This window comes from Streptomyces sp. CBMA123 (assembly GCF_014596465.1).
GTDB lineage: Bacteria > Actinomycetota > Actinomycetes > Streptomycetales > Streptomycetaceae > Kitasatospora.
This window is the reverse complement of sequence record NZ_MECK01000146.1, coordinates 1-56,393: the sequence shown is the minus strand read 5'-3', so window position 1 is coordinate 56,393 and position 56,393 is coordinate 1. Positions and strand designations below refer to the sequence as shown.

The window sequence follows — 56,393 nt, the reverse complement described above, 5'->3', positions numbered from 1 at the left end:
GCGACCTGACCGCCCTCTACGCGGCGCCGTACTTCAAGCTGCTGGAGAAGGTCTGGGCCGAGCGGACCATCGAGATCGCGATCCGGATCGTCGGCGGCTTCTTCCCGATCGCCCAGACCGACGGGCACACCCTGGCCGAGGCGGACGCCTGGCTGGACGGCCACCCGCAGGCCGCGCCGGCGCTGCGCCGGCTGGTGCTGGAGCGCCGGGACGACCTGGCCCGCGCGCTGCGGGCGCAGGCCTGCGACCGGGTCTGACCGCCCTGACCGGCCGGACCGGCTGACGGAGGGGCCCGCCGACCGGGTGTCGGCGGGCCGCTCCGGCGTGCGGGCGCTGCTCGTGCGGGCCCCTGCGTGTACGGGCCCCCTCACGTGTGCGGGCCCCTCGCGTGTGCGGGCCCCTCCGGCAGGCGGTCTCAGTCGCGGCGCAGGCCGCGGTCCAGGGCGGCGATCGCGCTGCCCCGGGCGTCGTCGCCGTCCAGCGACCAGACCATCACCCCGGCCAGGTCGTTCCAGCGCGCGTAGCGGGCCTTCTGAGTGAGCACCTCGGCGGTGTCGTAGCTGTAGAAGGTGGTGCCGTCGTACTTCCAGGACGCGCCGTGGTCGCGGTCCAGGTGGACCGTGCCGGGCAGCGCGTCGAGCTCCTGGTAGGAGTGGTCGGGCGCGGCGGCGGTGGCGCTCTGGTAGAGGCCGCCGCGGGGCCCGGGGGCGACGCCGGTCCAGCCGTGGCCGTAGAGCGGGGCGCCGAGGACGAGCTGTTCGGAGGGCAGGCCGCGTTCCTGGTAGTGGGTGACGGCGCTGTCCGCGCTGCGGCGGCGGGGGTCCGGGTCGGCCGGGTCGGAGTAGAGGTTGGCCTGGTGGTCGGTCGGGCCCTTGCCCTCCCAGGGGCCGTGCAGGTCGTAGGCCATCAGGTTGAGCCAGTCCACCGACCGGCTCAGCCGGGGCAGTTCGAGCCGGTCGGCGACGGTCTCGTTGGCGGCGACGGCGGCGGTGAGCAGGTAGTGCCGGCCCTTCTTGCCCTCGGCCGCGCCCAGCCGGTCCAGCTGGGTGCGGAACTCCCGCATCAGCAGGGTGTAGTTGTGCCCGTCCTCGGGGCGGACCACGTTGCCGGCGTCCCCGCCGCCGCCCGGGTACTCCCAGTCGATGTCGATCCCGTCGAAGACTCCGGCGGCCGCGCCCGCGCCGCCCTCCGGGGAGTCGGCGAGGACCGGCAGGTCGCCCTTGAGGTAGAGGTCGATGCAGGAGGAGACGAACTTCTTGCGGGAGGCGTCGGTGGCGGCCGCGTCCGAGAAGTACTTGGACCAGCTCCAGCCGCCGAGCGAGATGACCGTGCGCAGCTGCGGGTTCTTCGCCTTGAGCTTGCGCAGCTGGTTGAAGTGGCCCTTGAGCCGCTGGTCCGGGGCGTCGGCCACGCCGTCGACGGACTCGGCGGCGGAGAACGGGCGCTGGTAGTCGTCGCGGGCGTCGCCCTGGCCGGCGTCATCGGTCGCGAAGCAGGTGCCGTCGGCGGAGACGTTGCCGAAGGCGTAGTTGACGACGGTGAGCTTGGCCGCCTGGCCGGAGTCCTGGACCCGCTTGGCGGAGCTGTCGGCGCCCCACTGGGTGAAGTAGCCGACCCGCTGGCCCTTCAGCCCGGGGCCGTGCCCGGGCCGGCCGTCGGCGGCGTGGGCGGTGGCGGGGGCCGCGAGCAGCGCGGCGGCGGTGGCGGCGGCGAGCAGGGCTGAGGTGCGAGTGGGCATGCCGGACCTGTTCTCTGAAGCGGCGTCAAATGGTCTGGACCAGATGGCACAGAGGTTTAGTCCATGGGCCGGGGGCCGCACAAGAGGACGTCCGGTTCCGGCGCAGCATGCAAAAAAGGGGGCCGGACCGCGCGGTGCGGTTCGGCCCCCTTTCAGGGCGCTGGGCGCTTCGACTCAGCCGCGGTGGCCGATCAGCCGATCAGCGAGCGCAGCACGTACTGCAGGATGCCGCCGTTGCGGTAGTAGTCCGCCTCACCGGGGGTGTCGATGCGGACGACCGCGTCGAACTCCTTGCTGCTCCCGTCCTGGCCGACGGCCTTGACCTTGACGGTCTTGGGGGTGCGGCCCTCGTTGAGCTCGGTCACGCCGGTGAAGGAGAAGGTCTCCTCGCCGGTCAGGCCGAGGGAGTCGGCGTTCTCGCCCTCCGGGAACTGCAGCGGCAGGACGCCCATGCCGATCAGGTTCGAGCGGTGGATGCGCTCGTAGGACTCGGCGATGACGGCCTTGACGCCGAGCAGCGCGGTGCCCTTGGCGGCCCAGTCGCGGGACGAGCCGGAGCCGTACTCCTTGCCCGCCAGGACGACCAGCGGGACGCCGGCGGCCTGGTAGTTCTGCGAGGCGTCGTAGATGAACGACACCGGCGCGTCGGCCTGGGTGAAGTCGCGGGTGTAGCCGCCCTCGGTGCCCGGCGCGATCTGGTTGCGCAGACGGATGTTGGCGAAGGTGCCGCGGATCATGACCTCGTGGTTGCCTCGGCGCGAGCCGTAGGAGTTGAAGTCACGCTTCTCGACGCCGTTGGCGGTCAGGTACTGCGCCGCCGGGGTGCCCGGCTTGATGTTGCCGGCCGGGGAGATGTGGTCGGTGGTGACCGAGTCGCCCAGCTTGGCCAGGACGCGGGCGCCGGCGATGTCGGTCACCGGGCTCGGGGTCTTGGCCATGCCCTCGAAGTACGGGGGCTTGCGGACGTAGGTGGACTCGGCGTCCCACTCGAAGGTGTTGCCGGTCGGGACCGGGAGCGACTGCCAGCGGTGGTCACCGGCGAAGACGTCCTGGTAGCCCTTGTCGAACATCGCCTCGTCGATGGAGGCGGCGACGGTGTCGGCGACCTCCTGCTCGGACGGCCAGATGTCGGCGAGGAAGACGTCGTTGCCGTCGGCGTCCTGGCCCAGGGCGTCCTTGGTGATGTCGATGTTCATGTTGCCGGCGAGGGCGTAGGCGACCACCAGCGGCGGGGAGGCCAGGTAGTTCATCTTGACGTCCGGGTTGATCCGGCCCTCGAAGTTGCGGTTGCCGGAGAGCACCGAGACGACCGCGAGGTCGGCCTCGTTGACGGCGGCCGAGACCTCCTCGGGCAGCGGGCCCGAGTTGCCGATGCAGGTGACGCAGCCGTAGCCGACCAGGTTGAAGCCCAGCTTCTCCATGTACGGGAGCAGGCCGGCCTTCTCGTAGTAGTCCATGACGACCTTGGAGCCGGGCGCCAGGGTGGTCTTGACCCAGGGCTTGACGTGCAGGCCCTTCTCCACGGCCTTCTTCGCCAGCAGGGCGGCGCCCAGCATGACGGAGGGGTTGGAGGTGTTGGTGCAGGAGGTGATCGAGGCGATCACGACCGCGCCGTTGTCGATCTCGTAGGTCGAGCCGTCGGGGGCGGTGACGGCGGTCGGCTTCGAGGCCTCGGCGGAGTAGGTCGGCAGCGCCTCGGCGAACTTCTGGGCGGCCTCGGCCAGGACGACGCGGTCCTGCGGGCGCTTCGGGCCGGAGATCGACGGGACGACGGTGGAGACGTCCAGCTCCAGGTACTCGGAGTAGGCCGGCTCGACCGACGGGTCGTGCCAGAGGCCCTGCTCCTTGGCGTAGGCCTCGACCAGGGCGAGCTGCTGCTCGTCACGGCCGGTCAGACGCAGGTAGTTGATGGTCTCGGCGTCGATCGGGAAGATCGCGCAGGTCGAACCGAACTCCGGCGACATGTTGCCGATGGTGGCGCGGTTGGCCAGCGGGATGGAGCCGATGCCGTCGCCGTAGAACTCGACGAACTTGCCGACCACACCGTGCTTGCGCAGCATCTCGGTGATGGTGAGCACCAGGTCGGTGGCGGTGGTGCCGGCCGGCAGCTCGCCGGTCAGCTTGAAGCCGACGACGCGCGGGATCAGCATGGAGACCGGCTGGCCGAGCATGGCGGCCTCGGCCTCGATGCCGCCGACGCCCCAGCCCAGCACGCCCAGGCCGTTGACCATGGTGGTGTGCGAGTCGGTGCCGACGCAGGTGTCCGGGTAGGCCTGGCCGCCCCGGACCATGACCGTGCGGGCCAGGTGCTCGATGTTCACCTGGTGGACGATGCCGGTGCCCGGCGGGACGACCTTGAACTCGTCGAAGGCGGTCTGGCCCCAGCGCAGGAACTGGTAGCGCTCCTTGTTGCGGCCGTACTCGATCTCGACGTTCTGGGTGAACGCGTCCTTGGTGCCGAACTTGTCGGCGATGACCGAGTGGTCGATGACCAGCTCGGCCGGGGCCAGCGGGTTGATCTTCGCCGGGTCGCCGCCCAGCTCCTTGACGGCCTCGCGCATGGTGGCCAGGTCGACCACACAGGGCACGCCGGTGAAGTCCTGCATGATCACGCGGGCGGGCGTGAACTGGATCTCCTGGCTCGGCTGGGCGTTCTCGTCCCAGTCGCCGAGGGCGCGGATGTGGTCGGCGGTGATGTTGGCGCCGTCCTCCGTGCGGAGCAGGTTCTCCAGCAGCACCTTGAGGCTGTAGGGCAGCCGCTCGGAACCCTCGACGGCGGAGAGCTTGAAGATCTCGTACGACTCGTCGCCCACCTGCAGCGAGCTGCGGGCGTCGAAGCTGTTCGCGGACACGACTGACTCCTTCTGGGTGCTTCGTGCTATATCCGGCCGCCGCACGGTGGTAAGGTCAGCCTTACTTAGGCTTGCCTTGCCCGCATCGCCGGCGAGCGCCTCTCGGCAAGTATCTTGATGTCGAGATATATCGTAAAGGGCAGTTATCTCGATGTCGAGATAAACCATAGTGCATGCCGCCACCATCACCACCGCAGGCATGCCCCGGTGGGCGACGACGCAGGTCAGCGGCCGTCCGGACCGCGACGCTTGCGCTCCAGCCGGATCAGCCAGACCGCTCCCGCCACGATCGCCGCGGCCAGCAACAGCACCACCACGAGCTCACCGCCCGAGCCGCCGGTCGGCGCGGGGGCGATGTCGGCCAGCAGGGTCGTCGTCCTCATACCTTCACCTCCTTTCGTCCCGTCCGCACCCGGTCGGCGCTCCCTCGCTCCGCGCCCGGGTGGGCACCCGGGTGGGCACCCCTCGGTCCGCCTGGCCCGCCTGGCCCGCTCGGTCCGCTCGGTCCGCGCCCGGGCCCTCGCGCAGGCCGAGCACCAGCATCAGCAGCACCGGGAACTCCAGATACGCGTGGTAACTGGCCAGCGCCGCGTACACCGAGCGGCCCTGGGCGTAATCCACGGCGAACAACAGCGCCAGCAGCGCCCCCGCACCCATCCCCAGCGCCCAGGCCCGCCCGCCCCGCAGGCCCGGCACCCGGGCGTCGAAGCGCTCCGCCGCCTCCGGCGCGTACCGCGGCAGGAACCACACCCAGACCACGTAGTGCATCGTCTGCAGGAAGGCGAACACCGCCAGGAAACGCAGCCCCACCTGCGGCGTCAGCCAGCCCGGCGGGGTGTAGACCGCCGCCAGCCGGTCCGTCCAGCCCCCGGGGCGCTGGGACAGCCACCCGTCCAGCAGCCCGCTCGACAACAACCCCGGCACCAGCAGCACCCAACCGAACTGCAGCACCAGGAACGCCGCGCGCCCCCGCGCCAGCCGGCGCGACCACTCCGCCAGGAACAGCAGCGGCACCACGTTGTGCAGGTGCGCCAGTGCCACGAAGTGGTAGGCCGGGAACGCCAGCGACGCCGCCCCCGCACCCGTCAGCCCCACCCCGGCCGCCACCAGCAGCCGCGGCCGGCCGCGCAGCCCGTACCAGCAGGCCGCCGCCAGCAGACCGTAGGCCAGCAGGATCTCCGCCGACTGGGACAGCCGCGACGGCGGCAGCAGCCGGCATAGCACGATCCCGGTCACCAGCGCCAGCAGCAGCCGCAGCAGCGGACCGGCCAGCACCGCGGCGAACCGCCCCGCCACGTACCGCAGCTCCAACACGTTGTGCAGCAGCCCGAAGGCCGCCAGGCCCAGCACCGCCAGAGCGGTCGGCGCGCGCAGCGCCAGCACCAGCGCCAGGGCCGCCGACAGCGCGAAACCCGCGAACGGCGCCCCGCCCAGCCGCACCACCGGACCGGGCGCGGGCCAGGGCCCCGCCCCGGCACCCGCCCGGATCCCCGTGCTCGCCATGCTCCCCCTTCCCGTGGCACGATCCCCGCCGTGCGCTACCCGGTGGCCCTCGCCCTCACCCTGCTGACCGAGACGCCGGTCTACACCGCCGCCCTCGTCCGGATCGGACGCGTGCGCCCCGGACGGGCGGCCGCGGCCGGCGTACTCGTCAACCTGGCGACGCACCCACTGCTCTGGTGGACCCTCCGGCACTGGACCGACGGGCCCGCCGCAGCGTACTGGAGCTGCTTCGCGCTCAGCGAGGCCGCGGTCTGCGCGGTCGAGGCACTGCTGCTGTGCCCGCTCACCGGACTGCGCCCGCGCGACCCGCTGCCGTGGATCGCCTCCGGTACCGCCAACGCCACCTCGCTGCTGGCCGGGCTACTGCTCGGCGGCTGAACCCCGGCTTCACCCGGGGCGGTGCGCGGCCGGTCGGTGTCCGGCGACGGACGGCGGACAGCGGACAGCGGACAGCGGACGGCGGACGGCGGACGGCGGACGGCCGGCCGCGCCGCGGATCCCGCGCCGCCGAGTGTCCTGCGGCGGCCGACGGCGTTGAGCAGGGTGACCGTCGCCCCGCCCGTGGAAGGCCCGCCCCGATGCCCGCTCCGCTCGCCACCGCCCTGCTGCCGCTGGCCCTGCTCGTCCCCGCCGCCTCCCCGGTCTCCGTCCTGGAGACGGCCTTCGACCCGGCGACGGCCTTCGTCCCGCCGACCGCGATCAGCTACGCCGACGACCTGGTGCCGTACGGCTCGCACGCCCGGATCGTCATCGACCGCTCGGAACCCGGGCGGACGGTCCTCACCCTGACGGTGGCCGGGCTCGCCCCCGACCACGAGTTCCCCACGCACCTGCACACCGGCGTCTGCGGGGCCGACCCGGCCTCCTCCGGACCGCACTACCAGGACGTGGTCGACCCGGTGCAGCCGTCCACCGACCCGGCCTACGCCAACGACCGCAACGAACTGCGGCTGGTGCTGCACACCGACGGCCGGGGCCGGGGCACCGCCACGACCGCCGTCGACTGGCAGCCACGGCCCGGCGAGGCGCGCTCGCTGGTGCTGCACGCGGGCACCCCGGCCGGCCGGCACGCGGCGGGCGACCGGGTGGCCTGCGTCAAGCTGGCGCGCTGAGCCCGGCGGATCCCTGCCGGGCCCGGGAGATCCCCGCCGGGCCCGTCCGAGGACCGCTCAGGAACCGAGGGTGGCGACCAGGACCGCCTTGATGGTGTGCAGCCGGTTCTCCGCCTGGTCGAACACGACGGAGTGCGCCGACTCGAACAGCTCGTCGGTGCACTCCAGCTCGGTCATGCCGGTCGCCTCGTACATCTGCCGCCCGACCGCCGTGCCGAGGTCGTGGAAGGCCGGCAGGCAGTGCAGGAACTTCACGTCCGGGTTGCCGGTGGCCCGGACGGTGTCCATGGACACCTGGTACGGCTTGAGCAGCGCGATCCGCTCGGCCCACACGTCCTTGGGCTCGCCCATCGACACCCAGACGTCGGTGTAGAGGAAGTCGGCGCCGGCCACGCCCTCGGCCACGTCCTCGGTCAGCGTGATCCTGGCACCCGTCCGCCCGGCCAGCTCCTGCGCCGCCTGCCGCACCTCCTCGGCCGGCCAGAGGGCGCGCGGGGCGACGATCCGGATGTCCATGCCGAGCAGGGCGCCGGTGACCAGCAGCGAGTTGCCCATGTTGGAGCGGGCGTCGCCGAGGTAGGCGAGGGCGACACCGGTGAGCGGCTTGGCGGTGTGCTCGGTGATGGTGAGCACGTCCGCCAGCATCTGGGTGGGGTGCCACTCGTCGGTCAGGCCGTTCCAGACCGGGACGCCGGCGTGCTCGGCCAGCTCCTCGACGATCTCCTGGCCATGGCCGCGGTACTCGATGCCGTCGAACATCCGGCCGAGCACCCGGGCGGTGTCCTTGACCGACTCCTTGTGGCCGATCTGCGAGCCGGACGGGTCCAGGTAGGTGGTGAGGGCGCCCTGGTCGTGCGCGGCGACCTCGAAGGCGCAGCGGGTGCGGGTGGAGGTCTTCTCGAAGATCAGCGCGATGTTCTTGCCGCGCAGCCGGGGCTGCTCGGTGCCCGCGTACTTGGCCGCCTTGAGCCCGGCCGCGAGGTCCACCAGGAAGCGGAACTCCTGGGGCGTGAAGTCGAGCTCCTTGAGGAAGTGCCTGTTCCGGAGGTTGAAGGCCATGCCGGGCTCCTGGGGTGACGGTACTGGCGGTACGTGAGGTACTGACTGGAAAGCGGCAAGTGTATACGACCTTCGGAATTTCTATACAGCGCGGCGGTGACGAAGGGGAAGCCCCGGGCGGGACTTCCCCTTCGTCACCCGTTCCCGCGGACGCGGGCCGGGCGGGTCACAGCCGCGGGTCGACCGGCTCCGACTCCAGCGCGAGCACCGCGAACACCGGCTCGTGCACCCGCCACAGCGGCTCCCCCGCCGCCAGCCGGTCCAGCGCCTCCAGGCCCAGCGCGTACTCGCGCAGCGCCAGCGAACGCTTGTGGCCCAGCGAACGCATCCGCAGCCGCTCCAGATGCTCGGTGTAGTCCGGGCCGTAGACGATCCGCAGGTACTCCCGGCCGCGCACCTTCACCCCCGGCTGCACCAGGCCGCCCGGACGGCCCTCACCCCGCACCGTCCGCACCACCGAGGCCAGCGGCTTGACCACCATGCCCTCGCCGCCCGCCGCCGTCAGGTCCTCCCACCAGGCGGTGGCGGCGGCCACCGAGGCCTCGTCCTCGGTGTCCACCAGGACCCGGCCGGTGCGGTGCAGCACCGGGGCCGCCACGTCGTCGGCCTCCACCAGGCGGTCGATCCAGGCCAGGTGCTCGTCGTGCGGACGCACCGCGAGGTTCGCCCCCTCGGCGGCCAGCAGCTGGAACGGCGCCAGCCGGATGCCCGTCAGCCCCTCCGTCGGCCAGCAGTACCGCCGGTACGCCTCGGTGAACGCCCGCGCGTCGGCGGCGCGACGGCGCTGGCGGGCGGTCAGCTCCCCGAGCTCCAGCCCGCGCGCGGCCGCCTGCTCCAAGGCGGACAGCACCTCCGGCAGAGCGGCGCCGGCCGCCGCGCCGACCGCGGCGTACTGGCGGCGCAACAGCTCCACCGCCTTCAGCGACCACGGCATCAGCTCCGCGTCCAGCAGCAGCCAGTCGGTGCCCAACTCCTCGAACAGACCCGCCCGTTCGGCCGCCGCCCGGACCCTGCCGAGCACCGCGCCGGTCAGCTCCTCGTCGTCCAGGAAGGCCCGTCCGGTCCGGGTCCAGATCGCGCCCGGACCGGCCACCCCGAAGCGCCGCTCCAACGCGGCGCCGTCCCGGGCGACCAGCACCACCGCGCGCGAGCCCATGTGCTTCTCCTCGCACACCAGGTGCCGGACGCCGTCCGCGCGGTAGGCGAAGAAGGCCTCCTCCGGGTGCTCCAGGTACCCCTCCCGGCGGGACGTCGGGCTCGGCGCCATCGTCGGCGGCAGGTAGGCGAGCAGCCGCGGGTCCAGCGCGAAGCGGCTCATCACCTCCAGCGCGGCCGTCGCGTTCTCCTCCCGCACGGCGACCCGGCCGTGCAGACCGGTCTCCACGGTCCGGCGCCCGGCCACGTCCGCGAGATCCAGCGGACGGCCCTCGCGGGCACCCGGCGCATCCGTCAGCAGCGGACGCACCGGGGCGTACCACTCCCGCTCGGCCGCCACGCTCACCAGCTCGCGCTCCGGATAGCGCAGCGCCGTCAGGCTGCCGCCGAAGACGCAGCCGGTGTCCAGGCAGATGGTGTTGTTGACGAAGCTCGCGCTCGGCACCGGGGTGTGGCCGTAGACCACCAGCGCCCGGCCGCGGTACTCCTCCGCCCACGGGTAGCGCACCGGCAGGCCGTACTCGTCGGTCTCGCCGGTGGTCTCCCCGTACAGCGCGTGCGAGCGCACCCGGCCGGAGGCGCGGCCGTGGTACCGCTCCGGCAGACCGGCGTGGCAGACCACCAGGGCGCCGCCGTCCAGCAGGTAGTGGCTCACCAGGCCGCGCATGAAGGCCCGCACCTCGGCCTTGAACTCCTCGCTCTCCCCGGCCAGTTGGTCCAGCGACTCCTTGAGGCCGTACGCGACGGTGACCTTCTTGCCGTCCATGGCCCGGCCGAGCTTGTGCTCGTGGTTGCCCGGCACGCAGATCGCGTGGCCGGCCCCGACCATGCCCATCACCAGGCGCAGCACACCCGGGGTGTCCGGGCCGCGGTCGACCAGGTCGCCGACGAACACGGCGGTGCGGCCCGCGGGGTGGACGGCGTCCACCGGGCGGCCCTCGGCGTCCCGGGCGAGGGAGTAGCCGAGACGGGTCAGCAGGGTCTCCAGCTCGGAACGGCAACCGTGGATGTCGCCGACGATGTCGAACGGGCCGGTGAGGTGGCGCAGGTCGTTGTAGCGCTTCTCCAGCTCGATCCCGGCCGCCGCCACCTCGGCCTCGCCGCGCAGCACGTGCACCGTGCGGAAGCCCTCGCGCTCCAGGCCGCGCAGCGAACGGCGCAGCTCGCGGTGCTGGCGCGGTACGACGTGCGCGGGCAGCCGGCGGTCCGGGCGGGAGCGGTTGCGCTCGGCGCACACGCCCGGCGGGACGTCCAGCACGATCGCGATCGGCAGCACGTCGTGGGCGCGGGCGATCGCGACCAGCCGGCGGCGGGCCTCCGGCTGGACGTTGGTGGCGTCCACCACGGTGAGGCGGCCGGCCGCGAGCCGCTTGCCGACGATGTAGTGCAGGACGTCGAAGGCCTCGGCGGACGCCGACTGGTCGTTCTCGTCGTCGGCCACCAGGCCTCGGCAGAAGTCGGAGGAGACCACCTGGGTGGGCAGGAAGTGACGGCGGGCGAAGGTGGACTTGCCCGCACCGCTGGTGCCGATCAGGACGACGAGGGAGACGTCGGTGACCGGGAGGCGGCGGGGGGCGGGGGTGCTCCCGGGCTGGGCCTGCTCGGGGTCGCGGGTCGCGTCGTCGGTCATCGGGTCACGCCCTCCTCGGGCGTCGTGGTGATGTTCTCGGCACCAGTGGCGGTGGCGGCACAGGTGGCGGTGGTGGTGATGGCGGTGGTGGTGATGGCGGTGGTGATGCGGAACAGGGCGAGCTGGGTCGGCGGGCCGACCTCCGGGTCCTCCGGCCCGACCGGGCGCAGCTCCACCGTGTAGCCGTACGCCGCCGCGACCTTCCCCGCCCACGCGCCGAACTCGGCGCGGGACCACTCGAACCGGTGGTCGGCGTGCCGCGTACGGCCCGCCGGCAGGCTCTCCCAACGCACGTTGTACTCGACGTTGGGCGTGGTGACGACCACGGCCTTCGGACGGGCCGCGCCGAACACCGTGTACTCCAGCGCGGGCAGCCGCTCCAGGTCCAAGTGCTCGATCACCTCGCACAGCACCGCCGCGTCGTAACCCTTCAACCGGGCGTCGGTGTACGTCAGCGCGCCCTGCGCCAGCGTCACCCGGGCCGCCTGCCGCTCGGGCAGCCGCTCCAGCCGCAGCTTGCGGTTCGCCGCCTGCAGCGCCCGCGCCGACACGTCCACGCCGAGGATGCCGGTGAACCGGGCGTCCTTCAGCAGCTCGCCGATCAACTCGCCCTGGCCGCAGCCGAGGTCGGCGACCCGGGCCGCGCCGGTGTCGCGCAGGGCGGTGAGGATCGCGGCGCGGCGCCGCTCGGCGAGGGAGGGCTGCCGGGGCTCCGCGCGCTCGCCGGCCCCGGTGGGCGCGGTGGCCGCGGTGGGCGCGGTGGGCGCGGTGGGCGCGGTGGGCGCGGTGGGCTTGCTGACCTCGCGGGTCTCGGTGGGCTCGGGGGCTTCGGTGGTCTCGGGGCCCTCCTCGTCCGGCCGGTCGTCGACCGCGTTGTCGATCTCCTCCACCTCGCGGTCGTCCGCCTCCGCCAGCCGGGCCAGCTCCAGCCGCTCCATCGCGGCCCGGGTCAGCGACCAGCGGCGGGACAGATAGCGCCGGGCGATCAGGGCGCGCTCGGGGTGGGCCGCCAGCCAGCCCTCACCGGCGGCGAGCAGCTTGTCCACCTCGTCCGGGGCAACCCAGTAGTGCTTCGCACCGTCCAGCACCGGCAGCAGCACGTACAGCTGCTGGAGCGCGTCGGCCAGCCGCACCGCCTCCGAGGCGAGCACCACCCGCACGTAACGGGACTCCCCCCACTCCGGGAACGCCGCGTCCAGCGGAACCGCCGCCGCCTCCACCCGCCAGCCCAGCGGCTCGAACAGCCGGGCCACCATGGCCGGGCCACCGCCCCCGCCCGCGCCGTTCGCGGGCACCGCCGGCAGCTCGATCCGCAACGGGCGGACCAGCCCCGGCAGTTCCGGACGCGCCGGGCAGTCGCCCTTCATCGCGGACCGGAACACCGTCCGCAGCGCCACCGCGAGCAGCGAGGACGCGGCGTACGGGCGGTCGTTGACGTACTGCGAGAGCGCGAAGTCGGGCGAACCGCCGCGCCCCCTGCCCCGGCCCTTGCGGACCAGCGCGATCGGGTCGATGTCCAGCAGCAGCGCCGCCGTGCAGAGCTCGTCCCGTGCCTCGGGGTAGAAGACGTGGGCCTCGCCGTGCGAGGTCGCGAACCGCTGGACCCTGCCGGGATGCTTGTGCAGCAGGAACCCGAGATCCGTGGCCGGGCTCTCGGCGCTGCCGGTAGTGGAAATCGACATGAACACCCGGCCGAGTATTGCCCAGCCAGGAGCGTCCGGGCACCGCAATTTCCGGCCCGGCGGCCTGCCGGCCTGCGGATCCGACCGGCGTGTCCGGACGCTGGGCGTGTTCGGCAGCGGAGCCCCGCATTGGTTAACGTGCACGGTGTGACTGCTGAATCCACCTCGCTCGAATCCACCTCCCCGGCGAACGGCGCCGTGGCCACCGGCCTGGCCACCATCGCCGCCGACGGCACCGTCCTCGACACCTGGTACCCCGCCCCCGCGCTGGTCGCCGAGCCCGGCCCGGCCGGCACCGTACGCCTGACCGCCGAGCAGGCCGAGGCCGAACTCGGCGCCGGCGCCGCCGACGCCCTGCGCGCCGACGCCCGCCGCGGCGTCGAGGTGGTCGCCGTGCGCACCACCATCGGCTCGCTGGACGACAAGCCGCTCGACACCCACGACATGTACCTGCGCCTGCACCTGCTCAGCCACCGCCTGGTCCAGCCGCACGGCCAGAACCTGGACGGCATGTTCGGACTGCTCGCCAACGTCGCGTGGACCAGCATCGGCCCCGTCCCGGTCGACAAGGTCGAGCAGGCCCGCCTCGCCGTCCGCGCCGAGGGCGGCCAGCTGGCCGTCTACGGGATCGACAAGTTCCCGCGGATGACCGACTACGTCGCCCCGACCGGCGTGCGCATCGCCCACGCCGACCGCGTCCGGCTCGGCGCGCACCTCGCCGCCGGCACCACCGTGATGCACGAGGGCTTCGTCAACTTCAACGCCGGCACCCTCGGCACCTCGATGGTCGAGGGCCGGATCAGCGCGGGCGTCGTCGTCGGCGACCACAGCGACATCGGCGGCGGCTCCTCGATCATGGGCACCCTGTCCGGCGGCGGCAAGCAGGTCGTCTCGGTCGGCGAGCGCTGCCTGCTCGGCGCCAACGCCGGCATCGGCATCTCGCTCGGCAACGACTGCGTCGTCGAGGCCGGCCTCTACGTCACCGCCGGCACCCGGGTCACCACCCCGGCCGGCACCGTGGCCAAGGCCGTCGAGCTGTCCGGCCAGGACAACCTGCTGTTCCGCCGCAACTCGCAGACCGGCGCCGTCGAGGTCATCGCCCGCTCCGGCTCCTGGGGCGGCCTGAACGCGGACCTGCACGCCCACAACTGACGTACGGGTCACGGCCCTTGGGGCCTCTTCCGGTCCGTTCCCGGTCTTCTCCCGGTCCTCTCCCGGCCCTTGGGGACCGCAGGGGCCACGAGGGGGCCGTGGGGACCACGGGGGTCCGGCGCCGGGTGCGCCGGACCCCTTCCGCCCGCGGCCGGGCCCCTTCCCCGCGGGTGACGCCTCAGCGGCCGCGCAGGACGACGAGCTGCCGGGTCGCCCTGGTCATCGCGACATAGCGGTCGACCGCCCCCTCCACGCCCTCGCCGAACGCCTCCGGATCGACCAGCACGACCAGGTCGAACTCCAGACCCTTGGCCAGCTCCGGCGTGAGCGAGCGGACCCGCGGCCGCTCCCGGAAGCCCGGATCGCCGATGACGCAGGCGACACCCTCGTCGTGCTCGGCGAGCCACCCGTCCACGACCGCCGCCAGCTCCGCCGCCGACCCGTGCCGGACCGGAACGCCGCTGCTGCGCACCGAGGTCGGCACGTTGGCGTCCGGCAGCGCCGCCCGGATGGCCGGCTCGGCCTCCGCCATCACCTCCTCCGGCGTGCGGTAGTTGATGCTCAGCGAGGCCATGGTGGTGCGGTCGAAGCCGGCCCGCTCCAGCCGCTCCTGCCACGACTCGGCGAAACCGTGCCTGGCCTGGGCGCGGTCCCCGACGATGGTGAAGCTCCGGGACGGGCAGCGCAGCAGCAGCATCCGCCACTGCGCGTCGGTCAGCTCCTGGGCCTCGTCCACCACGATGTGGGCGAACGGGCCGGCCAGCGGCTCCGCGTCGGCGCCGTCCAGCGCGTCCTCGTCGACCAGGGTGTCCTGGAGGTCCCGGCCGCGCAGCATCGTCACCACGCCCTCGCCGTCGTCGTCGGCCTCGATCAGGTCGCCGATCACCGCCGCCATCCGCTCGCGCTCGGCGGCCACCGAGGCCCGGTGGCGCTGGCGGCGCAGCGTGGCCCCGCGGTCCCCGAGCCGCTGCCGGGCCGCGTCCAGCAGCGGCAGGTCGGAGACCGTCCAGGCCTGCGGGGCGTGCTTGCGCTGGAGCGCGCGGACCTCCTCCGGGGCCAGGTGCGGCGCGCACATCCGCAGGTAGGCGGGCACCGACCAGAGGTCACCCACCAGGTCGGTCGGCTCGAGCAGCGGCCAGGCCCGGTTGAGCGTCTCGACCAGCTCACGGTCCTGCCGCAGCGAACGCCGGAACAGCTCGAGCGGGACCTCCTCCTCGCCCGGCTCCAGCTTGTCCAGCAGGATCGCGGCCAGCTCGTCCCAGATCTGCTCGCGCGCCTCGTTGTGCGGGGCGCCCGGGTCCGGGGCGTCGAAGGCCTCGGCCCAGTCCCCGGCGCTCAGCCAGAGGTCCGCCCCATGGGTGCTGACCAGCAGCCCCTCGGTCGGCGGCTCCTCGTAGAACCGGACGGCCTTCTCGATCGCCCCCACCAGCTCCACCGAGGACTTCAGCCGCGCCACCTCCGGGTCGGCCTCCTCCACCGCGCCCGCCCCCTCGGGCACCAGGTCCCGCAGGGTGCAGGTGCGCACCCCCTCCTCACCGAGGCTCGGCAGGACGTCGGCGACGTAGTTCAGGTACGGCTGGTGCGGGCCGACGAACAGCACGCCGCCGCGCCGGTGGCCCAGCCGGGGGTCGGAGTACAGCAGGTAGGCGGAGCGGTGCAGGGCGACCACCGTCTTGCCCGTACCGGGACCGCCGTCGACCACCAGGGCGCCCCGCGAGCCGGCCCGGATGATCGCGTCCTGGTCGGCCTGGATGGTGGCGAGCACATCCCGCATCCGGGCCGACCGGTTGCCGCCCAGGCTGGCGATGAACGCCGACTGGTCGTCCAGGGCGGCGTGCCCCGCCAGTCCCTCCGCGGTGAACACCTCGTCCCAGTAGTCGGTGATCCGGCCACGGCTCCAGCGGTACCGCCGGCGGCTCGCCAGGCCCATCGGGTCGCCGTGGGTCGCCGCGAAGAACGGCTCGGCCGCGGGCGAACGCCAGTCGACCAGCAGCCGGCGGCCCGCACTGTCGGTGAGCCCGAGCCGGCCGACGTACAGGGGCTCACCGTCCTCCGCGGTCACGATGCGGCCCAGGCACAGGTCCAGGCCGTAACGGCGCAGCGCGCGCAGCCGCCCGCTCAACCGGTGGACCTCGATGTCCCGGTCCATCGCCGCCCGCCCGCCGCCCCCCGGGGCACGGCGCACGGTGTCGAGCTGCTCGGAGAGTTCGGCGATCGCCCGCTCCAGGCTCTCCGCGATCGCCGCGAAGTGCCGCTCATCGGCCGCGACGAGCGTCGGGTCGGCCTTGCCGGACAGCCGCTCGGGGAGGTCGAAAGCACTGGTGGTCAGGGGGTTCATGGCATCAGCTCCGATCTGAGGCCTGCGATTGTGCGCCACCACGGGGGCCTTGCCGCAAGGCCCCCGGTGCGTTATACGTTGAGAGTGGCAAGGGGTGGGTTCTCCCTCTTCCCTGTTCTCCCCTCCCCGCTCCCCCTCCCCTCTGAGGAGCCCGGCCGACCTGCTCAGCGGGGTCGCAGTCCGTCGAGGGCGAGGTCGATGAGCCGACGCCAGTCGCCGCTCTCGGTGCGGATGACTGCGGACAGGCAGCCGACGACCATGTAGACGTCCGCGACGGTGCCGTCCGCCCGGATACTGCCGGCAGCCCGCCCCTGTTCGATCAACGCGCCTACGGTGCTTTCGAGTTGCCCGCCGGCCCTGCCGGAGAGCACGGTGCGCGAGGCGCTCGACGCACTCGCCGACCTCACGATCGTGCGGGACTCCCCCTTCCACCCGACGGGCTGTGCGTCGTCGAGCCCCCGGTCGTCGGCACCCACTGCCCGTCCACCAACCGAGTGTTCCACCCGACGTGGTCGGCGTGCAGGTGGGTGTCGACCACCACGTCGACGTCCCGCGGGGCCACGCCGGCCGCCGCCGGCCGGTCCAGGAAGTCGGTGCTCCGGCGAGCGAACAGGGGCAGGAGCGGGCGGGGCTCGTGGTTGCCGACCCCGGTGACCACCAGGATCGTCACGCCTTCGCTGCGCAGCACGAAGGTCTGCACCCGGGTGATCAGCAGTCCCGCGTCCCGGTCCCAGAAGTCCGGAGAGAGCCAGGAGCGGTGTTTTCTCCACGGATTCGGGGCGGGTGGCCGCTCACCGGCATCGCGCGATTCCGCGATGCCGGTGAGCAACCCGAGCCCGCTGCGGGCTGATGTCGGCCGACCGTCCCGGCGTCCGATCGAGTGCGCGTCAGTTCTCCTCGACCAGCACCAGTTCGACCGGGACGTTGCCCCGCGTCGCGTTCGAGTACGGGCACACCTGATGGGTCGCCTCGAGCAGTTCCCGTGCCGCCTCGGCGTCCACGCCGGGCAGCTGGGCCTCGATCCTGGCCGCCAGACCCAGCCGGCCCTCGGCGAGCGATCCGACCATGGAGACGGTCACCGAGATCGCCGATTCCCTGACGTCCAGCTTCTTCGCCCCCGCGACCAGTCGCAGGCCGCTGTGGAAGCAGGCCGCGTAGCCGGCGGCGAACAGCTGCTCCGGATTGGTGCCGGGGCCGCTGTCGCCGCCCAGCTCCTTGGGCATGGACAGCGACGCCGTCAGACGACCGTCATCGGTGGCGACCTTGCCGTCGCGGCCGCCCCAGGAGGTGGCGGTGGTGGTGTAGATGGTGTCGCTCATGTCCAGTTCCTTCGATGAGGACGCGCCGGATGAGGGCACGTCTGATGGGCGCTCCCGCGCAGGTGTGATGTCGACCAGCTCCCGCTGGAACGGCCGGTCAGTTGGTGCCGGTGCCGACGCCGGCGGACCCGGACCCGGATGCGGCGGCCATCGCGTCATGCCTGGCCTGCCTGCTCTGCCTGCTCTGCCTGCTCTGCCTGCTCTGCCTGCTCTGCCTCGACCGCCTGGTGGCCGGATCGGTGCCAAGTATGTGCATCCGGGCTCCCGCACAGCCTGCCCCTGCCAGGGGCAGGTCCGGGAAAGGGCTTGTGGATCCAGCGGGTTGGCCGGACACCGGGCGCTGCGCCCACGAGCTCTGCGTAGTACTCGCAGGGGCAGGCTGCGCGGCACCGGGGCGGACATACTCGGCCGCATGAACAAGACGGTGCGGTTGGGGGAGTTCCTGCAGATTCGCCGGTCGCTGCTGCAGCCGGCGGATGTGGGACTGCCGGACTTCGGAGAGCGACGGCGCGTGCCCGGGCTGCGCCGCGACGAGCTGGCCCAGCTGGCGGGGGTGAGCCTGTCCTACTACACGCGGCTGGAGCAGGGGGTGTCGCTCAACGCTTCGCCGGAAGTGCTGGACGCTCTTGCCCGGGCCCTCGGTCTGGACGAGGTGGAGCAGGCCCACCTGCACGACCTGGCGCACGCCACGCGACGCGGCAGCAAGCGCCGCAGGCTGGCGCCCGAGTCCGCGGATGACACGGCCAGGCAGCTGCTCGAAGCGTTCGGTGACGCACCGGCGGTGGTGCTGGGGCGCCGCAGCGACGTGCTGGCCTGGAACCGTACGGGGCACGCCTTGTTCGCCGGACACCTGGACTCGTACATCCCCGACCAGCCGGACCAGCGCCCGAACATGGCGCGGCTGGTCTTCCTGGACGCTCACACCCGGGATCTGTTCGTGGACTGGCCGAGGAAGGCCAGGGCGGTGGTGGGGAAGCTGCGGCTTGCCGCCGGCCAGTATCCGGACGATCCGATGCTGGCCGTACTGATCGGCGAACTGACCATGAAGAGTGCGGAGTTCGCCACCATGTGGTCCGAGAACCGGGTCAGGAACTGGGACATCGCCGCCTATCGCATGCGCCATCCGCTGGTCGGCCGGATGCACCTCAACCTGCAGACCCTGACGACCCCGCAGCAGAGCGGGCAGCGCATCGTCGTCGCAACCGCTGAGGCCGGTTCAGGCTCACAGGCCGCACTGCGCCTTCTCGCCCAGGCCGGTGCCCCGGCCGACCGGCAGCCAGGCCGGCACAGCTCCGAGGCCGCCGGAAGCGGGCACCTTCAGACCAGCGCGAGCTGACCCCGGATGCCACTGCGTCTCTCCTGGTCTCAGGCGCTACTTGCCGTAGTGGTAACGGCACGCGATGACGCACAGGGTGTCGGCCTGCTCGTCAAGGATGTAGACCAGGCGGTGTTCCTGGTCGATCCGGCGGGACCAGGCCCCGGCGAGCTCGTACCGCAAGGGTTCGGGTTTGCCGATGCCCTCGTTGCCGTTTCGGCGGATGTCGTCGATCAGCAGATTGACGCGCTTGAGGAGACGGCGATCGTCCGCCTGCCAGGACAGGTAGTCGCTCCAGCCGCGCTCGGTGAACTGGACCTTCACGCGCTCTACTCGGCGAGGTCTTCGGCGTCGATCAGTTCTCGGGCCACCGCACGGCCCTCCCGGTATTCCTGCAGGGAGAGGCGAAGGTGGTCGGCGTTGGCCGGGGAGCGCAGCAGGTAGTCGGTCTCGCGGAGCGAGGCGTACTCGGCCAGGGAGACGACAACTAGCGGCTCGTGGCCGGCGCGTGTGATGACGAGCTCTTCGGCGTCGCTCTCAACGGCATCGAGCGCGGCGGCGAGATTGCCGCGGAGCTCGGTGGCACTCATCGTCTTCATGTCGTACAGAATAACGTACAGCTGTCGAGCGAGCCGGGGAGTGACGACAAAGGCCCGGACCACTGAGCGGTCCGGGCCTTCGATCAAGGCGGAGGGTACGAGACTCGAACTCGCGAGGGGTTGCCCCCAACACGCTTTCCCATTCTCATGAAGGGTGTCCGCCGGGGTTTCGCACTCGTTCCGGCCTGCGGCGGAGTGGAGCGGTGGGGAGCGGCCGGACCTGACCGGACGAGGGTGAACGAGACCATGGCGCACGGGGCCCGCCCACAGGAGTCCTCAGCCGGCCAGGCGCCGCAGCCAATCGCGCAGCAGTGCCGTCTCCGTACCGCTCAGGGGTACCCCCGCAGCACCCTCGGCGTCGAGTGCGGCATCGAGTGCGAGGGCACGTGAGGCGAGGTCCGATCCGAACGAGGCGGGCGGACCGGTGGTCACGGAGGCGATCACGGCATCCCGCAGTCGCGCCGAAGCCGCCAGGCCTCGCTCCGGCGCCGCCTCGCTGATCAGCGCCAGAGCAGCACCCGTCGTCGCCGCGTGGATCACGCGGGTCGCCTCGTCCACCGGCACCCGGAGGCGCCCGGCATCGGCCGCCCGGCCCAGCACCCTCACCAGCAGGGCGTGGGCCTCGTCAGCGGCCGGGGGCCGCTGCCCGGGCCGCGCCGTGCCGTACATGAGCACGTAGAACGCCGGGTGCCGCAGGCCGAAGTCGACGTGCAGATCCCAACCCCGGTGGAGATCGGCCACCGGATCGTCGGACAGGCGCAGCGTCTCCTGCTTCTCGGCCAGGTACATCTCGAATCCGTAGGCGGCCAGCTCGGCGAGGAGCCCGTCCTTGTCCCCGAACATCCGGTACAGCGTCGGGGCAGTGACTCCGGCTGCACCGGCGACGGCGCGCGTCGACACCGCCTCACTGCCGCCCTCCTCCAGCAGCGTGGCCGCGACCTGCAGTACCTGGCGCCGTGCGGCATGCCTTCCCTCATCCATGGAACAACGATACGGCATCTTGCGTATCAGCGCCCTATCGGTGATACGGTTTTACCCGTAACACCGTCTCGGGCTGTGGGCAGCGCCGTACGTGCATACGTACCGCGCGGCGTTCGCGCCCACTGCCGCGCCGCGGCCGCCACACCGCATTCCGCCGCGCGACCCACCCGACAACCCGGCGTCCCGGCGGGTGGACGTCCTGTTCGCGCTCTCCGTCCTCCGGACAACCGCGCCGTCATCGGCGGCGCCAAGAAGGGAAGAACCATGTCCGACATCACCATCGTCATTGCCTCGTACTCGGGCTACGGGCACACTGCGCAGATCGCCACGGCCGTGGCCGATGGCGCTCGCTCGGTCCCCGGGACGCAGGTCCTTCGCGTGGACGTCGCGTCCCTCGGCGACGCCGACTGGGAACTGCTGGACGCGGCGGACGCCATCATCTTCGGCTCCCCCACCTACATGGGCACCGCCTCCGGGGCGTTCCACACCTTCGCCGAGGCCACCAGCAAGCAGTGGAGCACCCGCGCCTGGAGGGACAAGCTCGCCGCCGGATTCACCAACTCCGGCTCCATGAGCGGCGACAAGCTGCACACCCTGCAGTACTTCGCACTCCTGGCGGCCCAGCACGGGATGCTCTGGGTGAGCCTGGACATCCTGCCGGGCTGGAACACCACCACGTCCAGCCCCGAAGACGACAACCGGCTCGGCTTCTACCTCGGCGCCGGCGCCCAGAGCTTCAACGACACCGCCGCCGTGCACGACGCCGACCTGAACACCGCCCGCCACCTCGGCCGCCGCGTCGCCGAGCAGACCCGCATCCACCACGCCGGCAAGGCCGCCGCAGCGCGGTGACGCCTCCGACCCCACACCACCACCTCCGGCGGCGGCCGACGCACGAGGCAGCGGCCGCCGCCGGGACAGGAGAGCGAACATGACCCCCACGGGTGAAGACACCGTCCAGCGGCTGCTGATCGGCGGCACCTGGCAGCGGGCGGCGGACGACCGGACCTACGAGGTGCACGATCCGTTCACCGGCGAGGTCACCTCCCGCGCGGCCGCAGCCTGCCCGGCGGACGCCATCGGCGCGGCCGAAGCCGCCGAGCGCGCCTTTCCCGCCTGGTCGGCGCTGCCGCCGGGCGAACGCCGCCGCATCCTGTGGACCGCGGCCGACATGGTGGAGGCGCGGGCGCAGGAACTCACCGAGGCGATCACCGCCGAGATGGGTGGCCCCGCCGCCTGGGGCGCGTACAACGTCAAGGCCCTCGCCGAGAAGATCCGCTACGCCGCGAGTGCGGCACACGAGGGCCTGACCGGTGAGGTCATCCCCTCCGAGACGCCGGGCCGCACCTCGATCGCGGTGCGCCGGCCGGTCGGCGTGGTTGCGTGCGTCATCCCGTGGAACGCTCCGGCGCTGCTGGCGGGCAGCTCGGTCCCGGCGGCGCTGGTCCTCGGCAACACCGTGGTCATGAAGGCTTCGGAGCAGACGCCGCGCACACACGGTCTGGTCGCCAAGTGCTTGACCGAGGCCGGCCTGCCCGACGGCGTGCTCAACCTCGTCACCAACGCCCCCGAGGACGCCCCCGAAGTAGTGGACGCCCTGATCGCCCACCCGGCCGTCCGCCGTGTCCACTTCACCGGCTCCACCAGGGTGGGCCGCATCATCGGTGAGAAGGCCGCCGCGCACCTGAAGCAGGCGATCCTCGAACTCGGCGGAAAGGCACCGGTCCTGGTCCTCGCCGACGCCGACCTCGACCAAGCGGTCAGCGCGGCGGCCTTCGGCGCGTTCGCCAACTCAGGACAAGGCTGCCTGTCCACCGAACGCGTCGTTGTCGACCGCAGCATCGCCGACGAGTTCTGCCGCCGCCTGGCCGCCCTCGCCGACACCTTCTCCTACGGCGACCCCCGCGACCCGCAGTCCGTGCTCGGCCCCGTGGTCGGCCGGGGCACCGTCTCGCGTCTGTCCGACCTGGTCCAGGACGCCGTCGCGGCCGGCGCACGGCTCCTGGCCGGTGGAGCGGCCGACGGTCCGTGCTTCGCCCCGACCGTGCTGGCCGACGTCACACCCGGCATGCGCGCCTACCGCGAGGAGTCCTTCGGCCCCATGGTCACCGTCATAGCCGTCGATGGCCCCGAGCAAGCCCTGCGCGTGGCCAACGACAACGACTACGGCCTCACCTCGGCGATCTTCACCCGAAACGTTCCCCTCGCCCTCGACCTGGCCAAGCGGATCAACGCCGGCATGTGCCACATCAACGGAACCACCCTCGACGACGAACCGCAGATCCCTTTCGGCGGCCTGAAGAACAGCGGTTACGGAAAATCCGGGGGACGGGCCGGCCTGGAGGAGTTCACCGAACTCCAGTGGATCACCATCGAAGGTCCCCGGTCGCGCTGAGGGGAGGACGAGGCGGCAGCTGAGCTCTGACCTCGACTCAGACCAGAGACGACGAAGGCCCGGACCGTCGAACGGTCCGGGCCTTCGTGAAGGCGGAGGATACGAGATTCGAACTCGTGAGGGGTTGCCCCCACAGGCTTTCCAACTGTTCGTCCGGTCGTTCACGATTGGGTGCGGGCGTTCTGAGCTGCGGCGGAGTGGCTCGCTCGCCCGAGTCTGGACGTTGCCGGGCGGGGATGAACGCAACCAGAACTGCAACCGTCCGGGCTTGGCGCCATCCGTGCTCCGCTCGGGGAGCCGCCGTAGCCGAACCTGGCACGGATGGGCTCGCCCACGGGAACGTCGTGCTTCTTCACGATGCCGAGGACCTCCGTGTAGAAGTGCATGGCCTTGGCCTGGTTGTCGGCGAGGACGCCGATCGGATGGTCCGCATGGACGGGACTCCTCGGCTCGGGATGCTTTCCGCCACTTCGGCGCGATGCGGTCGGCGGCGCCGTGCTCAGGCGCGGGCCGGGGATTCCCACGCGGGACGGGAGGATCCTCGCGGCAGCAGTACGTGGCGGTACGCGCCAGGGGTCTCGGACATCCGGATCTGGTCGGTGACGCCCTGGTAGTCGCCGAGCGGGGTGCGGGCGGTGAAGCTCTCCGGGTCCAGGTAGGCGTGCTCGTCGCCGGTTCCGGCGACGGCCGTGGCGTACGCCTTGTCGAAGACGCCCAGCGAGAGGATCCACAGCGCGACGCGTGTGAGCGAGACATGGACGCGGTAGGAGCCACCGTCCACCGCGCGCCGCCGCATCGCCTCGACGATGCCTGCGGTCAGGAACCAGGCCACCAGATAGTCGTTGACGACGGTGATCGGCGGGAGTGCGGGACGTTCGCCGTCACCCTCCAGGTGGAGCAGGCCCGCGACCGAACCGGCCGTCTGGTCGAACCCGATCCGGTTCGCCCAGGGGCCTGTGGTGCCGTGCAGCGAGACGGTGGCGTGGACCAGGCCGGGGCGCAGGGCGATGGCCTCGTCCTCGGACAGACCCATCGAGGCGAGCAGGCCCGGGCGGCGGTTGGCGTAGAACACGTCGGCCCCGGCCAGCAGTTCACGTATCGCCGCCGCACCTTCCGCGGTACGCGGCTCCACGGTGGCCGAGCGCACCCCCACCTGGGTCGTGTTGTACGTCACCGGGTGTTCCAGCTCGCCCGGCCGCCACAGGTTCAGTACGTCCGCGCCGTGCAGGGCCAGTGCGCGGCCGGCCCCCGCGCCCGCGATGATGTGGCCCATGCCCAGCGCCCGTACGCCCGCCAGCGGGGCGGTCGCGCCCGCGCCCACGGTGGGCAGCGGCTCGGGGTCGCTGTCGCCGATCCTGGTGATCTCCACCAGCGGCATGCCGGCGAGGACCTCGGTGAACTGCCGCTCCTTCAGGAACTCCTGGGGCGTACGGATCATCGGCAGCACCACCCCGGCCCGCTCGGCCGCCTCCTCCAGCTCGGCGGCCCGCCATGTGGCGATCGCCGCGGCGACCGCATCGGGGTCCTCGGGCACACCGAGCAGGCGCTCGGCGGCGATGCGCAGGTTGGGATACGGGTTGAGCGGCATCACCCAGCGGTCGTCCGCAGTGCGGTAGAAGCCGTTGACGAAGGCAAGGGTGGGGACGGACGGCGCGCCGCCCGGGTAGCCGTTGAGCAACTCCCACTTCTGGTCGTAGAAGGGGCACAGCCGGTGCGGGGCGACTCGCAGGTCCATCGAGATGTCCTGGCCGCGCCCGCCGCGCTGCCGCCAGAGGGCTGCCACTGCGGCGGACTTGGCGGCGAGGGCGAGGGAGGTGGCCGCACCCAGGCGCAGCGTGCTGGGCACGATCGGGTCGGCGCCGCGGAAGGTGAAGCTCCCGCCGGTGTCGGCGCGGTTCAGTCCGATGGTGCCGAGTACCTCGTCGAGCGCGGTGTGGATGTCGAAGGCGTCGTCGGTAGCGGGGTTCGCGACCGCCTTGGCGATGCTGTCGGACAGGGACATGACTGCTCCAGGGTGCTTGCCTGAATCGGGGGTCAGCTGCGGGAGAGGGGTCAGTGCTTGTCGAGCGCGCGCATCAGCGCGATCTGGCGACGGTCGCGTTCGGCGGCCAGTTCGGTGACGCTGCCCTCGGCCAGGAACTCCTTGGCCTGGGTGATGAGCAGGGCAAGCGTCGGCTCGTCGAAGGAGGGAGTGCCGAGGGTCGGCCAGGCGGCTTCCATCTGGGGTCCGAGGTGGGCCAGGAAGTCGGGCAGTCCGCCCTGACCGCCGCCCAGGTGGAAGGAGCGGAAGGGGCCGTCCACCGCCCAGCGCAGGCCGATCGAAGAGGTGACGATGGAGTCCAGCTCCTGCTCGGTCACCACACCGGTGGCCACCAGGTGCACGGCCTCGCGGAACAGCGCGGACTGCAGCCGGTTGGCGACGAACCCGGGGACCTCCTTGCGCAGCACCTGGGGCCGCTTGCCGAGTGAGGCGTAGAACTGCCGTGCCTTCTCGACGGTTTCGGCCGAGGTAAGCGCGCCGGGGACGATCTCGACCAGCGGGATCAGATGCGGCGGGTTGAAGGGATGCCCCACTACCAGCCGCTCGGGGCTGCGCAGGGCCTCGGCGATGGCGGTGGCCGAAATGCCGGAGGTCGAGGTGGCCAGCAGCGTGTCCGCCGGGGCGTACTGCTCGATGCGCTGCCACAGCTCCTGCTTGAGCGGCAGCCGCTCCGGGCCGTTCTCCTGTACGACATCGGCCTGCGCGACAGCGCGGGCCAGGTCGGGCTCCAGGCGCAGGCGCGCGGTCAGATGCGCGGTGTCGAAGCCGAGTCGGCGCAGTGCCGGTTCGCAGGCGGCGAGTTCGGTGTCCAGGTAGGCGTCCAGGTCGGGGCGCGGGTCGCAGACGGTGACCTCCAGGCCGCCTGCCAGGAACAGGGCGGTCCAGGAGGTGCCGATCAGGCCGGCGCCGACGACGGTTGCTCGGACGGGGCTCATGCGGAAGGCACCTTCTTGAGGTAGTCATGCACGGGTTCGGCGGGGGCGAGGGTGAGGTCGGCCAGCACATGGGTGGCGCGCACGACCTCGCGTACGGGCAGATCGGCCAGCGGTGCGAGCGCGTGCTCGAAGAGCTGGAGCCGCGCGGGCCCGGACCAGGCACCCTTGACGGTGAGATCGGTGATCCGGGTGCGGAGGAGTTCGCAGCGCAGGGGAGCGCCGTCGTATCCGCGGTCGATACCCAGCAGGTAGGTGGGCGCGGCGAGTTCGGCGCGGGCCCGGGCGGGGTCGAGCGGCCGGTGCTTGTAGCCCATGGTCGCGGTGGCCACCCGCAGCGAGCCGTGGTCGAGGGTGCCGACCAGGGTGTCGCCGTCGACGTAGAGGCGGGGCGATCCCGCCTTCTTCGGGTACGCGCTCAGTTCGCGCCCCGAGGCGATGGCCGGTGCGCTGTCCACGTACATCGCCAGACTGAACTCGCCCTGCTCGCCGTCGAGTTCGACTGGGACCAGCTGGCCGGACTCGCTGTAGCTGCCGAGGCCGGTGACGTCCGGCATCCGGATGACCTCGAAGCGGACCAGCGGCTCGGGCACGGCCAGTGGCTCGGGGACGACGCGCCGCAGGGCGTCGGGTTCGGTGCGGTAGGTGATGGTCAGGTACTCACGGTCGGTGAAGCGGTACGGGGGCAGCGGGTAGGCGGGGGAGTTCACCGGTGTGGTGAGCAGCAGGTCGGGGATGTCGCCGGCGCGCATCGGGATCACCAGGCCAGGGTGGAGGCGCCCAGGGGCTCGGCGCTGCGGGTGAGACGGGGGCGCAGCGTGGAGTACGCGATGCGTGTCGGCAGATAGCTGGTGCTGCCGAACGGACCCTCGACAGTGGTGAGGTGACCGGCGGCATCGGTGGGGTCGGGGGCGGGCAGGTCGCGGACCTGCGCGCGCGGGAACAGCCCCAGGTCCTGCACCCACATCGAGACCTTGGCCAGATCCACGTGCACCCGCCAGGTCCCGCCCTCGCGGGCCCGGCGGCGCAGCGCCTCCACCGTGCCGGCTGCGCCCAGGATCGCCGCGAGGTAGTCGTTGAGCAGATAGGTGGGCGGCAGCCTGGGCCCGCTGAAGGAACCCTCCTCGGCGGAGAATCCGCTCGCTGCACAGGCGAGTTGGTCGAATCCGCCGCGTCGCGACCACGGTCCGGTCGTGCCCCAGCCGTGGAAGTCCAAGAGGACGAGTCCGGGCCGCTCCTCGGCCAAGGCCGCCGGTCCGAAGCCCTTGGTGTCCAGGTTCAGGTAGTTGCTCACATACACGTCCGTCTCCGCCAGTACCCGGTGGAAGGCCTTCGCCTGGCCGGGGGCGTTCAGGTCGCAGAAGGCGGCGCGCTTGCCGATGCCGGTCTCGATGATCATGCCGTTGGGGTCGGGGTGTGCGGGGGAGGACAGGTGCAGTACGTCCGCGCCCAGCTCGGCGGTCATCCTGGCGGCGATCGGCCCGGCGATGACGTGCGTGTTGTCCAGCACACGCACGCCGGAGAGCGGGAGTTCGGCCCCGCCGGGGAAGGGCTCGGGCGCGCTGTCGCCCAGTTTGTCGATGTGGATCAGCGGGCCCTGGTCGAGCAGCCGGCCCTGCGGGTGCTCGCGCCACTCGGCCTGCGTCCGTACGGCGATGGCGGTGCCGCCCCGCGCACAGATCGCCTCCTCCAGCGCGAAGGCGTCCCAGCGCGCGACGGCGTCCGCGATCCGCTCCCGGTCGGGCGGGCAGTCCAGAACCTCGCACGCCGTATCGCGCAGATGCGGGTAGCTCAGCAGCACGTAGACGTGGCGGCCGTCGGCGGCGCGGTAGAAGTCGCTGTTCCCGAGCAGGTTCGGGTCCTCGGCGAGTGCAGTGACGGCAACGCCGTTGACGCTGGTCAGGAACACGGCCATCAGCTGGTGCACGGCCGACTCCACCGACACGGTGACATCCTGCCCGTCCCCGCCGCGCTCCCGCCACAGCGCGGCGACCTCCGTGCCGAGCGCCGCGAGCGCGGCCGCGGCGGCGTCGCCGATCCGGTGCACGGAGGGGGTGACCGGGTCGGCGCCGGTGATGGTGACCTGGCCGCCCGCGTCCGCGGCGCCGACGCCGAGTTCACGGTAGAGGCCGTCGAGTACGTCATGAGGAGTGCGTGGCATGACCGGGATCCTTTCCGAAGGACTTCTGCTGCCTTCAGGAAAGCCGCGCCCCTTCGGCCCGGTCCAATACGAGTTCCAGGCAGTGGCTATACGGTCCGTCATATAGAGGGCAGTTCACCTGCGGTGATATGCCTGGCCCCAGATTTTCATAGGTACATCGGTATTGGCCACAGACCGCCTGTTCGGGCTTTCCTGGATTCACCGAACGATCCCGAAACGGAGGCGAAATGCCGAAGACAGGAATGCTCGCCGGTGTCCGCGTCATCGAACTCGGCAGCGTGATCATGGTGCCGTACGCTGCCCAGCAGCTCGGCGACCTGGGCGCCGACGTGATCAAGGTCGAGCCGCCCGTCGGCGACATGACGCGCAGCTACCCGCCGATCCGCCACCCCGGAATGGGCGGTGCGGCCCTCAACCTCAACCGCAACAAGCGCAGCGTCGCTCTCGATCTGAAGGCCCCGCACGGCCGTGAGGCGCTGCTCACGCTGCTCCGTACCGCCGATGTGTTCCTGACCAACATCCGCCCGCAGGCCCTGGCCAGGCTCCGGCTCACCCCCGAGGAACTCGCCGCCGCCAACCCGGAGCTGATCCAGGTCAACGCCCAGGGCTTCCGCAGCGACAGCGAGCTCGGCACCCTCGCCGCGTACGACGACATCATCCAGGCCGTCTCCGGGCTGGTCTGGCTCAACCAACAGGCCAGCGGGGAACCGCACTTCGTGCCAACCCTGCTCGCCGACAAGATCTGCGGCCTGCAGATCACCCAGTCCGTGCTCGCTGCCCTGCACCACCGCGCCAACGGCGGCGGAGGCCAGCACATCGAAGTGCCGATGGCCGATGTGATGATGGCCTTCAACCTCGTCGAGCACCTCGGCGAGGCCGTGCTGGAGCCCGACGGCTCCTTCGGTGCACCCCGCTCGATGAGCCGCGCCCGCCGCGCCCAGCGCACCGCCGACGGCTGGATGTGCATCCTGCCGCACAGCGACCGCAACTGGCGCGACTTCACCGCGTTCGCCGGCCGCCCCGAACTCGCCGACGACCCGCGGTTCGCCACCCGCGCCACGCGCGCCGCCAACGCCGACGAGCTCTACCCCGTACTGGACGAGCTCGCCCGGCAGCACACCACCGCGACCTGGCGGGACTTCTGCCACCGCGTGAGCATCCCCGCTGCTCCCGTGCACTCGATCGCCTCGGCCGCGACCAGCTTGTACGCCCGCGAAGGCGGTCTGCTCACCGAGGTCGAGCACCCCACCGAGGGCGTCTACCGGTCCATCGCCCGCCCGGTGCGCTACTCCGCCGACCCCGTCCCGCCGCTGCGCCCCTGCCCGGCCATCGGCGAGCACACCGACGAGGTGCTGCGCGAGGCCGGCTTCGACACGAACCTGCTGCGCCCCGCGCACACCGCCTGAACAGGAGTCCGCCATGACCGACACATCAGCACTGCTGCCCGCCCAAGCCCTCGAACTACGTCTGAAGGTCCGCCGGTTCCTTGACGAGGAGCGCGCCCACGGCACCGTGCTCGGGCGCCCGGATTCCTGGCTGACCGGCTGGCTGCCGGAGTTCAGCCGCAGGCTCGCCGAGTGCGGCTGGGTGGGCATGGCCCTGCCCCAGGAGTACGGCGGGGGCGGCCTGGGCTTCGCCGCCCGGGTGGTGGTGATCGAGGAACTGCTCGCCGCCGGGGCTCCGGTCTCCGCGCACTGGGTCGCCGACCGCCAGGCCGCGCCCTCGATCCTGGCTCACGGCAGCGAGGAGCAGAAGAAGCGCTTCCTGCCCGCCATCGTCGAGGGCCGCTGCTTCTTCTCCATCGGGATGAGCGAGGCGCAGGCCGGGTCCGACCTGGCGAACGTGGCGACCCGCGCCGAGCGCATCGACGACGGCGGCTGGAAGCTGACCGGCACCAAGATGTGGACCGGCGGCGCACACGTCAACGACTACGCGATCGTCCTGGCCCGCACCAGCGACCACACCGACCGCCACCAGGGACTCAGCCAGTTCATCGTGGACCTGCGCGCCCCCGGGGTGCGCGTGGAGCCGATCCGGCTGCTGACCGGTGAGCACACCTTCAACTATTTCCACCTGGAGGGCGTCGAGGTCCCCGACAGCATGCTGCTCGGCAGCGAGGGCGACGGCTGGGCACAGGTGACCGGCGAGCTCGCCTTCGAACGCAGCGGCCCCGAGAGGTACTTGAGTACCTTCCCGTTGCTTGTCGCGCTGGTGCGTGAGCTGTCGGGCCGCGCTACCACCGCCGACCAGCAGGCCCGCCTCGGCGCTCTCCTCGCGCGGGTGTACGCCGTACGCCGGCTCTCCCTCGGGGTGGCCGCGGCGCTGGACGCAGGACGCCCCGCCGACGCCCAGGCAGCCCTGGTGAAGGACCTAGGTACCCGACTCGAAGGGGAGGTGGTGAACGAGGCCCGGCGGATACTGCCGGTGGCCGCCGACGCCGGAGCCACGCCCGGCACGTACCCCGAACTCCTCGCCATCGCACTCCTGCACACCCCCGCATACACCCTGCGCGGCGGCACCAACGAAATCCTTCGCGGCATCATCACCCGAGCCCTTGAGCAGCAGGAGCAGCAGTCATGAGCATCTCGCAGCAGCTTGCCGAAGTCCGTTCTGCAGGGCGCCTCGCAGGGACCGGGTCCGGATCCGCGAACGGCCCGGTTGCCGAAAGCATCCTCGTCGCCCGGCCGCTCGCCGAGCGCACCGGACTCGGCCTACCCGCAGGCCCCTTGACCTACTGCCTGGCCACCAGCCTGGCGATCACCTGGGCCCACCCCGCCGCCTTCCACGTCGGCCCGGCGGGGACCATGGGCGAGGACCTCGCCCTACGCGTCTCGGGCACCCTGCCCCGGGTGCCCTGGGGCGGCAGCGCCACCGTACTGGTCGCGGCGCAGGGTCCGGGCGGACCCGTCCTGTTCCCCGTCGACCCCGCTCGTACGACGATCGCAGCCGGCTCCAACCTCGCCGGAGAGCCGCGCGACACCCTGCACCTGGCCGACTACCAGGTCCCTGCCGAGCTCGTTCGCCCCCTCACCCCGGACCTGCTGACCGAGTGCGAGCTGCGCGCCGCCCTGGCCCGCGCGGCACTGATCGCCGGGGCGGCCGAGCGCTGCGTCGAGCTGACGGTGGCCCACACCTCCAGCCGCATCCAGTTCGGCCGGCCGCTCAGCCACTTCCAGGCCGTCAAGCAGGAAGAGGCCCGGCTCATCGAGGAGTCCGCGCTGGTCGACGCCGCAGTGGAGGCAGCCGGAGAAGCGGTCGAACTCCACGGCTTCGAGGCGGCGTTCGCCATCGCCGCCGCCAAGGCCCAGGCCTCCGCCTCGGTCGCAGAGATCACCAGGATCGCCCACCAACTGCACGGCGCCATCGGCTTCACCGAACTCAGCGAACTGCGCTTCGCCACCACCCGGCTGTGGTCCTGGCGCGACGAGGACGGGGACGAAGCCCACTGGTCGGCCCGCCTCGGCCGTACGGCGCTCACACAGCGGGCGGAAGACCTCTGGCCCCTTCTCACCGGCACGAAGTCAGGGTGAATCTTTAGGATCTTGGCATGGACCTCACGCCACGCCTGCTGGAGCAGTTCACGGTACTCGCCGAGGAGAAGCACTACGGCCGGGCGGCCGAACGGCTGATGATGAGTCAGCCCCCGCTCAGTCAGGCCATCCAGCGTCTGGAGCGGATCGTCGGCGCCCGGCTGCTCGACCGGAGCAGCAACGGCGTCGAACTGACCGCAGCGGGCGCGGCGTTCGCCGCAGATGCCCGTCACCTGCTGGACGCCCAGCAGGCCGCACTCGCCCGCGCCCGCCGGATCGCCTCGGGGGACGCGGGCGAGGTCCGTATCGGGTACGTCAGCGGTCTCGCGCACTGGCACATGCCCCGGCTGCTGGCCAACGCGGCACGCGATCTGCCCGACCTGCGCATCCAGTTGACCCAGGCCTCCTCCATCGCCTTGGTCGAGGCGCTACGGCTGGGCTCCGTCGACCTCGCCTTCATCCGCACCGCACCTCTGCAGGCCCATGACCTGGAACTGCTGGAGCTCGGCCGTGAGCGGGTGTACGTCGCCCTGCCCGAGACCCACGCGCTCGCGGGTGCGGCCGAACTCTCCCTGCGCGCCCTCCAGGAGGACTGGTTCGTCTTCGTCAGCGAGCGGGCCCTGCCCGAGCTGGCCCGCAAGGGGCAGCTCATGTGCCGCCGCGCGGGCTTCAAGCCCCAGGTCAGGGCCCGCGCCGACGACCTCCCCGGGCTCCTCGGCTATGTCGCCTCCGGGCTGTGTGTCGCCCTGGTCTCCGAGCACACGGCCGATCTCGCCTTCCCCGGTGTACGCGTGATCCCCCTCGCCGACACCGACCCCGAGTTCTCCCTCGCGATCCGGGCCGTGTACCGCCCGGACCCCGACCCGGCCGTCCCTGCACTGCTGCGGCACACCGCGTCCTGGTTCGACGCGGACTCTTGACCGCATACCGTTCCACAATGGCTTCACCGGGTGTGACCGGGCGTTTCGCGGCTTGGTCAGCCGGCGGGCGGTGCTGGTTGATCAGCCCGTGGACGCGGCCCGTTCAGGACATGTCCGGCCGCTGTCGGGTGCGCTACCCGCAGCGGCGCGAGACCCGTCCTCGCCCGACTGTGACCCGGGACACCTGGCCGCCGTCGCCGACCAACTCAACCGCCGTCCACGCAAGACGCTCGGCTGGGAAACCCCAGCCGAGCGTCTGGCTAAACTCCTCGCGGCCTAGACAACCGACCACGTGTTGCAACGACCCTTAGAAACCGCCTTGCAGCGGTCCGGGCCTTCGTGAAGGCGGAGGATACGAGATTCGAACTCGTGAGGGGTTGCCCCCAACACGCTTTCCCATTCTCACGAACGGTGTCCGCCGAGGTTCGCACCCGTCCTGACCTGCGGCGCAGCGAGCCGTTGGACAGGCGCTGAACCCGGCCGGACGGGGGTGAACGAGACCAGGACTGAGACCACCCCTGGGATCGCCGAAGTGGTCGCAGAGTCAGCCGGGTGTCGGCGCGGTGCGTCGGGCCACGATGGCGAGGCGGGTGGCGGCTTCGGCGAGGTCGGCGGGTTCGGCTGCGGCGGCGAAGCCGAGGCGGAGGTGGGCGGCGGGCGGCTCGGCCGGGAAGTACTGGTGGCCGAGGTTGACGGTGACCCGATGTGCCCGGGCCGTGTCCGTGACGGCCGCCTCCGTGAGACCGGAGGGAAGCCGCAGCCAGAGGTGCAGGCCGCCCTGCGGGACGTGAGCGATCGTCCAATCGGGGAGTTCGCGGACCAGGGCGTCGGCCAGGACGGTGCAGCGGTGGCGCAGGGCGGTGGCCAGGTTGCGCAGGTGGCGGTCCCAGGCGGGGGTGCTGAGCAGTTCGACCGCGGCTTCCTGAAGGGGGCGGGCGATGAAGAAGTCGTCGACCCGTCGCATGCCGAGCAGGCGCTGCATGACCAGGCCCCGGGCGATGACGGCGCCGATCCGCAGGCTGGGCGAAGCGGGTTTGGTCAGCGAGGTGAGGTGGATGACCGTGCCGTCGCGGTCGTCGGCGACCAGCGGGCGCGGTACCGGGCGGCCGTGGCCGAGATGGCGGGCGAAGTCGTCCTCGATCACGAAGGCTCCGGCAGCATGCGCGACGTCGACGATCTGTCGGCGTCGTTCAGGGGAGAGGACGGTGCCGGTGGGGTTGTGGAAGGTGGGCTGACAGTAGAGCAGCCGGGCGCCGGTCGTGGCGAAGGCGTCGGCGAGCAGGTCGGGGCGCAGGCCCTGGTCGTCGATCGGTACGGGCACCGGTCGGAGTCCGGCGGAGCGCGCGGCGGCGAGCGCGCCGGGGTAGGTGGGCGATTCGACCAGGACCGGGTTGCCGGGCGCCGCGATGGCGCGGAACAGCATGGACAGCGCCCCCTGTCCGCCGCCGGTCACCAGGACGTCCTCGGGGCTCACGTCGCCGCCCACTTGTCGGGCGAAGATCGCGCGCAGTGTCGACAGGCCGGCCGCCGGGGCGCGGTGCCAGGCGTCCGGGCGGCGGGCGGCCCGGGCGAGGGCACCGCTGAGCAGCCGGGTGGGCTGGAGGTTCTCGTGCAGGTAGCCGCCGGACAGCGCGATGGTGCCGACCGCCGGTGTGCCGGACTGCTCGGCGGGGGGTTCCGGGAGGGGCTGGCGGCCGGCCAGGGCGACCGCCTGCCAGGAGGTGTCCGGCTCGGCACCGGCGCCCGCCGGCGGCCGCCGGGCGGCGACGTAGGTCCCGCTCCCCGGTCGAGTGACGACCGCCCCCTCGGCGGCGAGGAGTGCGATGGCCCGGGAGACGGTGACCGGCCCGACTCCGTGACGTGCGATCAGATCGCGACTGCTGGGCAGGCGATCGGCCGGAGCGAGCCGGGCGATCTCGCTCCGGAGGATCGCCACCAGAGCCTCGGTACTGCTACCGTCATACATGAAGAATGAGAATAGCGCTTTCAGCCGCAGTGCGGAACCGCTCCTGGACCTCACCGCCCTCCGGGCCGACACCCCCGGCTGTGAGGCGGTGATCCACTTCAACAACGCCGGCGCCGGACTGATGCCGCGTCCGGTGCTCCAGGTGATGCTCGACCACCTCCAACTGGAGGCGGCCATCGGCGGGTACGAGGCATCCACCGCCCGCGCCGCCGAGATCGACGACTTCCACGCCTCGCTCGCCGAACTCCTCGGCACCCGCCCGGACAACATCGCCTTCGCCGCGAGCGCAACCCACGCCTACACCAAGGCCCTCTCCGCGATCGACTTCCGCGCCGGAGACGTCATCCTCACCACCCGCAACGACTTCATCTCCAACCAGATCGCCTTCCTCTCCCTGCGCAAACGCCACGGCGTCCGGATCGTGCACGCCCCGGACCACCCGGACGGCAGCGGCGTCGACGTCGACGCCATGGCCGCGCTGATGCGCGCCCACCGCCCGCGCCTGGTCGCCGTCACGCACGTGCCCACCAACTCCGGCCTGGTGCAGCCGGTCGCCGAGATCGGCCGACACTGCCGCGAGCTCGATCTGCTGTACCTGGTCGACGCCTGCCAGTCGGTCGGCCAGTACCCCGTCGACGTCCAGGAGATCGGCTGCGACCTGCTCACCGCCACCTGCCGCAAGTTCCTGCGCGGGCCGCGCGGTTCGGGCTTCCTCTACGTCTCCGACCGGGCGCTCGCCGCCGGGTACGAGCCGCTGCACATCGACATGCACGGCGCGCGCTGGGTCGCCCCCGGCTACTACCGTCCGGTCGCCACCGCGGCCCGGTTCGAGGAGTGGGAGTTCCCGTACGCCACCGTGCTCGGCTGCGCCGCCGCCGTCCGCTACGCGCTGCGGGTGGGCCTCGAACCGATCGCCCGGCGCACCCCGGCCCTGGCCGGACAGCTGCGCGAGCAACTCGCCGCCATACCCGGCCTCCGGACGCTGGACCGGGGGCCGGCCCCGGCCGCGCTGGTCACGTTCGCGATCGAGGGGTGGGAGGCCGAGCCGTTCAAGGCGGCGATGGACGCGCGCGGCATCAACTCAGCGCTCAGCTACCGGGAGTTCGCCCAGTACGACTTCGCCGACAAGGACGTGGAGTGGTGCCTGCGCCTGTCGCCGCACTACTACAACACCGAGGACGAGGTCAATGCGGTGGCCGGTGCGGTCGCCGAACTGGCGAGGAGCACCCGGTGACGCAAACCTCGACCGCACCTGACGCCACGGTCGCACCGCACCAGAGCCTCTGGCACAACGGCGACTTCCTCCGGTTCTGGTTGGGCGAGACGCTCTCCCTGCTCGGCACCCAGGTGACCAACCTCGCGCTCCCGCTGACCGCCATCGGCGCGTTCGGCGCGAGCGACGAACAGGTCGGGGTGCTGCGCTTCCTGCAACTCGTCCCGTACCTCGGACTCGCCCTGGTGATCGGTGTCTGGGCGGACCGGCATCGGCGGCGGCCGGTCATGCTCGGTGCGAACCTGGTCCGGCTGCTCCTGCTCGGCCTGATACCGGTGCTGTACTGGTGCCACGCGCTCAACCTGCCCGTGCTGATGGTGATTGCCTGCGCGGCCGGCATCGCATCGGTGGTGTTCGACGTGAGCTGGATGTCGTACGTGCCGGTGCTGGTGAAGAGCCCCGAGCACTACGTCGAGGCCAGCGCCAAGATGGGCGCCAGCTCCTCCGCAGCCGACGTGGCCGGACCGGGACTGGCCGGGGTCCTGGTGTCCGCGCTCAGCGCCCCGGTGGCCCTGGTCGTCGACGCCTGCTCCTACGCGGTGTCCGTCGTCTCACTCCTGCTCATCAGCACACCTGAGCCGCGCCCCGAACCGGGCGTCGAGCGACACCTGTGGCGCGAACTCAAGGACGGCCTCGGCTGGGTCCTGCACGACGGAGTGCTGCGGGCCCTCGCGCTGATCGGGTGCTGCTGCAACTTCTCGATGGTCACGGTGTGGACGATGTTCCTTCTCTACGGCACCCACGACCTCCACCTCGGCTCGACGACCCTCGGCGCCGTCTTCGCGACCGCCTCCGTCGGCGGCCTGATCGGCGCGCTGATCTCGCGGAAGGTCATCGCCCGGTTCCCGCTCGGCCGGGTCTACCTGGTCGCCCAGTCCGCCCTCCTGCTCGGCCCGTCCCTGATCCCCGCCGCCGCAGGGCCACGACCGGTGATGATCGGGATGTTCGTCCTCTCCTTCTTCACCACCTACCTGGGCCTCGGAGTGGCCGGGGTCGTCATCGTCAGCCTCCGCCAGGCCGCGACGCCGCAATCGATGATGGGCAGGATGACCGCAGCGTTCCGCACACTGTTGTTCGGCGGCGGCGCCCTGGGCGGTCTCTCCGCCGGCCTGCTCACCGGCCAACTCGGCGCCCGAGCGGCCCTGACCGTGGCCGCCGCCGGCTCCGCCACTGTCGTCATCGGCTTGGTGCTCTCCCCGGTCAGCCGCCTCAAGGCCTTGCCGTCCGCACCGAAACAGATGGCAGCGGCCCGCTGACCGAACGACGAAGGCCCGGACCGTTGAACGGTCCGGGCCTTCTGCCGGCGGAGGATACGAGATTCGAACTCGTGAGGGCTTTATCCCAACACGCTTTCCAAGCGTGCGGGCATCGACCGGGGCATCACATACGGAGCCCTGGAACAGTGCGGGTTGCCACTGCTCACCCGGCGCACCACTATGCCCGCGGTCGTGGGCTGATGGTGCCTTCCCGGGCCCGGCGCCGCGACCGCACGGCGCCGGGGCCCATCCTTGTTTCTCTTCGATTCTCTGGGGGCCGCCCCTCCCCCCTCCCCCTCCCGCCCCCTCCCCCGCCCTCGTCAATCCGCGCTCTAGCCGAGACCGTGTTGCAGCGGCAACCCCGGCTCACCCGAGAGGCTTACGGCGTAACGGAGTTGGACCGCATCGGGTGGTGCGCGGTGACCGGCCGCAGGAACGGTTCGTTGGTCGGTGCGGCACATCGCACCACCGATCCGAAGAGGTCCCTGTCATGTCCGAACCCTCTGCCACGCCGCCGTTCCCGAGCAGCCCGACCGGCTCGGCCACCGGCGACTCGGCCGGACCCGCGACCCCCAAGACCCTGCTTGAGCAGATGCAGGAACTGCTCGCCTCGGTGACCGCGGACCTCGCCGCGCTCCAGTCCAACACCCAGGACGTCGGCCCGACCGCCGCCTACCCGGCCGACACCGACACCTCCGACGCTCCGGCCGCGCCGGGCACCCGGTAGTCCGGCGCCCACTCCTTCCCCCTCGACCCGCCCGCGCCCGGTGGGTCGAGCCGGACCACCAGCAACGGCGCTCCGTGACCGGCCCGTTCGGACTCCGCCCCGCCACCCCGGTCGGCCGCCTCACGCAGCCGCGCGGTCACGTCCCGGCATTCCGACACCGCGTCGACGCCGTCGATGCACGTCCAGTAGAGGCTCTCGGTATCGGCTCCGCAGGCCAACACCACGAGCGTCTCCCCGACCTCCCCCAACAGTTCCTCCAATGCCTCCAACACCGTTGCCAGCTCGCCGAGTTCGGCGAACGGACCGACCCGCCCCGCGCGCACCGGGGCATCGGTGGCGACGGACCTGCCCAGGCAGACCGTCGCGTGCGCCCCCGCCTCGGAGAGCTGCCGACCGAGCCCCGTCAGGTCGTCGTCCTCGGACTCCGCCAGCCGCGCGCCCACCGCCTCGGTGAGCAGCGCGGCCTGCCGCGCCTCGGCCAGCACATCCGGTACGTGCCTGGCCTCGGCCAGGGCATGCCGGGCCGTCTTGATCAGTCGCAGCGCCTCCATGGCCCCCGCTCCTTCCGCTCCTCGTCGCCGTCGACCGGACTCGCCGCCGGGGCGGTCGAGTGGTCACGGGGAGAGCGTGCGGGGAGGGTGGGGTGGGCTGCATCCGCCATGTCGAAAGCTGTGGAAAACCCGGGGGTGTGGATAACTTCCGTCCCTCACAAGGGTGATCAGTCCACGTCCGGGTTGACGTCGGCCGCTGTACCCGGCACCGGGAAGCGGTGCTCGTTGCGCTCGATCTTGGCGGCAAGCGCCTCCAGCGGGTCCACCCCGACCGCCGTGCAGAACTGCAGCAGGTACGCCAGCACGTCCGCGACCTCGTCGCGCACCCGGTGGGCCCGCTCCGGATCCGACATCACCGCGGCCGCCTGCTCGGGTGTGAGCCACTGGAAGATCTCCAGCAGCTCCCCGGCCTCCACGCTCAGCGCCGCCGCCAGGTTCTTCGGCGTGTGGTACGGCTCCCACCGCCGGGCAGCCGCGAACTCCACCAGCCGCTGCCGCAGCCCCTCCAGGGTCGGCTTCCCCGCCCCCGTCACTCGCTCGCTCGTCACTCGCTCGTTCACGCCCCCAGGTCTACCGCATCCGCTCCCCCGGCCACCGCCCAGGCTCCCCCACCGCCGGCAACCGACGAGCCCCCGGCGGCCGGCGGGTCCCCGGCAACCGCCGGGCCCTCCTCCCCGCGCCCGCACTGGACCGGCACCCGGGCCGCCTCCGGCCGCAGCACCGTCAGCCCCGTCGCCGGATCCCGCCGGCACTCCACCAGCGCCACCTCCCCCGACCGCCCGTCGCCCGACCGCGCGTCCCCCGCCCCGAACGCCTCCCGCGCCGCCCCCGGCTCCTGCAGCGCGGCCACCACCCGCAGCTGATTGCGCCCCGCCATGTCCCGCGCGAGCCGCAGCAGCGAGGCGGTCTGTTCGGTGGCGAGCCCGGCCCCGAGGTCCTCGGCGAGCACGGTGAGCTGCCGGTGCGCCCACGGCACCTCGGCGGCCACGTCGAGGTCGAGCACCCCCGCCCCGGTCAGCAGCACCGCCGCGAAGGCGAGGTGGCGCAGCATGCCGTCGGAGGCCTGGTCGGCCCCGGTGCGCCCCAGCACGCCCTCGTCGAAGACGGCGAGCACCCGCCGCCCCGTCCCGCTCTCCCGCTCGGCGAGGGTGAGTCCGAGCAGCGGGTGCGGCGCGGCCGCCTGGACGGCTCGCAGCAGTTGTCCGTACCGGCGCGGGCATTCGTGGGCGAGCCGGTTGATCACGGCGGAGATGTTGGCGGCGTTGCTGCGCAGCCGGGCCCGTGGGTCGGCCTTGGCCCAGCCGCGCATCAGCGCCGGGACGGGGTGCAGCGGGAAGACCTCGCGCAGCGCGGTGAGCAGGTCCTCGGTGGCGGCCAGGACGAGCCGCTCGCCGGTGGAGGAGCCGGCGACCCGCAGCGGCAGCTGGGCGGTGATCATGGTGCCGCTGGGGAAGGGCGCCCGGATGTCCCCCTGTCGGGTGTCGTTGTGCCAGCACACGTTGACGCGCCCGTTCCGTACGTCCTGTTCGCCGGTGTCCACCAGGGTGCGGCCGTCGAGGCTGAGCGACTCCCGGGCGATGCGGACCGTCCCGTCGGTGCGGATCACCAGGTCGAGCCGGATCCGGCCGCGAGGCGAGCGGACGGTGCAGCCGAGGATGACGGTGTCCCGTCCATGCGGCACGCAGCCGGCCAGGCCGCCGCGCACGGGGGTGGCGAGCGGGCCGGTGCGGTCGGGCAGTCCGTCCAGGGAGCCGGCGATCTCCTCGCCGAGGGCGAGCCGGGACAGTACGGCCAGCGCGTCGAGGGCGTTGGACTTGCCCACCCCGGCCGGCCCGTGCAGCACGGTGAGCGGAGCGAGCGGCAGGGCGGCCCGCCGGTAGGACTTGAAGGCGGTGAGCCGCAGCTCCTCGACGGTGGGGCGTGGCACGGGCGCCCGGTCGGGCTCCGGGGCGCCCGGGCGCAGTTGGGCCGGCCCGGCGGGGGCGGCGGCGTCGCGGTTCACCCGTCGGACGTTAGCCGCAGCCCGGCCGGGCGAAACGTGCCTGCACGGCAGATTCATCCCAACGTGGTGGACCTGCCGCACACCGCTGACCTACGCACTCCGCCGTCCTACGGCCTCCGGTACGCGGCCACCGTCACGGAGGCGGTCACCTCGACCGGCTCCGGCAGGTCCGCGAGGGCGGACGCGAGCCGGTCGGGGTCGGTGTGCCAGGCGCTCGGCCCCATGCCGACGACGGTCCGGACGTCCTGCGCGGAGAGCCGCAGGGTGAACTCGACGGAGCGCCGGTCGACCGGCGTCAGGTACGGGCCGAGCTTCTCGTCGATCCGGCGCTGCTTCTCCTCGTCCACCGACAGCAGGCCGAGGGCGGCGACGAGTTCGCGCAGGTGGCGGGCGGTGGGCGAGACCAGCAGCAGGGTGCCGCCGGGGCGCAGCACCCGGCGGATCTCGGGGCCGTTGCGCGGGGCGAAGACGTTGAGCATCAGGTCGGCGGAGGCCTCGCGCAGCGGCAGCGGGCGCCAGGCGTCGCAGACCACGGCGCCGATCCGGGGGTGGGCCTTGGCGGCGCGGCGCAGCGCGTACTTGGAGATGTCGAGGGCGGCGCCGACCCGGCCGGGCAGGGCGTCCAGGACGTGCGCCAGGTAGTGGCCGGTGCCGGCGCCGAGGTCCGCGACCAGGCCGTCCGGCCCGTCCGACCCGCCCGGGCCGTCCGTTCCGCCGACGGTCTCGGCCGCCTCGGCGAGGGCGTCGGCGATCGGCCGGTAGTGGCCGGCGGTGAGGAAGTCGGAGCGGGCGGCGACCATCTCGGCGGTGTCGCCGGTGCCGGTGTGGGCGTCGCCGGCGAGGAGGCTGACGTAGCCCTGCTTGGCGAGGTCGAAGCTGTGCCCGGCGGGGCAGCGCAGGCTGCGCTCGTGCCGGGTGAGGTCCTGCGCGCAGTGGGGGCAGGCCAGGTAGGGCTCGATGTCCTGCAGCAACGTTCCGTCTTCTCTCGCCGTTCGGCCCCGACCGGCCGGGGCGCCAGCCAGCCTAACCACCCGCGCCCGCCGACGGCCTCCCCAGCCGCCCCGGCGCCGAGCCGCACCCACACCCGCGCCCGCACCGCACCCCGCCCGGCCCCGTCCCACCCCGCACCGCCCTACGCCGACCCCGCAGAGCGCCCCCGCTCCCCCGCCACCCGCAGCGCGAGTCCGGCGAGCGCCTCGGGCGCACCGGGCCGCCCGCGCACCCCGGGGAAGGCGTTGACGTCCACGATCACCGGTTCGGCAGCCCCGTCCAACAGGTCGACCCCGTAGACCTCCAGCCCGAACACCTCCCCCACCCGCAGCGCGAGCGCGGCCCGCCGCTCGGACGGCTCCCACTCCCCCGCTGCCCCCGACTCGACGTCCGCAGTGGAGAGTTCGGAACGCCGCCGGGCCGCGAACACCCGCCCGTCGACCACCCACAGCTTCTGGTCCCAGCCGTTGCCCGGGAGGTACGGCTGGGTGATGACCTCCTCCCGCGGCCAGCGTTCGGCGAGTTCCCGCAGCCGGGCCGGACGGTCGACCAGCGCGACCAGGTCGTGCCGCCGACTGTGCCGACTCTTCACCACGAACGGGTAGGCCGGAGAGCCGAGTTCGGCCAGCGGCCCGGCCGCGACCGTGGCCGCGAAGGGCAGTCCGGCGCCCCGGGCGAGCTCCGCCATCCGCACCCGGTCCTGGCAAAGCTCCGTCGCCGCGGCCGAGTTGACCACGACCGCCCCGCGCCGCTCCAACTCCCGTGCCAGCGCGAGAGCCTGCGGAGTACGCGCCTTGAGCAGGTAGACATCGGCCGGCTCACCGGCGACGGCACCCCCGGGAGGGACGGCCTCCACCCGGCATCCCCGCCGCACCAGCAGCTCGGCCGCGGCCGCGAGCACCGGGTGCCCGGGGTCTCCCGTGATCAGCCCGACCCTCACCGCAACCCACCATCCACCAGGCCGAGCCGGTCGTACTCGTCGTCGCCGCCGGCCGCCACCAGTGCGGGCACCGACACCGCCGTGCCGCTGCGGGCGAGCCGCAGCACCGCCCGGGCGACCTTCGCCACCGCGTCCGGCACCTGCCGGAAGCTCGGGAAGTCGTTGACGTCCACCACCACCGGCCCGTCCGGCCCGAGCAGCACGTCGACCCCGTACAGGTCCAGCCCGAACACCTCTCCCACCTGCGCCGCGATCCGCGCGACGCTCCCCGGCAGCGGCACCGGCCGCTCGCGCACGCCCTGCCCGGGGTGCAGCGGGGACTCCCGTTCGGTCGCGAAGAGCTCCCCGTCGACGCAGTACACCTTGAGGTCCGTCCCGCCGTTGGGCACGTACGGCTGCGCGATCAGCAGTCCCTCGCCGGCGAGTTCGGGTCCGAGTCCGATCAGGTCGTCGGGCCCGGCCACCAGCCGCACGCCGCGTCCGGAGCTGCCGTCCGCCGGTTTGACGACCAGTGGGTACTCGGCGGCCGGGATCTCGGCGAGGCGTTCCCAGCGGGCGGCGGCGTAGGTGACCGGGACGGGCAGGCCGCGGGTGCGGGCGATCACCGAGGCCAGCGCCTTGTCCCGGACACCGCGGATGGAGCGGACGTCGTTGACGGTGGTGAGGCCCACGGCGGCGGCGGCCTCCAGCAGGGTGAGTCCGGGGCCGCCGGAGACGGTCTTGAGCACCCAGGCGTCGTGGCTGCCGGCCCGCACCGCCTCGGAGATCGCCATCAGCGAGTCGCCGGGGCGCAGCACGTCCACCCGGTGCCCCCACGCGGTGAGTTGACGCGCCACGTCCAGCGGCATGCCGTCCCGCCGGTAGTGCTCCTCCACCAGAAAGCAGAGCCTCATGGGCCTGACTTCCCCCCTTGCCTCGCCGAGTGCGGACGTCCGCCGTCCCCCTCGGCAGAGCTGTGAAGGCCTCAGCATGCCCGGCGTATACGCACAAGATCGCCGCGAGGCGGTAAGCGTTCGGCAACAATCGAACGCCGACGGCCGGGCGGACGTCATGACACTGGCGACCGGACGGCCCTCGCGACACGGGCAGCCGGACGCCCGCTCGGTGCCCGGACGGGCGCCCGCGCAAAAGCGGTGGCGCCCCACCGGCTCCGCTGCTTGGATGCACGCCGTGACTTCAGTTGATCATGCTCCGGACCGATCCGTGCTCACCGGGATCGAGCGCTACTACGACGCCGTGCCGCGCAGCGCCGCCACCGCCGAGGACTTCGGCCCGCTGACCCTGTTCGTCCGCAGCGGCAGCACCGGCTGGCACTACTACGCCCGCCCCACCCCCGGCCATGACGGACCGGCCGCCACCGCCGAGGATGTCCGCCGGGTGCTGGAGCGGCAGCGGGAGCTGGGCGTGCCGGAGGCCTTCGAGTGGGTGGCGGAGCAGAACCCGGAGCTGCGCGCGGCGGTGGAGGCGGCCGGCCTGACGGTGCACGAGCACCCGCTGCTGGTGCTCGGCCCGCAGGACGAGGCGGCCCCGGCGCCGGCCCTCCCGGAGCGGGTGGAGGTCCGGGTGCTGACCGCGGACGCCCCCGAGCTGGCCGACGCGGTCGCCGTCCCGCACGTGGCCTTCGGCAACCCGGGAACCGCCACCGGCAGCGCCGGAGCAGCCGAACTGGCCGCCAGCAAAGCCGAGTTGACGGCAGGTGGCGGGGTGGCCCGGATCGCCCGGCGGATCACCGACGGCGTCTCCGCGCTGGCCGCCGCGCTGGACGGCGACGAGGTGCTGTGCGCGGGCCAGCACAACCCGGTGGGCGCGGTCACCGAGGTGGTCGGCGTCGGGACGCTGCCCTCCGCCCGGCGGCGCGGGCTGGGCCTGGCGGTCACCGCGGCCCTGGTGGCGCACGCCCGCGCCAACGGCGTACGGACGGTGTTCCTGTCCGCCGCCGACGAGGACGTCGCCCGGATCTACCGCCGGGCCGGCTTCCGCCCGTTCGCGACGGCCCTCATCGCGGAGCCCCCCACCCCGGGCGCCACTCCGGACACCGCCCCGGACGCCGCCCCGAACGCCGCCGCAAGCGCCGACGCGAGCCCCGAGGACCCGAACGCCGAAGCGTAGGACCGGGGCCCCCGAAGCGTAGGACCGGCTCCGGAGCGCAGAACCGGCTCCCGGACGAGGACGGCGCTCAGTCGTCGTCCTCGTCCTCGTCCTCCGCCCCGGTGACACCCTCCCCCTCGGCCTCGTCGACCACCCAGGCCGCCAGCCGCTCGGCGACCCCGGACACCCCCAGCCTCCCCTCCCGGATGGCCCGGGAGAGGCTGCGCACCTCGCGGGCGGTGGTGGCGACGGTGCAGCCGCTGGCGACGAGGTAGGCGTAGGCGACGGCGGTCGCGAAGAGTTCGTTCGTCTTCTCCAGGGCGGGCACCCGGATGAGCTGGTGCATCAGCGCGGCCGCGCGGTCCTGGGGTTCGGGGTAGACGGAGATGTCGAAGATCTCGGCCTGGTGCCGGGTGACGGCCGCGAGCAGCGAACCGTAGTCGGTGACCTGCGGGTCACCGGGCGTGTACTGCTCGGCGGTCATGAGCAGCCACGAGAGGTCGACCTCCAGCTTCAACGGCGCACGTCCTGGAGCTCGCCCGACTCCCCGAACTCGGCGAGGAACGCGCTCTCGTACTCCTTCATGAACTGCGCGGCGGCGTCGATGAAGGCCCGTCCCGATTCACCCATGTCCTGCTGGACCAGGCGTTCGATGTACTGGTTCATGCTGATCCCCTGTTGTTCCGCCCGTTCCCGGGCCATCTCCGCGGTCGTGGCGTCCACTCGGACGTTCAGCTGCTTCTTGCCCATACCGTTCAAGCTAGCGCCGAAGCGCTAGCACAACAAGGGCGCACGCACACCGCCCGCACACCTGCCGCACGCCCCCACGCAACCTCTCCGTCACCGGCCACGTCCCCGAGCCCGTCACCGACCCCGTCACCGGCCACGTCCCCGAGCCCGTCACCGACCCCGTCCCACCATCGCCCCGCCCTCGCCCCACCTCCGCGCAGCCCCTGACCCGACCTACCCTGAACCCATCCGGACCTACCCTGAACTCGACCGGACCTGACTTGAAGAGTCCCTAACCATCCGGGAATCTGAACTCTCCTGAGCGTTCCCCGAGCGGCACCGACCGGTTTTTGTGGAGGCCGGCAATGACAGCCATGTTCGACCAGGAGCTGCGAGAGCAGCTCGCCCAGGCCCGACGGGACCTCGCAGCGGCCCGGGCCGAAGGGGACGCCGACGGCGTCCAGGCGTACGAGGGCCGGGTCGCCTCGCTGCTGAGGCTCGCCGCCCAGCACGGCATCGACCTTCCGCACAGCGCCGACGAGGAGGAGCACAACGGGTAGCCACCGCACCCCGCGAGAAACGCCGAGGAGGCGGCACCCCGTCGTGAACGGGGGCCGCCTCCTCGGCGTCGTCGCGGGTCAGTTCCCGGCGGGCTCCAGGATCGCCACGCACTCGAAGTGGTGGGTCATCGGGAACAGGTCGAAGGCCCGCAGCGAGACCGGCCGGTAGCCGCCCTCGGCGAAGAACTTCAGGTCTCGGGCGAGCGCCGCCGGGTCGCAGGCCACGTACGCGATCCGGCGCGCCTCCAGGCCGACCAGGTGGGCGACGGTCTCGCGCCCGGCGCCCGAGCGGGGCGGGTCCAGGACGATCAGGTCGGTGGCGGTGATTCCGGTGCGCGGCAGCAGCGTCTCGACCCGGTCGCACTCGATCCGCACGTTGTCCAGCGCGGCCAGGTTGTGCCGGGCGTCGACCACGGCCTGCTTGGCGGACTCGATGCCGAGCACCGCGCCGTCCTCGCCGACCCGGTCGGCGAGCGCGCCGGCGAACAGGCCGACCCCGCAGTACAGGTCGAGCGCGTTCTCGCCCCACTGCGGGTCGAGGCCGTCCAGCACCGCGTCGACCAGGGTGTCCGGCGCCTCCGGGTGGATCTGCCAGAAGCCGCCGTTGCTGACCCGCCAGGTCCGCCCGGCCGCCCGCTCGCGCACGAAGCCGCGCCCGTGCACCTTGTGCACGTCGCCCTGGTCGTCCACCCGCGCGATCGACACCGGCTTGTCCAGCTCGACCAGCGGCAGCTGGGCGCCGTCGCGCGGGGTCAGGACGACCTGGCGGTCCGAGGAGCCGCTCGCGGCGACCGCCTCGACGCTCGCCACGCCCGGCCAGTCGCGGGACTCGATGCCCAGCTCGGTGACGCCCTCGGCGGCGATCAGGCAGCGGTCGATCACCTGCACGTCGTGCGAGCGGTGCTTGCGCAGCCCGACCTTCCCGCTCTCCGCGTCCACCGTGTACTGCACCCGGGTGCGCCAGGCCGGCACCTGCCCGGCCGGCAGCTTGCCGCCGACCGGCTCGACGCTGCCGTCCCAGCCCGCCTCGGCCGGGGTCAGCCCGGCCAGCTTCGCCAGCTGCTCGGTCAGCACCGCCCCCTTGAGCTTGCGCTGCCCGCCCGGGGTGACGTGCTGCCAGTCGCAGCCACCGCACTTGCCCGGCCCGGCGAACGGGCAGGGCGCCTCGATCCGGTCCTTGGCGGGCTCCAGCACCTCCACCGCGTCCGCGCGCAGGAAGCGCGAGGTGGTGGTGCCCTCGGTCACCAGCGCGACCACCTTCTCGCCGGGCAGCGCGTGCCGGACGAACAGCACCCGGCCCTCGTGCCGGGCCACGCAGTGCCCGCCGCCGTGCGCGACCGGGCCGATCTCGACCTCGTAGCGCTCCCCGACCAGCGGGTCCCCGGACGGCGTCTCCGGCCGCGACGCCCGCACGGCCTGGCCGCGCAGCGCCTTCGGCGGCCGCACCGCCTGCTTGCGCGGCGCCTTCCGGCCAGCCGAGTCGGCCCCCTTGCCGTCCCGGGCGGGCTTCCCGTCCCGGGCGGGCTTCTCACCGCGAACGGCCTTCTCGCCCCGGGCCGGCTTCCCGTCCCGAACGGCCTTGCCGTCCCGAACGGCCTTGCCGTCCCGAACGGCCTTGCCGTCCCGAGCGGGCTTCTCCACCGGAGCCTCCGGACGGACCTCCGCCGGCACGACCGGCGCCGTGCGCGCGGTCAGTCCTTCACGGTCGGTGGCCTCCGGCCGGTGCGGCTTGCCCCAGCGCGGCCGGGACACCTGCCCGGGCTGGGAACCGCCCCGACGGGCGCCCTTGCCCTTGCCGGAGGCGCCGGAGGAGCCCGAGGAGCGGGGCGGAGTGTTGCGCGTCACTGGGAGGATCCCTTGCTGCGGTCGGAGGTGGCACCGGTGGTCGAACCGGCACGGTCGGAATCCTTCGACTTTACGGCCTTCGGCGCCCGCGGCTCGCCACGGCGGACGGATCCCGGCGCCGACCAGGCCTTCTGTGGCCTGCGCCGTTCCGAGGACTCCAGCTGCCAGGGCACCGAGGTGACCATCACACCGGGCTTGAACAGCAGCCGCCCCTTGAGCCGCAGCGCGCTCTGGTTGTGCAGCAGGTGCTCGTACCAGTGGCCGACCACGTACTCGGGGATGTAGACGGCGACCGCGTCACGCGGGCTGCTGCGCCGCAGGTTCTTCACGTAGTCCAGGACCGGCCCGGTGATCTCGCGGTACGGCGAGTCCAGCACCTTGAGCGGCACCTCGATGCCGCGCTCGTCCCACTCCCGCCGCAGCGCCGCGGTGTCGGCCGGGTCGACGTTGACGGTGATCGCCTCCAGGGTCTGGGCGTGGGCCAGCCTGGCGTAGGCGAGGGCGCGCAGCGCCGGCTTGTGCAGCTTGGAGACCAGCACGATGGCGTGCACCCGGGTCGGCAGCACCACGTCGTCCGGTTCCTCGGCGGCGGTGAGCTCCGCGGAGACCCGGTCGTAGTGGCGGCGGATGCCCTTCATCATCACGAACAGCACGACCATCGCGGCTATCGCGATCCAGGCGTGGCCGATCTTGGTGACCAGGACGACGATCAGCACGGCCATGGTCATCACCAGGCCGAAGCCGTTGATCGCCCGGCTGCGCTGCATGTGGCGCCGCTTCGCCGGGTCGGTCTCGGTGCGCAGCAGCCGGGTCCAGTGCCGGATCATGCCGGACTGGCTCATGTTGAAGGAGACGAAGACGCCGACGATGTAGAGCTGGATCAGCCGGTTGGGGTCCGCGTCGAAGGCGATGACCAGCAGGATGGCGGCGATCGCCAGCAGGATGATGCCGTTGGAGAAGGCCAGCCGGTCGCCGCGGGTGTGCAGCTGGCGGGGCAGGTAGCGGTCCTGGGCGAGGATCGAGCCGAGCACCGGGAAGCCGTTGAAGGCGGTGTTGGCGGCGAGCACCAGGATCAGGCCGGTGACGGCGGCGACGAAGTAGAAGCCGGGCGTGAAGTTGCTGAAGACGGCCTCGCTGATCTGGGCCAGCGCGGTCTTCTGGTGGTAGCCGGAGCCGGAGCCGACGAGCTGCTCGGCCGGGTTCTCGGCCATCTGCACGCCGGTCAGCCGGGCCAGCCAGATGATGCCCATGAACATCACCACGGCGACGCTCGCCATCATCAGCAGCGTGGTGGCCGCGTTCTTGCTCTTCGGCTTGCGGAAGGCGGGCACGCCGTTGGAGATCGCCTCCACGCCGGTGAGCGCGGCGCAGCCGGAGGAGAAGGACTTCAGCAGCAGGAACACCATCGCGAAACCGGACAGCGATTCGTTGCCGGGGGTGGCGGCGAGGTGGAAGCCGGAGCTCTCGGCGGGCATGGACTGCCCGAGCACGAAGTGCCGGAGGACTCCGTAGCCGACCATCCCGATCACGCCGATCATGAAGGCGTAGGTGGGGACGGCGAAGGCGCTGCCGGATTCGCGCACTCCGCGCAGGTTCATGCCCATCAGCACCACGACCACGACCACCGAGACGATCGTCTCGTGGCCGCGCAGCGCCGGGACGGCGGAGACCACGTTGGCCACGCCCGAGGTGGTGGAGACGGCGACGGTCAGCACGTAGTCGACCATCAGGGCCGCGGCGACCACCAGCCCGGCGGCCGGACCGTGGTTGACGGTCGCCACCTCGTAGTCACCGCCGCCGCTGGGGTAGGCGTGCACGTTCTGCCGGTAGGAGGCGACGACGGCGAGCATCACGATCGCCACCACGACGCCGATCTGCCAGGAGAAGTGGATCGCCGAGACTCCCGCGACGGAGAGCGTGAGCAGGATCTCCTCGGGGGCGTACGCGACCGAGGAGAGCGCGTCCGAGGCGAAGACCGGCAGCGCGATCCGCTTGGGAAGAAGGGTCTCTCCGAGCTTGTCGCTGCGCAGGGCGCGGCCGATCAGGAGGCGTTTCGGAAGGTCAGTCGGCATAGGCACGTTAAGGAATCGTAGGGGTTTCCCGGCTGGGCTTGCGCCGTTTATCCCCCCCTTCGTCGCGACTGTGTTCGGTGGACCGGCTAGCGTGTCGGATACGAGTCGGTGGGCAACACTCTGGTTGTCGAGCGGAGTCCGGCCGATGCCCCACGAGAACCCTCGTCCCGGCAGACCCGGGCGGGAAAGGGAGATGAACGGTGTTTGCGCAGGTCAAGGCCCCTTCGGGACGGGTGAGGTAGCGCCGGTGCACATCGTCATCATGGGCTGCGGCCGCGTGGGCTCGGCCCTCGCGAGAGCCCTGGAGAAACAGGGCCACTCGGTGGCCGTGGTCGACCAGGACCCGACCGCGTTCCGTCGCCTGGGCGCCGGGTTCAACGGGCGCCGGGTGACCGGGGTCGGCTTCGACCAGGACACCCTGCGCGAGGCGGGCATCGAGGAGGCCGGGGCGTTCGCCGCCGTCTCCAGCGGTGACAACTCCAACATCATCGCGGCCCGGGTCGCCCGGGAGACCTTCGGCGTCGAGAACGTCGCGGCCCGGATCTACGACCCGCGCCGCGCCGAGGTGTACCAGCGCCTGGGCATCCCGACCGTGGCGACGGTCCGCTGGACCGCCGACCAGATGCTGCGCCGGCTGCTGCCGAGCGGCGCCGAGCCGCTGTGGCAGGACCCGAGCGGCAGCGTGCAGCTGGCCGAGGTCGCGTACCACCCGAACTGGGTCGGTCAGCGGATCAGCCGCCTGGAGGAGGCCTCCGGCGCCCGGGTGTCGTTCGTGACCCGGCTCGGCGAGGGGGTCCTCCCCTCGCCGCAGATGGTGGTGCAGGAGGGCGACCTGGTGCACGTGATGCTGCGCCGGACCGACCTGACGGCGGTCGAGGCCGCGTTCGCGCAGGGGCCGAAGGAGGAGGGTCACTGATGCGGGTCGCCATTGCCGGGGCCGGTGCCGTGGGCCGCTCGATCGCGGGCGAGCTGCTGGAGAACGGTCACGAGGTCCTGCTGATCGACAAGAACCCCAACTCCATCTCGGTGGAGCGGGTGCCCATGGCGGAGTGGCTGCTGGCCGACGCCTGTGAGATCACCTCGCTGGACGAGGCGGCGCTGCAGCGCTGCCACGTGGTGATCGCCGCGACTGGCGACGACAAGGTCAACCTGGTCGTCTCGCTGCTCGCCAAGACCGAGTACGCGGTGCCGCGGGTGGTCGCCCGGGTGAACAACCCGAAGAACGAGTGGCTCTTCAACGAGTCCTGGGGCGTGGACGTGGCCGTGTCCACCCCGCGTCTGATGTCCGCCCTGGTCGAGGAGGCGGTCAGCGTCGGCGACCTGGTCCGCCTGATGCGCTTCAGCCAGGGCAACGCCAACCTGGTCGAGCTGACCCTGGCCGGCGAGGCCGAGCTGGTCGGCACCCGGGTCGGCGACGTCACCTGGCCGCCGGACACCGCCCTGGTGAGCATCATCCGCGAGGGCCGGGTGCTGGTGCCGAGCAAGGACGACACCCTGGAGGGCGGCGACGAGCTGCTCTTCGTCGCGGCGCAGGAGCGCGAGGAGGAGCTGGAGCAGCTGCTGTCGGCCACCTCCGGCGCCCAGTAGGACCAGCACGCCCGGTACGGCCGAGGGCCCGCACCCCCACAGAAAGGGGGGTGCGGGCCCTCGGCCGTACCGGGCGCATACCGGGCGCGTATCGGGGGGAGCGGCTACTTGGCCGGCTCGTCCTCCTCGTCGTCCAGCGGTGCCTTGATCGGCGGCGGCGCCTTCAGCAGGATCTGCCAGGTGACGTACATCGCCAGCAGCAGCGGCGGGATGCCGAGGGCCACCTTCAGCCAGCCGAGCAGGTTGACGTTGTGGGTGAAGTACAGCGGGAAGAGGATCACCGGCTTGAGGCCCATGATCACCACCCAGGCCCAGGTCGCCTTGGTGTAGGCGGCGAGGCGGCCCGGGTTCTCCTTGCGCCAGGTGAACATCTCGCCGGTGATCGGGCCGAGCATCACCCCGATCATCGGCCAGCGCACCAGGGCGGAGACCGCCATGGCGACGCAGTAGCCGACGCTCCAGAGCAGGCCGGGCAGGTAGAAGTCCTCGGCCTTGCCGCTCTTCATCGCGATCCAGGCGCCGAGGGCGACGCCGAACACCCCGCTGAAGGCGTGCTGGATGGTCTCCCGCCGAACCAGCCGGGCCACCACGAACAGGGCGCTCAGGCCGAGCGCGGCCCAGGCGGCGGCGCTGACCTGGTGGGTGACGTTGTAGGTGACGATGAAGACCAGGCCGGGCAGCGTCATGTCGATCATGCCGCGCACGCCGCCGAAGGCCTGCAGGACGGTGTCGGCGGCCTCCTTGGAGGCGGCCTGCCGGGCGGCTTCGGCGGCCGCCGGGTCGAGGGGCCGCTCGGCGGCCGGCCCGGTGCCCTCGACCGACCGGGCCAGTCCGTCCACCGCCTCCGCGGCGGCGGCGTCCTGCCAGGCCGCCACCTCGGTGGCGTCCAGGTCGATCCGGGCGGCGGCGTCGCCGCCGGGGTGATTGCTCACGCTCATTCGCTCCCGTGTCCGACCGGACGCAGTTCGTAGCGGGGGTTGAACAGCACGCGGCGCCCGCGTGCGTGACTGATCCGGCCGCTGGCGACGAGCCGGCGGCCCGGCTCTATGCCCGCGATCGAGCGGCGGCCCAGCCAGACGACCTCCAGTGCCTCGGTGCCGTCGAAGAGCTCGGCCTCCAGGGCCGGCACCCCGGCCCGTGGGCGGAGCGTCACCGTGCGCAGCGTGCCCGCGACGGTGACCAGCTGCCGGTCGGCGCAGCCGGCGATCGGCGTGCAGCCCGACTCGGCGGCGCTCTCCTGGCGCAGGTCCTCGGCGTCCAGTTCCTCGGCCGAGGTGGTCAGCCGGCTGAGCATGCGGCGCAACCGCCCCTGCGGCCGGCCGCTGCTGTTGTCACCACTCATGTCGGCAGGGTACCGGGTTCCGGGGCCCCGGCGGCAGGCGTCGCGGTCGCCGGGGCCCGTGCGAGCGGGTCTTCGGACCCCTGCTCAGCTCTCGAAGCGGTAGCCCATCCCCGGTTCGGTGATGAAGTGGCGCGGGTGCGAAGGGTCGCGCTCCAGCTTGCGACGCAGCTGGGCGAGGTAGACCCGCAGGTAGTTGGTCTCGGTGCGGTAGGCCGGGCCCCACACCTCCTGGAGCAGCTGGGTCTGGCTGACCAGCCGGCCGGCGTTGCGGACCAGGACCTCCAGCAGGTGCCATTCGGTGGGCGTGAGGCGTACGTCGGTGCCGTCCCGGTTGACCTTCTTGGCGGCGAGGTCGACGGTGAAGCTCTCGGTGACGACCAGCGAGTCGTCCTCCCCGGCGACCGGCTCGGCCCGGCGCACGGCGGCGCGCATCCGGGCGAGCAGCTCGTCCATGCCGAAGGGCTTGGTCACGTAGTCGTCGGCGCCTGCGTCCAGGGCCTCGACCTTCTCGTCGGAGGCGTGCCGGGCCGACAGCACGATGATCGGCACCCTGGTCCAGCCGCGCAGGCCGCGGATCACCTCGACGCCGTCCATGTCGGGCAGGCCCAGGTCGAGGACGACCACGTCCGGATGGCGTGCGGCGGCCAGTTCCAGCGCGCTCGCCCCGTCATGGGCCGCGTCCACCTCGTACTTGCGGGCCTTGAGGTTGATCACCAGTGCGCGGACGATCTGCGGCTCGTCGTCCACGACGAGGACCCGGGTCATTTACGGGCTCCGCCTTTCAGGCTGTCGGATCTTACGGACTGTGTCTTGGCTGTTCGTACGACGTGGGCCGCCGGGCGACGGCGGCCCGGGCCGGCGGGCCTCCCGCGATCAGCCGGAACTCACGTGATCAGTTCCGAGAGCGGATCGTGGCCCTCGCCGCCCGGCCCGTCCGGTTCGGGCGGCCGTTCGGCGGCGAGCAGGGTGACGACCATGGTGAGGCCTCCGCCGGGGGTGTCCTCGGCGGTGACGGTACCGTCCATCGCCTCGACGAACCCTCGCGCCACCGCGAGCCCGAGGCCGACCCCGGCGCCGCGCGGCGCGTCCCCGTAGCGCTGGAACGGCGCGAAGATCCGCTCCTTGGCGTCCTCGGGCACGCCCGGGCCGCGGTCCACGATCCGCAGCTCGACCCGGCCGGGCCCGCCCGGCGGCTGCAGGGCGTCGGCCTTGACCAGCACCTTGACGCCGTCCGGGCTGTACTTGACGGCGTTCTCGACGAGGTTGGCCAGCGAGCGCTCCAGCAGCCCGCCGTCGGCCCGGATCATCGGCAGCGTCTCCGGCACCTCCAGCCGGACGGCCTCCGGCGGCACCCCGCCGAGCGCGTACGGCACCACCTCGTCCAGGTCGGTCTCCTGGATCAGCGGGGTGACGGTGCCGGTCTGCAGCCGGCTCATGTCGAGGAGGTTGTTGATCAGGTGGTCGAGCCGGTCGGCGCCGGCCTCGATCCCGGCCAGCAGCTCGGCCTCGTCCTCCGGGTCCCACTCGACGTCGGCCGAGCGCAGCGAGGTCACCGAGGCCTTGATGCCCGCCAGCGGGGTGCGCAGGTCGTGCGAGACGGCGGCCAGCAGGGCGGTGCGGATCCGGTTGCCCTCGGCCTCCCGGCGGGCCGCGGCGGCCTCCCGGGCCAGCCGGCGGCGCTCCAGCACCACGGCGGCCTGGGCGGCGAACGCCCCCAGCAGCCGCCGGTCGGTGCCGGGCAGCACCCGGCCGCGCAGGACCAGGGCCAGGCTCTCGCCGACCGGGACGTCCACGTCGGCTTCCTCGGGCCGCTGCGGCGGGTGCGGCCCGGCGGTGGCGACCGGTACCCAGCCGCCGGTCGGCTCCGGGCGTTCCAGCAGCGCGGCGCTCTCCTGGCCGAAGGTCTCCCGGACCTGTTCCATCAGCGCGGTCAGCACCCCGTCCCCGTTCGGGGCGCCGCGCAGCACCGTGCCGGCCAGCGCGCTGAGCGTCTGCGCCTCGGCCTGGGCGCGGGCCGCCTGGTGGGTGCGCCGGGCCGCCAGGTCCACCACGGAGGCGACCGAGCAGCCGACGACGGTGAATATCGCCACCGCCATGATGTTCTGCGGCTCGTTGATGGAGAACGTGTGCAGCGGCGGGGTGAAGTAGAAGTTCAGCACCGAGGAGCCGACCAGCGCCGATCCGATCGACGGCAGCAGCCCGCCGACCAGCGCCGCGCACACCGTCAGCGACAGGAACAGCAGCATGTCGGTGGACAGGCCCAGCCCGCCGATGGTGGTCAGCACCAGCGCCAGCACCGGCGGCCCGACCAGCCCGATCAGCCAGCCGGCGATGGTCCTGGTCCGGCCCAGGTCGGTGATCCGCCGCACGGGTATCTTGCTGCGGCGCCCGTGCCCGGCGTGCTCGTGGGTGACCATGTGGACGTCGATGTCCCCGGCCTTCTGGGTGACCAGGGTGCCGACGCCCGGCCCGTACAGGTACTGCCAGCCGGGCCGGCGGCTGGTGCCCAGCACGATCTGGGTGGCGTTCACCCCGCGGGCGAACTCCAGCAGCCCCTCGGCCGGGTCGTCGCCCAGGACGTTGTGGAAGGAGCCGCCGAGGCTCTCCACCAGGGCGCGCTGCTCGATCAGCGTCTGCGGCGAGCCGGAGCCGGCGAGCCCGTCCGAGCGGGAGATGTGGACGGCCAGCAGCTCGCCGCCGGAGACGCGGGCCGCGATGCGGGCCGCCCGGCGGATCAGCGTCGCCCCCTCCGGGCCGCCGGTCAGGCCGACCACGATCCGCTCCCGGGCCTGCCAGGTGCCGACGATGCCCTGTTCGGCGCGGTACTTCTGCAGGTACTCGTCCACCCGGTCCGCGGTCCACAGCAGCGCCAGTTCGCGCAGCGCGGTCAGGTTGCCCGGGCGGAAGTAGTTGGCGAGCGCGGCGTCGATCTTCTCCGGCATGTAGACGTTGCCGTGCGCCAGCCGGCGCCGCAGCGCCTGCGGGGACATGTCCACCAGCTCGATCTGGTCCGCCCGGCGGACCACCTCGTCCGGGACGGTCTCGCGCTGGCGCACCCCGGTGATGCCCTCGACCGCGTCCCCGAGCGACTCCAGGTGCTGGACGTTCACGGTGGAGATCACGTCGATCCCCGCCGCGAGCAGTTCCTCGACGTCCTGCCAGCGCTTCTCGTTGCGGCAGCCGGGCACATTGGTGTGGGCCAGCTCGTCCACCAGCGCCACCTGCGGGCGGCGCGCCAGGACGGCGTCCAGGTCCATCTCGGAGAACCGGGCACCCCGGTGCACCACCTGCTGCCGCAGCACGACCTCCAGCCCGGCGACGAGGTCCGCGGTCCGTCGCCGGCCGTGGTCCTCCACGAACGCCACCACGACGTCCGTGCCACGCTCCTGCCGCCGGTGTGCCTCGGCGAGCATGGCGTACGTCTTGCCGACCCCGGGGGCCGCCCCGAGGTAGATGCGCAGCCTGCCTCGTCCCATGAGCACCATTCTTGATCCGGCTCCGTCCGGGAGCCACCCCCGGACACCTGTTCCCCCCGCCTTCGAGACTACGGCGTGAACGGCGGTATTCCACTGATCAGTGCACTGAACAGGCGGTTTTAGCGGCATATTGACGGAGGACCAGCCACTCGGCGGGGGTCGCCCGGCAGCCGCCCACCGAATTCCGCCGGCTTCCGTCCGGTTTCCGGTACAACGCGAAAAGGCCCACCCGGGAACCCGGGTGGGCCTTTTCTGAAGAATTGTTCGGCGGCGTCCTACTCTCCCACAGGGTCCCCCCTGCAGTACCATCGGCGCTGTGAGGCTTAGCTTCCGGGTTCGGAATGTAACCGGGCGTTTCCCTCACGCTATGACCACCGAAACACTATGAAACTGTCGACCCGCCGGCAGGGCGGTCGTTGTTTCAGAACAACACAGTGGACGCGAGCAACTGAGGACAAGCCCTCGGCCTATTAGTACCGGTCAACTCCACCCCTCACAGGGCTTCCATATCCGGCCTATCAACCCAGTCGTCTACTGGGAGCCTTACCCTCTCAAGGAGGTGGGAGTGCTCATCT

At 72.4% G+C, this 56,393-nt stretch carries 51 protein-coding genes, 2 rRNA genes and 1 pseudogene (1 of these 54 running past the window's edge); 18 read left to right on the top strand and 36 right to left on the bottom strand.

All coding sequences use genetic code 11. The features are described 5' to 3' along the window. Window positions 1-257, top strand: the 3' end of a protein-coding gene (gene pepN / locus BG452_RS18280) for an aminopeptidase N (RefSeq protein WP_188305387.1). The gene continues 2,308 nt to the left of window position 1, outside the view; only the last 257 of its 2,565 coding nucleotides appear in the window; its start codon lies beyond the left edge, outside the window; its stop codon occupies window positions 255-257. 158 nt (window positions 258-415) lie between these two features. Here the strand turns inward: pepN and BG452_RS18275 are convergent, their stop codons facing one another. The 4 genes from BG452_RS18275 to BG452_RS47125 form a co-directional block, all read right to left on the bottom strand. Then, window positions 416-1,738 carry a glycoside hydrolase family 18 protein gene (locus BG452_RS18275; RefSeq protein WP_188305386.1) on the bottom strand — a complete coding sequence of 441 codons (1,323 nt, stop codon included), beginning with the start codon at window positions 1,736-1,738 and terminating at the stop codon, window positions 416-418. Between the two features lie 191 nt (window positions 1,739-1,929). Then, a complete protein-coding gene (gene acnA, locus BG452_RS18270) occupies window positions 1,930-4,590 on the bottom strand; it encodes an aconitate hydratase AcnA (protein ID WP_188305385.1) in 2,661 nt (886 codons plus the stop codon). Window positions 4,591-4,814: 224 nt separating this feature from the next. Further along, window positions 4,815-4,973: a hypothetical protein gene (locus BG452_RS18265; RefSeq protein ID WP_188305384.1), complete on the bottom strand. Its 159-nt coding sequence runs from the start codon at window positions 4,971-4,973 to the stop codon at window positions 4,815-4,817. Window positions 4,974-4,977: 4 nt separating this feature from the next. Then, window positions 4,978-6,093 carry a hypothetical protein gene (locus tag BG452_RS47125; RefSeq protein WP_188305383.1) on the bottom strand — a complete coding sequence of 372 codons (1,116 nt, stop codon included), beginning with the start codon at window positions 6,091-6,093 and terminating at the stop codon, window positions 4,978-4,980. Between the two features lie 30 nt (window positions 6,094-6,123). On the opposite strand from BG452_RS47125, the gene BG452_RS18255 reads away from it, so the two are divergent. Together BG452_RS18255 and BG452_RS18250 are read left to right on the top strand one after the other, a co-directional pair. Then, on the top strand, window positions 6,124-6,471 hold the full coding sequence (locus BG452_RS18255; protein ID WP_188305382.1) for a hypothetical protein: 348 nt from the start codon (window positions 6,124-6,126) through the stop codon (window positions 6,469-6,471). 200 nt (window positions 6,472-6,671) lie between these two features. Continuing rightward, on the top strand, window positions 6,672-7,205 hold the full coding sequence (locus BG452_RS18250) for a superoxide dismutase family protein (RefSeq protein WP_188305381.1): 534 nt from the start codon (window positions 6,672-6,674) through the stop codon (window positions 7,203-7,205). Window positions 7,206-7,262: 57 nt separating this feature from the next. Here BG452_RS18250 and argF read toward each other — a convergent pair whose 3' ends face one another. The 3 genes from argF to BG452_RS18235 form a co-directional block, all read right to left on the bottom strand. Further along, complete coding sequence (gene argF, locus BG452_RS18245; RefSeq protein WP_188305380.1) at window positions 7,263-8,264, bottom strand: ornithine carbamoyltransferase; 1,002 nt, start codon at window positions 8,262-8,264, stop codon at window positions 7,263-7,265. Between the two features lie 166 nt (window positions 8,265-8,430). Next, on the bottom strand, window positions 8,431-11,049 hold the full coding sequence (locus BG452_RS18240) for a polynucleotide kinase-phosphatase (protein ID WP_188305379.1): 2,619 nt from the start codon (window positions 11,047-11,049) through the stop codon (window positions 8,431-8,433). Next, window positions 11,046-12,737 carry a 3' terminal RNA ribose 2'-O-methyltransferase Hen1 gene (locus BG452_RS18235; protein WP_317621111.1) on the bottom strand — a complete coding sequence of 564 codons (1,692 nt, stop codon included), beginning with the start codon at window positions 12,735-12,737 and terminating at the stop codon, window positions 11,046-11,048. The genes BG452_RS18240 and BG452_RS18235 overlap by 4 nt, the downstream gene beginning before the upstream one ends. A 141-nt stretch (window positions 12,738-12,878) precedes the next feature. On the opposite strand from BG452_RS18235, the gene dapD reads away from it, so the two are divergent. Beyond that, window positions 12,879-13,883 (top strand): 2,3,4,5-tetrahydropyridine-2,6-dicarboxylate N-succinyltransferase, encoded by a 1,005-nt coding sequence (gene dapD / locus BG452_RS18230; RefSeq protein ID WP_188305377.1) that lies wholly within the window; start codon window positions 12,879-12,881, stop codon window positions 13,881-13,883. A gap of 178 nt (window positions 13,884-14,061) precedes the next feature. Here dapD and helR read toward each other — a convergent pair whose 3' ends face one another. From helR to BG452_RS18210, 4 genes are all read right to left on the bottom strand, one after another. Next, window positions 14,062-16,221: an RNA polymerase recycling motor ATPase HelR gene (helR, locus tag BG452_RS18225; RefSeq protein WP_188305376.1), complete on the bottom strand. Its 2,160-nt coding sequence runs from the start codon at window positions 16,219-16,221 to the stop codon at window positions 14,062-14,064. A 164-nt stretch (window positions 16,222-16,385) separates the two neighbouring features. Next, window positions 16,386-16,592 carry a hypothetical protein gene (locus tag BG452_RS18220; protein WP_411292969.1) on the bottom strand — a complete coding sequence of 69 codons (207 nt, stop codon included), beginning with the start codon at window positions 16,590-16,592 and terminating at the stop codon, window positions 16,386-16,388. Between the two features lie 32 nt (window positions 16,593-16,624). Beyond that, window positions 16,625-17,050 (bottom strand): MBL fold metallo-hydrolase, encoded by a 426-nt coding sequence (locus BG452_RS45745; protein ID WP_411292968.1) that lies wholly within the window; start codon window positions 17,048-17,050, stop codon window positions 16,625-16,627. A gap of 58 nt (window positions 17,051-17,108) precedes the next feature. Then, window positions 17,109-17,540, bottom strand: coding sequence for an organic hydroperoxide resistance protein (locus BG452_RS18210; protein WP_188305374.1), 432 nt, complete (start codon window positions 17,538-17,540; stop codon window positions 17,109-17,111). 412 nt (window positions 17,541-17,952) lie between these two features. On the opposite strand from BG452_RS18210, the gene BG452_RS18205 reads away from it, so the two are divergent. Next, on the top strand, window positions 17,953-18,876 hold the full coding sequence (locus BG452_RS18205; protein WP_188305373.1) for a helix-turn-helix domain-containing protein: 924 nt from the start codon (window positions 17,953-17,955) through the stop codon (window positions 18,874-18,876). A 36-nt stretch (window positions 18,877-18,912) separates the two neighbouring features. On the opposite strand, the gene BG452_RS18200 is transcribed toward BG452_RS18205, so the two are convergent. The 3 genes from BG452_RS18200 to BG452_RS18190 form a co-directional block, all read right to left on the bottom strand. Continuing rightward, entirely contained in the window at window positions 18,913-19,179 is a 267-nt protein-coding gene (locus BG452_RS18200) for a Txe/YoeB family addiction module toxin (RefSeq protein WP_188305372.1), read from the bottom strand. A gap of 5 nt (window positions 19,180-19,184) precedes the next feature. Further along, entirely contained in the window at window positions 19,185-19,454 is a 270-nt protein-coding gene (locus BG452_RS18195; protein ID WP_188305371.1) for a type II toxin-antitoxin system Phd/YefM family antitoxin, read from the bottom strand. A 276-nt stretch (window positions 19,455-19,730) separates the two neighbouring features. Continuing rightward, a complete protein-coding gene (locus tag BG452_RS18190) occupies window positions 19,731-20,435 on the bottom strand; it encodes a TetR/AcrR family transcriptional regulator (RefSeq protein ID WP_188305370.1) in 705 nt (234 codons plus the stop codon). Window positions 20,436-20,699: 264 nt separating this feature from the next. Between BG452_RS18190 and BG452_RS18185 the strand changes: the two genes are divergently transcribed. Further along, complete coding sequence (locus BG452_RS18185) at window positions 20,700-21,287, top strand: flavodoxin family protein (protein WP_188305369.1); 588 nt, start codon at window positions 20,700-20,702, stop codon at window positions 21,285-21,287. A 79-nt stretch (window positions 21,288-21,366) separates the two neighbouring features. Next, on the top strand, window positions 21,367-22,830 hold the full coding sequence (locus BG452_RS18180; protein WP_188305368.1) for an aldehyde dehydrogenase: 1,464 nt from the start codon (window positions 21,367-21,369) through the stop codon (window positions 22,828-22,830). A gap of 317 nt (window positions 22,831-23,147) precedes the next feature. Here the strand turns inward: BG452_RS18180 and BG452_RS48105 are convergent. From BG452_RS48105 to BG452_RS18160, 5 genes and pseudogenes are all read right to left on the bottom strand, one after another. After that, window positions 23,148-23,216: pseudogene (locus tag BG452_RS48105) on the bottom strand (VOC family protein); the annotation flags it as partial. A 113-nt stretch (window positions 23,217-23,329) separates the two neighbouring features. Beyond that, window positions 23,330-24,832, bottom strand: coding sequence for a CoA transferase (locus tag BG452_RS18175; protein ID WP_188305367.1), 1,503 nt, complete (start codon window positions 24,830-24,832; stop codon window positions 23,330-23,332). 50 nt (window positions 24,833-24,882) lie between these two features. Beyond that, window positions 24,883-25,806, bottom strand: coding sequence for a 3-hydroxyacyl-CoA dehydrogenase NAD-binding domain-containing protein (locus BG452_RS18170; protein ID WP_188305366.1), 924 nt, complete (start codon window positions 25,804-25,806; stop codon window positions 24,883-24,885). Continuing rightward, window positions 25,803-26,555: an acetoacetate decarboxylase gene (locus tag BG452_RS18165; RefSeq protein ID WP_188305394.1), complete on the bottom strand. Its 753-nt coding sequence runs from the start codon at window positions 26,553-26,555 to the stop codon at window positions 25,803-25,805. Before BG452_RS18165 ends, BG452_RS18170 begins: the two co-directional genes overlap by 4 nt. Before the next feature lie 5 nt (window positions 26,556-26,560). Further along, window positions 26,561-27,964: a CoA transferase gene (locus BG452_RS18160; RefSeq protein ID WP_188305365.1), complete on the bottom strand. Its 1,404-nt coding sequence runs from the start codon at window positions 27,962-27,964 to the stop codon at window positions 26,561-26,563. 227 nt (window positions 27,965-28,191) lie between these two features. On the opposite strand from BG452_RS18160, the gene BG452_RS18155 reads away from it, so the two are divergent. The 4 genes from BG452_RS18155 (at window position 28,192) to BG452_RS18140 (ending at window position 32,414) form a co-directional block, all read left to right on the top strand. Next, complete coding sequence (locus BG452_RS18155; protein ID WP_188305364.1) at window positions 28,192-29,370, top strand: CaiB/BaiF CoA transferase family protein; 1,179 nt, start codon at window positions 28,192-28,194, stop codon at window positions 29,368-29,370. A gap of 13 nt (window positions 29,371-29,383) precedes the next feature. Continuing rightward, a complete protein-coding gene (locus BG452_RS18150) occupies window positions 29,384-30,544 on the top strand; it encodes an acyl-CoA dehydrogenase family protein (protein ID WP_188305363.1) in 1,161 nt (386 codons plus the stop codon). 146 nt (window positions 30,545-30,690) lie between these two features. Beyond that, entirely contained in the window at window positions 30,691-31,494 is an 804-nt protein-coding gene (locus tag BG452_RS18145; RefSeq protein ID WP_188305362.1) for an acyl-CoA dehydrogenase family protein, read from the top strand. 17 nt (window positions 31,495-31,511) lie between these two features. Then, a complete protein-coding gene (locus BG452_RS18140; protein WP_188305361.1) occupies window positions 31,512-32,414 on the top strand; it encodes a LysR family transcriptional regulator in 903 nt (300 codons plus the stop codon). A 544-nt stretch (window positions 32,415-32,958) separates the two neighbouring features. On the opposite strand, the gene BG452_RS18135 is transcribed toward BG452_RS18140, so the two are convergent. Beyond that, a complete protein-coding gene (locus BG452_RS18135) occupies window positions 32,959-34,380 on the bottom strand; it encodes a PLP-dependent aminotransferase family protein (protein WP_188305360.1) in 1,422 nt (473 codons plus the stop codon). Between BG452_RS18135 and BG452_RS18130 the strand changes: the two genes are divergently transcribed. From BG452_RS18130 to BG452_RS18120, 3 genes are all read left to right on the top strand, one after another. Continuing rightward, the gene (locus BG452_RS18130; protein WP_188305359.1) at window positions 34,379-35,614 is read left to right on the top strand and encodes an aminotransferase class V-fold PLP-dependent enzyme; all 1,236 of its coding nucleotides are present in this window, start codon (window positions 34,379-34,381) and stop codon (window positions 35,612-35,614) included. The genes BG452_RS18135 and BG452_RS18130 overlap by 2 nt on opposite strands. Further along, window positions 35,611-36,909: an MFS transporter gene (locus BG452_RS18125; protein WP_188305358.1), complete on the top strand. Its 1,299-nt coding sequence runs from the start codon at window positions 35,611-35,613 to the stop codon at window positions 36,907-36,909. Before BG452_RS18130 ends, BG452_RS18125 begins: the two co-directional genes overlap by 4 nt. Window positions 36,910-37,399: 490 nt before the next feature. Next, window positions 37,400-37,636 (top strand): hypothetical protein, encoded by a 237-nt coding sequence (locus BG452_RS18120; protein WP_188305357.1) that lies wholly within the window; start codon window positions 37,400-37,402, stop codon window positions 37,634-37,636. On the opposite strand, the gene BG452_RS18115 is transcribed toward BG452_RS18120, so the two are convergent. The 6 genes from BG452_RS18115 to BG452_RS18090 all read right to left on the bottom strand — a co-directional run bounded on the left by BG452_RS18115 (window position 37,582) and on the right by BG452_RS18090 (window position 43,012). Continuing rightward, a complete protein-coding gene (locus BG452_RS18115) occupies window positions 37,582-38,187 on the bottom strand; it encodes a DUF6099 family protein (protein ID WP_188305356.1) in 606 nt (201 codons plus the stop codon). The two genes, BG452_RS18120 and BG452_RS18115, sit on opposite strands and share 55 nt — an antisense overlap. Window positions 38,188-38,354: 167 nt before the next feature. Beyond that, window positions 38,355-38,747, bottom strand: a complete 393-nt coding sequence (locus tag BG452_RS18110; protein ID WP_317621110.1) for a nucleotide pyrophosphohydrolase — start codon at window positions 38,745-38,747, stop codon at window positions 38,355-38,357. Then, the gene (locus BG452_RS18105; protein WP_188305355.1) at window positions 38,744-40,189 is read right to left on the bottom strand and encodes an AAA family ATPase; all 1,446 of its coding nucleotides are present in this window, start codon (window positions 40,187-40,189) and stop codon (window positions 38,744-38,746) included. The genes BG452_RS18110 and BG452_RS18105 overlap by 4 nt, the downstream gene beginning before the upstream one ends. Before the next feature lie 107 nt (window positions 40,190-40,296). Beyond that, the gene (locus BG452_RS18100) at window positions 40,297-41,160 is read right to left on the bottom strand and encodes a putative RNA methyltransferase (RefSeq protein ID WP_188305354.1); all 864 of its coding nucleotides are present in this window, start codon (window positions 41,158-41,160) and stop codon (window positions 40,297-40,299) included. A gap of 161 nt (window positions 41,161-41,321) precedes the next feature. Further along, entirely contained in the window at window positions 41,322-42,119 is a 798-nt protein-coding gene (locus BG452_RS18095; RefSeq protein WP_188305353.1) for a RimK family alpha-L-glutamate ligase, read from the bottom strand. Then, a complete protein-coding gene (locus BG452_RS18090; RefSeq protein ID WP_188305352.1) occupies window positions 42,116-43,012 on the bottom strand; it encodes a RimK family alpha-L-glutamate ligase in 897 nt (298 codons plus the stop codon). Before BG452_RS18090 ends, BG452_RS18095 begins: the two co-directional genes overlap by 4 nt. A gap of 268 nt (window positions 43,013-43,280) precedes the next feature. On the opposite strand from BG452_RS18090, the gene BG452_RS18085 reads away from it, so the two are divergent. Continuing rightward, on the top strand, window positions 43,281-44,228 hold the full coding sequence (locus BG452_RS18085; RefSeq protein WP_188305351.1) for a GNAT family N-acetyltransferase: 948 nt from the start codon (window positions 43,281-43,283) through the stop codon (window positions 44,226-44,228). A gap of 67 nt (window positions 44,229-44,295) precedes the next feature. Here BG452_RS18085 and BG452_RS18080 read toward each other — a convergent pair whose 3' ends face one another. Then, complete coding sequence (locus tag BG452_RS18080) at window positions 44,296-44,724, bottom strand: fic family toxin-antitoxin system, toxin component (protein ID WP_188305350.1); 429 nt, start codon at window positions 44,722-44,724, stop codon at window positions 44,296-44,298. After that, window positions 44,721-44,957 carry a toxin-antitoxin system HicB family antitoxin gene (locus BG452_RS18075; protein ID WP_188305349.1) on the bottom strand — a complete coding sequence of 79 codons (237 nt, stop codon included), beginning with the start codon at window positions 44,955-44,957 and terminating at the stop codon, window positions 44,721-44,723. Before BG452_RS18075 ends, BG452_RS18080 begins: the two co-directional genes overlap by 4 nt. A 344-nt stretch (window positions 44,958-45,301) precedes the next feature. Here BG452_RS18075 and BG452_RS18070 point away from each other — a divergent pair, with 344 nt between their 5' ends. Then, the gene (locus BG452_RS18070; RefSeq protein ID WP_188305348.1) at window positions 45,302-45,496 is read left to right on the top strand and encodes a hypothetical protein; all 195 of its coding nucleotides are present in this window, start codon (window positions 45,302-45,304) and stop codon (window positions 45,494-45,496) included. Between the two features lie 78 nt (window positions 45,497-45,574). Here the strand turns inward: BG452_RS18070 and BG452_RS18065 are convergent, their stop codons facing one another. Then, window positions 45,575-46,909, bottom strand: coding sequence for a class I SAM-dependent RNA methyltransferase (locus tag BG452_RS18065; RefSeq protein ID WP_188305392.1), 1,335 nt, complete (start codon window positions 46,907-46,909; stop codon window positions 45,575-45,577). 428 nt (window positions 46,910-47,337) lie between these two features. Next, on the bottom strand, window positions 47,338-49,419 hold the full coding sequence (locus BG452_RS18060) for an APC family permease (RefSeq protein WP_188305347.1): 2,082 nt from the start codon (window positions 49,417-49,419) through the stop codon (window positions 47,338-47,340). A 241-nt stretch (window positions 49,420-49,660) separates the two neighbouring features. On the opposite strand from BG452_RS18060, the gene BG452_RS18055 reads away from it, so the two are divergent. Continuing rightward, on the top strand, window positions 49,661-50,329 hold the full coding sequence (locus BG452_RS18055; protein ID WP_188305346.1) for a potassium channel family protein: 669 nt from the start codon (window positions 49,661-49,663) through the stop codon (window positions 50,327-50,329). Continuing rightward, window positions 50,329-51,000 carry a potassium channel family protein gene (locus tag BG452_RS18050; protein ID WP_188305345.1) on the top strand — a complete coding sequence of 224 codons (672 nt, stop codon included), beginning with the start codon at window positions 50,329-50,331 and terminating at the stop codon, window positions 50,998-51,000. Before BG452_RS18055 ends, BG452_RS18050 begins: the two co-directional genes overlap by 1 nt. Before the next feature lie 104 nt (window positions 51,001-51,104). Here the strand turns inward: BG452_RS18050 and BG452_RS18045 are convergent, their stop codons facing one another. The 6 genes from BG452_RS18045 to BG452_RS18020 all read right to left on the bottom strand — a co-directional run. After that, on the bottom strand, window positions 51,105-51,932 hold the full coding sequence (locus tag BG452_RS18045; RefSeq protein ID WP_317621109.1) for a DUF3159 domain-containing protein: 828 nt from the start codon (window positions 51,930-51,932) through the stop codon (window positions 51,105-51,107). 2 nt (window positions 51,933-51,934) lie between these two features. Continuing rightward, window positions 51,935-52,342: an OB-fold nucleic acid binding domain-containing protein gene (locus tag BG452_RS18040; RefSeq protein ID WP_188305343.1), complete on the bottom strand. Its 408-nt coding sequence runs from the start codon at window positions 52,340-52,342 to the stop codon at window positions 51,935-51,937. A gap of 84 nt (window positions 52,343-52,426) precedes the next feature. After that, window positions 52,427-53,107 carry a response regulator gene (locus BG452_RS18035; protein ID WP_033351413.1) on the bottom strand — a complete coding sequence of 227 codons (681 nt, stop codon included), beginning with the start codon at window positions 53,105-53,107 and terminating at the stop codon, window positions 52,427-52,429. A 119-nt stretch (window positions 53,108-53,226) separates the two neighbouring features. Further along, the gene (locus tag BG452_RS18030; protein ID WP_188305342.1) at window positions 53,227-55,818 is read right to left on the bottom strand and encodes a sensor histidine kinase; all 2,592 of its coding nucleotides are present in this window, start codon (window positions 55,816-55,818) and stop codon (window positions 53,227-53,229) included. A gap of 262 nt (window positions 55,819-56,080) precedes the next feature. Beyond that, window positions 56,081-56,197 (bottom strand): 5S ribosomal RNA (rrf, locus tag BG452_RS18025). Window positions 56,198-56,268: 71 nt separating this feature from the next. Beyond that, window positions 56,269-56,393: ribosomal RNA gene (locus BG452_RS18020) — 23S ribosomal RNA — on the bottom strand; the annotation flags it as partial.

What these genes read in the sequence shown, in the direction of transcription:
- BG452_RS18275 (WP_188305386.1), bottom strand. Translation starts at nt 1,738, where the DNA reads ATGCCCACTCGCACCTCAGCCCTGCTCGCCGCCGCCACCGCCGCCGCG.
- BG452_RS18265 (WP_188305384.1), bottom strand. Translation starts at nt 4,973, where the DNA reads ATGAGGACGACGACCCTGCTGGCCGACATCGCCCCCGCGCCGACCGGC.
- BG452_RS47125 (WP_188305383.1), bottom strand. Translation starts at nt 6,093, where the DNA reads ATGGCGAGCACGGGGATCCGGGCGGGTGCCGGGGCGGGGCCCTGGCCC.
- BG452_RS18250 (WP_188305381.1), top strand. Translation starts at nt 6,672, where the DNA reads ATGCCCGCTCCGCTCGCCACCGCCCTGCTGCCGCTGGCCCTGCTCGTC.
- argF (WP_188305380.1), bottom strand. Translation starts at nt 8,264, where the DNA reads ATGGCCTTCAACCTCCGGAACAGGCACTTCCTCAAGGAGCTCGACTTC.
- BG452_RS18240 (WP_188305379.1), bottom strand. Translation starts at nt 11,049, where the DNA reads ATGACCGACGACGCGACCCGCGACCCCGAGCAGGCCCAGCCCGGGAGC.
- helR (WP_188305376.1), bottom strand. Translation starts at nt 16,221, where the DNA reads ATGAACCCCCTGACCACCAGTGCTTTCGACCTCCCCGAGCGGCTGTCC.
- BG452_RS18210 (WP_188305374.1), bottom strand. Translation starts at nt 17,540, where the DNA reads ATGAGCGACACCATCTACACCACCACCGCCACCTCCTGGGGCGGCCGC.
- BG452_RS18205 (WP_188305373.1), top strand. Translation starts at nt 17,953, where the DNA reads ATGAACAAGACGGTGCGGTTGGGGGAGTTCCTGCAGATTCGCCGGTCG.
- BG452_RS18195 (WP_188305371.1), bottom strand. Translation starts at nt 19,454, where the DNA reads ATGAAGACGATGAGTGCCACCGAGCTCCGCGGCAATCTCGCCGCCGCG.
- BG452_RS18190 (WP_188305370.1), bottom strand. Translation starts at nt 20,435, where the DNA reads ATGGATGAGGGAAGGCATGCCGCACGGCGCCAGGTACTGCAGGTCGCG.
- BG452_RS18185 (WP_188305369.1), top strand. Translation starts at nt 20,700, where the DNA reads ATGTCCGACATCACCATCGTCATTGCCTCGTACTCGGGCTACGGGCAC.
- BG452_RS18180 (WP_188305368.1), top strand. Translation starts at nt 21,367, where the DNA reads ATGACCCCCACGGGTGAAGACACCGTCCAGCGGCTGCTGATCGGCGGC.
- BG452_RS18175 (WP_188305367.1), bottom strand. Translation starts at nt 24,832, where the DNA reads ATGTCCCTGTCCGACAGCATCGCCAAGGCGGTCGCGAACCCCGCTACC.
- BG452_RS18170 (WP_188305366.1), bottom strand. Translation starts at nt 25,806, where the DNA reads ATGAGCCCCGTCCGAGCAACCGTCGTCGGCGCCGGCCTGATCGGCACC.
- BG452_RS18165 (WP_188305394.1), bottom strand. Translation starts at nt 26,555, where the DNA reads ATGCGCGCCGGCGACATCCCCGACCTGCTGCTCACCACACCGGTGAAC.
- BG452_RS18160 (WP_188305365.1), bottom strand. Translation starts at nt 27,964, where the DNA reads ATGCCACGCACTCCTCATGACGTACTCGACGGCCTCTACCGTGAACTC.
- BG452_RS18155 (WP_188305364.1), top strand. Translation starts at nt 28,192, where the DNA reads ATGCCGAAGACAGGAATGCTCGCCGGTGTCCGCGTCATCGAACTCGGC.
- BG452_RS18150 (WP_188305363.1), top strand. Translation starts at nt 29,384, where the DNA reads ATGACCGACACATCAGCACTGCTGCCCGCCCAAGCCCTCGAACTACGT.
- BG452_RS18140 (WP_188305361.1), top strand. Translation starts at nt 31,512, where the DNA reads ATGGACCTCACGCCACGCCTGCTGGAGCAGTTCACGGTACTCGCCGAG.
- BG452_RS18130 (WP_188305359.1), top strand. Translation starts at nt 34,379, where the DNA reads ATGAAGAATGAGAATAGCGCTTTCAGCCGCAGTGCGGAACCGCTCCTG.
- BG452_RS18135 (WP_188305360.1), bottom strand. Translation starts at nt 34,380, where the DNA reads ATGTATGACGGTAGCAGTACCGAGGCTCTGGTGGCGATCCTCCGGAGC.
- BG452_RS18120 (WP_188305357.1), top strand. Translation starts at nt 37,400, where the DNA reads ATGTCCGAACCCTCTGCCACGCCGCCGTTCCCGAGCAGCCCGACCGGC.
- BG452_RS18115 (WP_188305356.1), bottom strand. Translation starts at nt 38,187, where the DNA reads ATGGAGGCGCTGCGACTGATCAAGACGGCCCGGCATGCCCTGGCCGAG.
- BG452_RS18090 (WP_188305352.1), bottom strand. Translation starts at nt 43,012, where the DNA reads ATGAGGCTCTGCTTTCTGGTGGAGGAGCACTACCGGCGGGACGGCATG.
- BG452_RS18085 (WP_188305351.1), top strand. Translation starts at nt 43,281, where the DNA reads ATGCACGCCGTGACTTCAGTTGATCATGCTCCGGACCGATCCGTGCTC.
- BG452_RS18075 (WP_188305349.1), bottom strand. Translation starts at nt 44,957, where the DNA reads ATGGGCAAGAAGCAGCTGAACGTCCGAGTGGACGCCACGACCGCGGAG.
- BG452_RS18070 (WP_188305348.1), top strand. Translation starts at nt 45,302, where the DNA reads ATGACAGCCATGTTCGACCAGGAGCTGCGAGAGCAGCTCGCCCAGGCC.
- BG452_RS18050 (WP_188305345.1), top strand. Translation starts at nt 50,329, where the DNA reads ATGCGGGTCGCCATTGCCGGGGCCGGTGCCGTGGGCCGCTCGATCGCG.
- BG452_RS18040 (WP_188305343.1), bottom strand. Translation starts at nt 52,342, where the DNA reads ATGAGTGGTGACAACAGCAGCGGCCGGCCGCAGGGGCGGTTGCGCCGC.
- BG452_RS18035 (WP_033351413.1), bottom strand. Translation starts at nt 53,107, where the DNA reads ATGACCCGGGTCCTCGTCGTGGACGACGAGCCGCAGATCGTCCGCGCA.
- BG452_RS18030 (WP_188305342.1), bottom strand. Translation starts at nt 55,818, where the DNA reads ATGGGACGAGGCAGGCTGCGCATCTACCTCGGGGCGGCCCCCGGGGTC.